The organism is Pedobacter frigidisoli (assembly GCF_004331675.1).
GTDB lineage: Bacteria > Bacteroidota > Bacteroidia > Sphingobacteriales > Sphingobacteriaceae > Pedobacter > Pedobacter frigidisoli.
This window is the reverse complement of sequence record NZ_SJSN01000018.1, coordinates 55,629-104,134: the sequence shown is the minus strand read 5'-3', so window position 1 is coordinate 104,134 and position 48,506 is coordinate 55,629. Positions and strand designations below refer to the sequence as shown.

Below are 48,506 nucleotides of genomic sequence, written 5' to 3'. Positions count from 1 at the left end.
CAAAGGCGTCAAACTCCCCGTCATCCATCTCAAGGTACTTTTTTACCGTTCTGCGGTTACAGTTCAGCGCCTTGCTGATCTTTGAAGCTGAACGTCCGGCAAGGGACATTCGCTTAATTTCATAATACATCATAAATTTGTTCAAGAATGCGTGCATATTCATCAGTTGTCGTAAGCCGATGAAGGTCGTATTAAACGGTGGGGTTTAATTATCCTACCGTTTTTTTTGTGCACTCTTGTTGCCGTTTTTGGTGTATTCTTATTTGCCGATTTCTGTGCAGATTAACTTACTGATTACACCAGGCTGGATGATAAATATAATGGGCATCGAAATTGGTATCACATGTTCTATCATTTAGGCATGGGTAGATATTTTCCCATCTGTTAGGGAGCTTTTTATCTGTATCTAGAAAGTTGAAGTTGTCAAATTCCTCTCGAAAATTTCGCATTTTATTAGATTTTTGAAACCTATTGCGAAATACATTCTTGACTTTGCTCAGTAAATCCATTATCTTTCTTTGTTTCTATAAGAAAATTTTCTTTGGTAATTCCCGGTATTCTATTGTTTGATCAATAGTTGAATTGTCAAGATCTCTGTATTTATAATTCTGGCGGAGCTTTAAGGTAATATTATCTTTCCGCCATAACTAACTTTTTACCTGATATAAATAGGTTGAATTACCAACATTTAACGATTCGTTATCAGTCTTTACCATTTCTTATAGCTCATGGGTTTACTCCTCAATCTCTTAATTTTTTTGATAAGCGTCAGTTACAATTCCTAATTTCTCAAAATTTTAATTCTCATGGGATTGAGGATAATTCCAGTTCCTGTTGTTCTAATAATTGTTTTATCTAGTCCGGAGTATAAGGCATCAGAGACAGTGAATGTGGCAATATTTTCCAAGTACTGAATAGATCTTTCATAGGAAGATAAACCTACAGTAACGTAGTAAGTGTCAGTAGCTAATATAAGATCGTTTTGTTGGAAAATTGCGGTATATCTTCCTGCTTGCATATATTGTTCCTCGCTCCATGATGTCCTAACATTTGTCTCAAGACTGTTGTTAATCCCAATCGCAATAATAAAATGACTAGTAGGCTTGTTAACGATAAATTCTACTACGATTTGCCATGGTAAACCAACAGGTATCTCTTTTAATAATTCCCCATTCAAATCCTCAATTCGCAATTGATGAGCGTAAGCATGTATTTCATCAATAGTTAGTGGTATTGGTATTTCATAGATAGATTTCGATGCCTTGGTGATCTTAATATACTTTTCGATAGCCTTATCCGTTTGGCCATTAAAAGTGATATGTCCATTTTCTAAAAGAATTGCTTTTTTACAAAGCTTTTGAATAGCACTCATATTGTGGCTTACAAATAAAACGGTCCTGCCTTCTCCCTTACTAACTTCATTCATCTTTCCCAAACATTTTTTTTGGAATTCAGCATCACCAACAGCTAAAACCTCATCCACAATTAGTATTTCTGATTCCAGATATGCTGCCACGGCAAAGGCGAGCCTAACATACATTCCCGAACTATAGCGCTTTACCGGAGTGTCAATGTAGCGCTCTATTCCAGAAAAATCAATTATTTCTTGCAATTTATGCTGAATCTCTTTCTTACGCATTCCTAAAATTGCACCATTCAAAAAAATATTCTCCCTGCCACTTAACTCAGGATGAAATCCTGTACCTACTTCCAGGAGACTAGCAATTCTTCCTCTACCGGATATCTTTCCTGTAGTAGGGGCTGTAATTTTACTCAATATCTTTAATAACGTACTTTTTCCGGCTCCATTTCTTCCGATTATTCCCACCGCTTCTCCTTGTTGGATCTCGAAATTGATATCTTTCAAGCTCCACACGATGTTGCTTGTTCCGATAGAATCTCTAACATTTGTTTCTCCAACCTTGAGAAATGGATCTTCCGTACCTCTTATGTTTGCATACCATCTTGCAAGGTCATTACTTATTGTTCCGGTGCCTATTTGTCCCAGATGGTAAGCCTTACTTAAATTTTCAACTTTAATTGCGACTGACATTTTTAATTCTACGGATAAATAAAAATAAATTTCTTCTTCATCTTGAGAAAATGCACCTCATAACCATAGTAGGAGATAAAGGCAGCCAAAAAAGACAGCAGAATATTGAATGGAAAAGCTGATCTGGGTAAGATGGCGGTATAATAATCCTGTGGGATAATAAAGACCTGTTGCCATATATATAAGCTATACGAAATTACTCCAATTTTGGTAACTATTGGGTTATTCAAGATGTCATAAAAAAATCCTTTCCGATGAATGATTGTTGATAATAAAAGATAGCATACAGAAATATCGGTAAGTAAGCCTCCAAATGGCAGCAGAATTTTGCCCATCATTCCTCGATGGGATAAAAAGTAACAGAGAAAGAGTATCAATGTCGCTATTATCTTGAATGATTTACTCCCCCAAAAATTAGAATCCGCTTTCATTAGGCCCTTAAAACATAAAAAGGATAATAGTGCGCCAGTGAAGATTGCATCTGCCCCGTTTAAAAACGGCCCAAGCGATTGTATGTAATATCCCTTATAATACCAAAATACCTTTAGCATGGGCATGAGTCCAATAATTAACACGCAGAAAAGCCAGGCTTTTTTTGTCATTGCTGAGAATACAAAGGGCCAGACCAAATAGAATTGTTCCTCTATAGATAATGACCAGGTATGACCAGTTAACCACGTATTATTGTAAAAAGTAAAGTTAGAGACATATAATATTGGTCCAAGAAAGTTATGAATGTTTAGATCAAGTTTGTAATAAACCATTAATATTCCGATCACGGATAGATAAAGATATAATAAAGGGAAAATTCTCAATACCCTTTTTATAAAAAAATGACTAATATTAATTCTATTGGTTAATAATGTTTCTTTGATCAAAAGGGAAGTAATTAGAAAACCACTGATTATAAAAAAAATTCTTACACCAAGTTCGGCATAAACAAATTTTTCTGTGAATCTGTAATATATTGTCTCCTTTGTAACCGTAAATTTTGCATGGCCAAGAACTACGAGCAATATCGCGATTGCTCTCCAGCCATCGAGTGATGGCAAGTATTTCTCGCTCAAGAAACCTGGTAATGAAAAAGGCTGATTAAGTTTTTTTTTAATTTTTATCATGGAGACTTCTTAAGGTTCCGAATAGCCTACTAATCTTAAACGGTATCAACAAAATTTCTTTCCACCTTGTTAAAGATGAGTATCCCAAAAGTCAGCAGCACAAGAGTAACAAAGGTCACGTAACCCAAACTTCCCCAGCTAAAACTGCCCTCTCCTAAAAAACCATATCTAAATGTTTCGATAATGGGAGTCATGGGGTTGTACTCAATAATCCAGGCGTATTTAGGATATTTATCCAGTGCAGTGGATAATGGGTAGATCACAGTCGTAGCATACATTAGAAGCTGTACCCCAAATCCAACTAAAAAGGTTAGGTCGCGATATTTGGTGGTCATGGCGGATATAATCATTCCTGCCCCCAAACCTAATAAGGCCATTAATATTACGATAAATGGAAACAATATAATAATTGAGGTAGGGTGAAATTTAGCGCCTGAAAAGTAATAGAAACCGAGGAGTATTAAAAACAAAATCATCTGTACCCCAAATCGAATAAGATTACTTGCTACAATACTTAAGGGCACGATCAAACGCGGGAAGTAAACTTTCCCAAAAATGCCTGCGTTATCTCTAAACACAGTTGAGGTCTTGTTTAAACAATCCGCAAAATAGTTCCAGGCGGTAATGCCTGCCATATAAAATAGTGGTTTTGGCAATCCATCAGTTGAGATGCCCGCCAGGTTCCCAAAAATAAAAGTGAAGATAACGGTAGTGAAAAGGGGCTGTATAAAGAACCAAAGTGGACCCAATATGGTCTGTTTGTAAAAGGAAACAAAATCACGTCTGACCAATAAAACCAGAAGATCGCGATACGCCCAAACCTCATTAAGTTTCAGATCGAAAAGTGACCCTTTGCTCTCTATAACCCAGTCGTGCTCATCATTATGCATTTGTTATCAATATGTTTTAGTTGTTAATAGATTTAGAACTTTGTTTTGATAAAGGTTATAGCTAAAATAATCCAAGCATTTGCGTTGAAGTTTTGCAGATCGATCTACTGTATTTTCCTTTTTAAGGTAATCATGAATTGTTGTTTCTATCTCTCTATCATCATCTGGGTTAACAAGTAACCCCAATTGGCCATTTAGCAGGGCATCCCTGCTTCCATCCTGGTTCCCGGCTAATACTGTGCAACCGCATGCGGCAGCCTCTATGAAGACGATACCAAAACCTTCTTTCTTACTTGGCATTACAAATAAGTCGGCCAGTAAGAGGTAATCTACCAATTCATTGTGCGAAATAAAGTCCAGTAGGAACACTTGATTTTCCAGTCCCAGGGTTTTAATCAATTCTTCCAGGCGTTTCCTTTCTTGGGGATCGGCCTTGCCCGCAATCAGATATTTAAGATCTGGGAAATCCTTAATCAGGTTTTTTGTGGCATTAATAATAATGTCATATCCCTTATAGAGTTCTGAGGAGGACAATCGGCTCACGCTAAGTAACACTGGTTGCTTCTTCTTTATTCCATGTCGCTTAAGTAGATAGCTCGGTCTCTCGAACTGTGCGGGAATGTTGAAATAGGGATCCAAACAGTTATTTAAAATTTGGATTGCTTCGGGGGCTATACCATGTTTAGCAATGAGTATGCTTGCAGTATATTCACTGACGGCCCAGATCTCTACATGTTTTCTTAAGAATGATTTTTTCCATGGACTTAAATTCCTCCAGACCTCGATACCATGAGCCATCAGGATAATGCGTTTATTCGAATCCAATAATTTGATCAAAACCGCTATAACCAATAAATTGATATGACTCAATATAATTGTCTTTTTTTGCAGCCCTCTTATGGTAGCCATAATTCCAAAGAAAACCTTATTGCCATTATATCCCTTGAAGTTCTGTTTCGAACAGTATCGATAATCGACATCATCATCCTGGTCGCAAAGAGAAAGGGTCTCAAATGTGCTGTCTGAATGTAGTTCCTCCGAATGGTCATTGAGTACCTTTGCAATGATCTGACTGACCTTTTCGATTCCCCCCGTCAAGCTAAATACATTAAGCGTTAACAGAATCATGCGGTTTTTTCGCCTTTCAAGCCGCATCCCTGTCCTTGAATAACACGTAAAGCGCCATTGCCTTTGACCAATGAAGCTTTCCTGCCTTAAAATCAGACAGGAGCTGATTTACTTTTTTACTTTCTGTGCCAATATGGTTCAGACATTTTTCGTCCTGAAGCCATTTCTGAAAGGGAAAGGTGAATCCCATCTTTGGCCTGTCCCAGATCGCTTGGGGTAACAGTTTTTTAAACGATTCAATAAGCAATGATTTAGGTTGCTCTCCGCTATACAGCACGTTGTCTTTTATACTGCTAACAAGCGATATCAGATCTGCATCCAAAAAAGGTATGCGGACCTCAATGCCATGTTGCATACTCATCGTATCGGTATCTTTCAGCAATTGATTTTGCATATAGAGATTGGTTTCCATCCAACTTGCCCTTTCCTGGTCGCTTAGATGAGGAGGCATATTAACATGGAAGCTTTTTAGTACGAGATTAATTTTGCTAATAGGAAGATTTAGGATTGCTGCGATTTCTGGAGGGCTAAAGATGCCCCGTAAAAAAAGATACTGACCCGCGAAGTTTTTATAACTGAGATAATAGGCCCGTTTGAAAACAGATTTGTTGAAATAGCTGCCAAACTTCAAAAGGGAACTAGGCACAAGTGAGAGATATTTTAACTTTGGCATTCTTCTAAAAGAGGGATATCCGCCAAATAATTCATCTGCCCCAATTCCGGATAGTACAGCTTTCAATCCTTTTTCCTTTGCGAAATAATTGACGAACCAGGAATTGATCCCATCAGTTGTGGGTTGATCCATGGCAGCCAAGGCTCTTGGGAATAGAGAGGAAAATAAATCCTTGCTGATGGTGTAATCCGAGTGGGATCCGCGGATCTGGCTTATTATCAGTTCTTGATAACTTTTTTCGGAGAACTCATGCTCATCAAAATTTATGGATAAGGTGTTCACTCCTTTTTGGTCATTCTCTGCCAATTGTACCTCATCAGCCAAAAGTGTCAGGATGCTGCTATCAATCCCCCCACTTAAGAAAACGCCGATTGGTGCATCAGAGAGAAGGTGCCTTTTTACTGATGCCTTCAATGTCTTGAAGACCTGATCAGTTGCAACAGCTTGGTCCATGATCCTTGGGTTGGCACGGTTAGATTCAAATCCTAGGATCTCAAAGAAATTATTTTGGTGTTCCCAGGATAGATAATGTCCCTTGGCAAGCATGTTTATTCCTAAAAAGGTAGTATAGGGTTCCGGAATGTGCCCAAAGGCAAGGAAATAGATCTTCCAATCCGGATTTTCCTCATGTTTTAGCCATTTAAATGCCCTGACCTCGGATGCAAACACCAGAGATTCATTTGCCGTGCTGAAATATAGCGGCTTGATCCCCGAGGGATCTCTGACCAGAAAACTTTTTCCCAGTTTTCGATCATAGATCGCAAAGGCAAACATGCCCTTTAATTTTGCAAAGCTTCCCGTGCCCCATGCCTGATAGCCTGCAAGGATAACCTCGGTATCACTTTTTGTAGAAAACTCGAAACCCAGTGATATCAATTCTGATCTCAGCTCCAGGTAGTTGTAAATCTCTCCATTGAAAGTGATTGCCAGTTGTCCCTGATGATAAAACATAGGCTGGTGACCGGAAGGGGAGAGGTCTATTAATGCCAATCTCCGGTGTCCAAAGGCTAAGCCCTCTTCGACAAGGAAACCTTCATCATCCGGTCCACCGTGCTCCAATAACTCGCACATAGACTGAATCTCAGACTCAAGCTCCAAATTTCCCTTTTTCTTATCAATTATTCCCGCTATTCGGCACATTTATTTCTTGATTTTCTTAATTCGAAGATTGAGTAGATATCAGTAAGTTTTAATGATATAATTGTTTTTTTCCCCTCTTGCACATGGCTTCGCCCCCTCAGTCACATTTTTATAAAAAATGACTGATCATGCGATTTAATTGACTTACCACGTTCTGCTGAGCAGGAGTGATGTTCTTGGCTTCAAGAGCCACGTTGTAATAGTTCTATGCACACCAGACTCTAGCTAGCTAGAATGGCGTTATAAATGCCATTGACGTGTTGATATTAATTGCATAGCCCATATTGTTTAAACGCAGGATAATACGCTGTTTATTGCGTATCGATACTAGTTCCGCTACCATGCCCTGAAATGGCCCAGCCGTGACCAACACTTTCTCCCCCGCCTTTATATCATATTCAATAAGCTCAAGGTCTGCATCAGTGGCCAAGAGGAGTTTGAGATCATTGATCTGTTGTTCTGGGATGGATGCGATTTGTCCGGAGAAATAGATAAATCTTGCAATGCCATTGGTCATTAACACTTCAGCGTATTCCCTACTTGAGATATATACAAAAAGGTAAGATCTGATCAATGCCTCCTCAACGATTTTTTTTCGATCACTCCATTGCTTTACCGTCTTTTTGAGGGGCAGGTAGGTTGTTATCCCCTTACGGAAAAGCTCATCATAGGCTTTTTTCTCTGCCCGTGAACGCGTATAAACAGGATACCATTTGTATGTATTCTCTATCATTCCCTATGCTAATCGAGTTTTGTCCCCTCCAGATTTAAGATATATGGTAAGGCTTCCAGCACAAAATTCGAAAAATTATCTGAAAGTATGAGGTCATTTCCCCACACATAAAAGTTGTAGAAATCGCTGGATGGATAATCCTGTGTAATCACAGGGCATTTAGGTAAAAAATCTTTCATTGGGACGATGAAGCGACTATAGGTTAATAAGTTTGTTTGTTAGAGCGACTCTCAAATGTAAGTAATTATATGGAATAGCCGTTTTTATTGTCGCCTTTATTATTGCGATTTATCAACTCCTCCCAATTTTGACAGCATTCAATGTTAGTTCGTTAGAGAACCCGAGGCGCAAAGATAAGTGTCACGACAGAAATATAGATAACACTACTGTTTACTTTAGGGTCAACTTTTCATGTTGAGGAACATCATACCTCCTCTTCCGAGCATCCTATGATTGATATATCATGTTACCTTTTGAAAAGCTTAAGTGTAACTGCGTTTTTAAAAAGAATAAGAATAGGCATCCTTTGGATGGGAAAGCCTAATGCCTAGACTATTTTTTCTTCCAAAACTGCCACCACTTTTCTTCTTCCTGCTCATAGTATGCACTACTGCCATATCCGCTATAGTTAGAATAATAATAGGTACCTGATCCACTCTGTGTATAATTGCTGGTGTGTATATTGGAGTGTAACAGCTCATTAGAGAAAGAATTGAGTATAATGCTGATATTGTTCAGTGCATATTCCTTCGACAGGCGTTCAGGTACTGAGGCTGCACTAAACTTGGACACACCTGAACGAATGATAAAAAGGTTGATATCAGCCTGCTTAATGATTGGAATAGAGTCAGAGACCAGTCCGATAGGGGCAGTATCAATGATTACGTATTCATATCTTTCCCTTAGCGCTTCAATAAGCGCTTTCATCCTTGAGCTATGCAATAGCTCAGAAGGGTTTGGTGGAACAGGACCCGAAGTGATGTAATCAAAATGATGATTCTCATCCTGATTGATAATTCCATCCAGGTCGCTCTGGGCGGATAGATAGGTGCTCAGTCCTTTTAGATTTTCGGATCCAAAAGCCTTGTGTAGCTTCGATCGTCGCAGATCTGCAGCAATTAGGATGACCTTCTTATCAATGATGCTCAGCGTGCCAGCGAGGTTGAGGCTCACGAACGACTTTCCTTCCCCCGAGATTTCAGAGGTCACGCAAATCACCTTGTTATCCTTATCAGATGCTAAAAAGCTCAGGTTGGTCCTGACGGATCTAACGGACTCTGCAAAAATTGATTTTGGCTTCTCCAGGGATAACATCTGCTGGGTCTCATTATAGATTTTTCGCTTAAACTTCAATATTACACCAATAATAGGGATAGCGGTTAAGCCTTCTACAGTCTCCACATCATAGATGTAAGGATTCAATAGTCGGGCCAGAACGATCATGCCCAGACCTACCAAAAGTCCGCCAATCATATAGGAGGAATAGATCTGGCTTGCCACCGGCGAAACCGGATTAAACGAAGGCTGGGCCTCATTGATAATGTTTGCACCGGGCGTTACCGCGGCAGAACTGATCTGGGCTGCCAATTTTTTTTCAAACAGTAGGGAGAACATCTTTTGATTGATGTCGAAGTTGCTCTGCAGTTTGGCAAAGTCATTTTCCTTTTCTGGTAGCTGCCCCAAAGACCCATTAACCTTATTGATCTCATTATTGATCAGATCTATTGTTTTTTGGTTGCGATTCTTGAGCGATCTGATATTTCCATATATTAATTGCTTGATCTCCGCAATCTGATCATCGATCTGCTTGATTGGTGCAGCGTCTGCATTAAATTGATTGAGTTTAGTTTCTCTGGCAGATATGAACGTACCTAATTGGGTAATCAAGGCTGGTAATCCCAGACTGGCCACGCCATCAATATCCAGGTTCAAACGGATTTTCTCCTGATTACCTTTCACCTGTTCCTCTAGCTGCTGTATCGAGAATTTTTGAAATTCGAGCTCTGTCCGCTGGGTTTGTAAGGTACTAAGCTTACCGATGTTAAATTGCTTGTCAGTCAACGGATCAACCATTGTGCTACCCGATCTGTAGTTGGAAAGGTTCTTTCCGGACTGGTCTACCTGCCTGTTAAGGAATTCGATCTGACTGTCCAGGTATGCTATGGTCTGCTTGGAAGAGCGTTTTTTCTGTTCAGCATCGTTGAGGATATATTCCTTTATTATTGCGTTCAATATATCTGCTGAGAAAACGGGGTTGAAGTCCGTGTGGGTAACATTCATGATATTACTGTATTTCTCTGCCTCAAAGATATTTAACCCTCCAGCTGCCCGTCCATAGAAATCGGATTTCGTATTGAACTTAAAGCTGTAGTTGCCCTTAGCAGGTATCCTGCTCCTGATACTGAAAAGCATGTTGCCTGCTGAGATAGCCTGTCCATATTTGAAAATCTGTTTCTGATTTGGTTGGTCTGAGGAAATAAGCTGAAAATTGGTGTTGTCGATGGGCTCCACGTTATATGTAGCCCTACTAAAATTTACGCTATCCTGGGCAATGATCTCGATCTTAAAAGGCTCATTTGGATAGAGTTCAGTAGTAAGTACCCTTCCCTTTAAAAAGTAGGATATTTTATAGTTCAAATGGGTGATTGCTTTATTGATAACATCCTGAGAACGCATCACCGTAGCCTCTGTCTGAATGTTATTGCTTTGATAGTACCTGTTATAGCTTCTCATGTTGGCCACTCCATTGCCTGTCATGTCTGATTGGCTATCATCCAATTTTAGTGAGGCATTCGTAGTATAGGTTGGTGGGATAGTCCTGATGTAAAGCCAGGCAACCAGCGTACTGATGATCACGCAGCCCAGAATCCAATACCAACGACTCAGAAAAATCTTGACAACCTTCCAATAGTTAAGTTGCTGATCTACTAAAACACTTTTTACAGGTAAGGCATCCATAGTTATTTGGTAATCGTTAAAATAAGGAGCGCTAAGTTGATCACAACCAGTAAGGGTTGAACCAGATTGGTATAAGACTGCATTTTTTCACTCAGTGCAGCGGATTTTGTTGTCTGAAGATAGATAATATCATTGTTCTGCAGGATAAGTTTTTTACTGGCGAGACTATTAATGTCATTGAGGTTGACATAGATGATCTCCGGATTGGCCCGGTCGCCCCGGATGATCTTCAGGGATTTTGGATCAGCTGTCTTACTGATTCCCCCGGCTTCGCCGATAATATCAATGAGTGTGGTATTGTCTTTTTCCAATAGAAAATTTCCTTGACGTGCAAATTCACCGAGTAGGGTAACCTTTAGGTTTACTACACTCACTTCAATGATCGGATCTTTCAGAAGTTTTGTCTTGTATAACTCCTGCAATTTTATAGCAGCCTCTCTTCTAGTCAGCCCTACGACTTCTACCTTGCCAATGGCTGGAAGATTTACCTTTCCATCCAGATCTACCATATAGGATTGAGCTGATGAATTTGCGGTAGTGCTCCCCACTATGGATCCACCGGTACTCGAGGAACCTCCGACTGCCCCGAATTCAGGGTTCTGAACATTCTTGACAGCTAAAAGATCATTGGGCTTAATCCTGTAGTACAGATCACCGATTCCCTGATCATTGACCACATATACCTGTTTTAGGGTGTCGGTGATAATATCTGTTGGGGCATTGAATAATGCACGTTCCCTACGTACTGAACATGCGGAAAAAAATAGGATTGATAATAAAAAGGCATAAGAGAAGTTTGTTCTTTGCATATTTTCGGGATACTCTTATCAGGTTTATAGCTTGATGCAAGGTCATTAATATTAACAACGTACTAGCGGTGCTAGTTGTTATGCAACAATACAATCGCAAAAATACATCATTTATAACTTAAAAGAAATGTAATATTGAAGAAAGTCTTTGAGGGATAAATGAGTACACTTAAATAGATTGAGGCTCGGGGTTTTATGGTCATAATGAATAAAAAGAACAACGAATATAGCTTTCTGGAATGCTAATTTTATGTATCTAATTATTAACATGATTCTAGCCAAAAAATTTTTCCTTATAATTGTATTCGTTGCGCTTAGTTCTCTTTCCAAAGCTGATACAGGCTGTAGGCTTTCTGACGGATCGATACATGGCCCACAAACCGGCAACGCACTTCTGGGCGCCACATTGGTCCCTTTTTCTCTGGGGCTTGTCATTCTATACTATAATTCTCCAACAGTTCAAACTGCAGTTGGTTCTTGCCCAAGCTTCGCAACAGGAGTAACAACTACCGGAAGATCATGTACCACATCGGCTTTAACTATCCTTGGTCTGGGATTAGTTGCGCAAAATCAGGGACAGGAGGTCAGCTTTAATATCTTTAACTGTGATCTCGATCATTATGTTTGGGTATTAGGGGCCCTTGCTGGGATTTTGGGGGCATTTTTTGTGAAAAAGGAAATGTTTTAGCGACAGTGCTTGGTCGCTTCTAGGCCTCTATAAGGCAAAATATTTTTTTCTTTATATGTTTATCGACAGTGTTTTATTCAGAAATTACCGAGGTGTTCATCGCCAAATGAATTATGCTGGTTATCACCTAGTTCTATCTGCGGAGATATTTTTCCTGCATTATGGATTGAGAGTAGAGAGATCAATTTTTTTGGATGACAAAACTCTGTAGTCCCAATAGATTAGATTTAGCTACGCTATTGGTTGATGTGCATAACATTAGGGTCGATGATTTTGTAAGGTTGTAATATTGAAGCTCGATCAGTTTGCTTGATTAAGAACTGAAAAATACGACGACCAGCGTTTATAATTTATCTTTATACCTTTGCTGTTCTGGATTTAGTAATGAAGATATCAGTTATTACCGTCGTTTTTAATGGAGAATTGTTTTTAGAAGCATGCATTCAATCCGTTTTTGAGCAGACTTACCCAAATGTTGAATATATCGTAATTGACGGTGGTTCCACTGATAGGACGCTGGCGATTATCGATCTATATAGCGAGAAAATCGATTATTTCATTTCAGAAAAGGATCGGGGACTGTATGATGCAATCAATAAGGGCATAAAAGAAGCAACGGGAGAGGTTATTGGTATTTTGAATGGAGATGATGTTTTTGCAGGCAAGGACATCCTACAGGCTATTGCCGAAAAATTCATAATGGATCCAACAATTGATGGCGTGTATGGCGACCTAAACTACGTTCACCCTTACTCTGGCAGGATTATCCGAAAATGGAAATCAAAACAGGCAAGGTTTGTAGATTTGGAAAAAGGATGGATGCCAGCACACCCTACACTATACCTGAAAAGAAAACTGTTTGCCAAATATGGAACTTACGCGCTGGATTTGGGCACAACAGCCGACTATGATCTGATTTTAAGGTTTCTGTATAAGTATAAGCTCAAGGCTGTGTATATTGCTAAGCTGATGGTCAACATGAGGCTTGGGGGAGTAAGCAATGGGTCGTTGAAAGGAGTATTAAATGCAGTTTGCGGCGATTTTGTGGCTTTGAGGCGCAATGGTATTCCTTTGCCATTATTCGCTCTGATCAGAAAAAAATTAGGCAAGCTCAGCCAGTTTTTACGATAATCTTATTGGGGTTTGTAATTTGGGAAAGCCATAACCTATTGTTCAAACCTGTGGTACATTTTGGCCCAACCAGGTTTTTAACAATGTTACGATTTTGGCATACCAATCATTATTTTTGGTTATGCAACCCGATCTCAGTAATTGTCACAAAGCCAGCTTAATTAAGGAGGAGCTAACCGGACCATCTATGACGGACTTCGCATGATTTTCATCTGTCTTGTAATTAGCGGCCACTTTTGGGCTAAACTCTATTAATTAGTGGACCTAAGAATCCATCAAAGCGCCAATTTATCCGCTGAGATAATGATTCAAATTAAACGTCTAACTGAACCTCATTTACCATGGATTGAATTCACCATTGCTAGCCATGAACATTGAAAGTATTGATTTATATCACCTTAAACTTTCAAACCCGCGTACTTATTCAAGTCAACATTACTATATTTGCCCAAAGCCGTTCCCGTTTTGCTTCAAGATATCCTTAATACAAATCCAGAGTTCTTCTATCTCGCCATCTTTACCTTGGCGTTTTCCATAGTTATATTGAGTGTTCCAAGCCTGATTTATACAGCTCTAAAATATGGGCTCTTTGATAAGAATGACCTTTATCGAAAGAACCACAAGCGGAACATTTCTAGACTCGGGGGGCTTGCCATTGTGGGAAGCTTTACTGTTACCATTCTTTTGTTTTCTGCAGTCATTAATTACAAGGAAGCCAACTTTTTAATTGCCTCATGTATCATACTTGCCGCTTTAGGCTTGAAAGATGATGTATATGGCATAAACACAAGCACGAAGTTTTTACTTCAGATTACCGTGGCCTTTATCTTGGTTTTTTTTGGTGGTTTTCGTTTATCTAGCTTATATGGCGTATTTGGTGTTTGGGATATGCCTTCTTTATGGGGGGGTCTTTTCTCACTAGTCTTAATCATTTTTCTTAATAACGCTTTTAATCTGATTGATGGGATTGATGGCTTGGCTGGGGGTATAGGCATACTTACCAGCATGGTATTTGGTCTATTATTTGCAATGATGGGGGAGGTCTGCTATTCATCCATCGCTTTCGCCCTATCGGGCGCTATTGCTGGCTTTTTGAAATACAACTGGTTTCCTGCAAAGATTTTTATGGGTGATACTGGAGCCTTAATTATAGGGCTGGTCTCTGCAGCATTGGCCATAAAATTCATCGAATTGAATAAATACAATGCAGGGGGTCACCCGGCATTCTTCTCTGCACCAGCCATTACTGTGGGGATTTTAATTGTGCCTATATTTGATTCCTTAAGGGTTTTTACGGTGAGGATATTAAAAAGGAGTTCACCTTTTAAAGGGGATAGGAATCACATTCATCATCGCTTACAGCGCCTCGGACTTAAACCAAACTGGATCGTTATCGCAACAGCTGGGTCCAATTTGGCGATCATCGCCGGAACCATTGCTTTCCAGAAATTGGGCAACTTTTTCTTGATCATCTTAATCATTTTAATCTGCATGCTATTCAACAGTCTAATCACCCTAGGTCTTTGCAAGAAAGATCGATTGACGAAGTAGCGATTCCGATTTCACCTCCTAAATGTATTTTCTTTCCCTTACTTACTCTCCCGGGATTCTCCAATTTTGTATCAATCTTTGTTTCCTTGCGAAAAACCTATCTGTGTAAATACCGATTACGATTAGTTTTAAGTCGTACATTATAAAGCTAACACCAGTATTTATTCTAGTTCCTATATCAATTAATAAATACTAATTTTGCACTTCAATTTTAATAAGGATGCGTTTAGCAATTAATGGTTTTGGTAGGATAGGAAGGACTTTTCTGCGCTTGGCTTTGGCAGAGGGCTTTGAGGTAGTTGCAATAAACGATTTGGCCGATGCCCAGACAATGGCCCATCTGTTTAAGTACGATTCCGTCCATGGCGTTTTTGCGGGTAAGGTGAGTGCTAAGCCTGATGCGCTTGTAGTTGGCGCATCTTCCATCCCTGTTTTTACCATACAAAATGCCGAGGAATTGCCTTGGTCTGCCTTAAGGGTAGATTTGGTGATTGATTGTACAGGCAAAAACCTCACCAGGGAAGCAGCTGAACAACACATTGTAGCTGGCGCAAAACAGGTAATAATATCTGCGCCAGCTGCTGATGATATCCCGATGGTGGTGCTTGGAGTAAACGATGGTCAAATCGACTTGAATAGTCCCGTGCTTTCTAACGCAAGCTGTACCACAAATAATATTGCCCCAATAATTAAGATCCTGAACGATAACTGGGGGGTAGAGGAAGGCTACATTACCACCATCCACTCCATGACCGGCGATCAAAACCTACACGATGCCAATCACAAGGATCTTCGCCGGGCTCGGGCAGCCTCTTCATCGATTATCCCAACTACAACAGGAGCTGCGAAAGCGATTACCCATATCTTCCCAGCACTCGAGGGCCGTTTGGGAGGGGCAGGGATCAGGGTACCGGTCTTAAATGGATCTCTTACCGATTTTACCTGTCTTTTAAAAAACAAGACGACAATCGAGGAGATCAATGCAGCCTTTAAGCTGGCCTCTGAAAATGAAATGGTTGGTTTGCTAGAGTACACGGAAGATCCAATTGTATCTGTCGATATTATCAATAACCCGCATTCCTGCATTTTCGATTCCCTATTAACATCTATTGTTGGTGATTTGATTAAGGTGGTGGGTTGGTACGATAACGAATTTGGTTACAGTAGTCGTTTAATTGATGTAGTAAAAAAAATCAGTGCGCTCAAGAAATAGGAGATTTCTTTTTGACCAAGCCCATTTAATTTTAGGAATGAGGGATAGATGAATGGAACTCTCCATGATGAATGGAACCCATTTTATCGGTCCTCAGTTTTTGGTAACCAGCCTTATCAATTACCCCCGATAAGGTTTGCAGCTCATTTTTCTTCTATGATCCTAAGCAAATGGGGAGACTTAGGGTTCCTCAAATCGACTCCAGACAATTCCCAGTCTTTATTGCTGCTAAGCTTTCCTGTTATACCTTGCTTGGTAATGATCAGGCATTTTCCATCTTGGCATCTTGCCCTATCATAATCATATCTCAGTATCATCACATGCACTTTGTTGAAATCGATTAAAATGTTCAAAATTGTGACGACCAATTTTAAGGTGATCTCAAATGCTTTATTAACTTTGCAAACGTTTGCGAAGCCCGCTAGAGGTCATCTTGATCGTTGGCAGCTGCTTATTGATCCTATCAAAATGTTATGGTTAAATTTATTCTGCCAGAAGAAGTACTGCCCTTAAGAAGCCTGATGTTGCGAAACGGAAAGCCACTTAGCGATTGTGTTTTTGAGGGGGATCGGGCATACGATACTTTCCACTTAGGTTTTGTTGAAGATGGCGGGATCAGGTCCATAGCAACCTTTATGCGCAATGATTTCTTTCCCGATGAGGGCGAAGGTTATCAACTTCGCGGTATGGCAACCCATCCCGATCTTGGTGGAAAGGGTTATGGTGCATCGCTTATTGCCTTTGCCATAGATTACCTTAGGGAATACAATACCAATTATTTATGGTGCAATGCAAGATCATCAGCCGCTGGCTTTTACAAAAAGATCGGCTTCACGACCGATTCCCCAGAATTTGATATTCCGGGAATTGGCTTCCATTACGAAATGAAATTAAACTTAAAATCAAAATAAAAACATGAATACAATTGACCAGTTTGACTTTAAAGATAAAAAAGCATTAATCAGGGTAGACTTTAATGTTCCCCTAGACGATGAATTCAAGATTACCGATGATAAGAGAATTCGTGCAGCATTGCCAACCATTTCCAAGATACTAAAGGACGGTGGTTCGGTGATCTTGATGTCGCACCTGGGCCGCCCAAAAGACGGACCAACCGATAAATATTCATTGAAGCACATTCTTCCAGATCTTTCCTCGCTTGTTGGCGTTGAGGTAAAGTTCGCTGATGACTGTATTGGTGAAAGTGCTACTAAACAAGCGGCAGATTTAAAACCAGGTGAGGTATTGTTGCTCGAGAATCTTCGTTTTTATAAGGAAGAGGAAAAGGGTGATGTAGCCTTTGCGGAAAAACTCTCGAAATTGGGTGAGGTTTATGTGAATGACGCCTTTGGTACAGCTCACCGTGCCCACGCATCAACTTCAATCATTGCTCAATTCTTTCCTGATGCAAAATATTTTGGTTACTTAATGGCATCTGAGGTAGAAAATGCAGAAAAGATATTAAACCATGCAGAACGGCCTTTCACGGCAATTATGGGTGGAGCTAAGGTGTCGGATAAGATCCTTTTGATCGAAAAGCTGTTGGACAAGGTAGATAACCTGATCATTGGTGGTGGGATGGCATACACTTTTGCCAAGGCGCAAGGTGGTGAGATCGGTACATCACTTTTAGAGGCAGATAAACAGGCATTATCTTTAGAGTTGATCGAAAAGGCCAAAGCTAAGGGTGTAAACCTTATTCTTCCTGTCGATACGGTAATAGCAGATAAATTTTCAAATGATGCAGATAAAAAAGATGTGGATTCTGGCCAGATTCCAACAGATTGGATGGGACTTGATATTGGCCCAAAATCAATTGCATTGTTCCAAGAGGTAATTAAAAAATCTAGGACCTTACTTTGGAATGGCCCGATGGGTGTTTTCGAAATGGAAAACTTCGAGGCTGGAACCAAGGCTGTTGCAGAAGCTGTTGTTGCAGCAACCAAAGATAACGGTGCATTTTCATTGATTGGTGGCGGCGATTCTGCTGCGGCAATCGCTAAATTCGGTATGGAAGATAAGGTAAGTTATGTATCAACCGGTGGTGGTGCATTACTGGAGTATATGGAAGGTAAGGAATTGCCAGGGGTAAAGGCCATTAATGGCTAAAGATGCCAACGTCTGGTGAGGGTACCTCACCAGACGTCTTTTTATCTGATCATAATTTTTTCATATAACCCACGCCAGCCCCAACCGCTTCAAACCCATGTTCCTTTCTCACTGCTTGCTGCTGCTCAGGACTGAGCTCTTTTAGTTTACCTTGCGAAACCTTGATAAAAAACTCCTCCATTTTGCCCGCGGGTTGAAAGGTTATCATCACCCTTGCTTGTCCGTCTCCTCTTTTTGCAAAGGAATGGGGGATTTTTCTTGGTCCAAATACCGTATCTCCCGCTTTCGCCTCGTAAGTGATGTCTCCAACCTTGATCAAAAATTCTCCCTCCAGAATATACCAGATCTCATCTTGGTCATAATGAAAGTGCAAGGATGGCCCTCCATTTTTTATCCTCGTAGATTCGAATACATAAAGATCTCCATTGGTATCCTTTGTTGATACCTTGGTATAAAAGGTATCGCCCTCAAATAAGGTTATTGGCTTTTCAAATCTATCCCGACCAGCCCGGACCAGAAACCCCATCTTGGCTATCAGCTGTATAATCTCCGCTGAAAATCCTTTTAGGGAAATGAAAGGCATTGTGACAAGAAGCCCAATGGCCTTAAAAAATGAATTCCTTTTCATGATGATTTTTTAACTAAAATAACCTTAAGTTTCTGTAAATCAAAACTGTAACGACGTTTTTTAATAATTTGTAAACCAATTTCATTTTAATGTTGATAGCGCTCAACTCCAAGAGCTATCTTCGCTATGCTGTAAAATAGGATAGCATATTTTATTCCATTGAATCAAAAGCACATTTGAACAATCCACCAGCTTATTGATCTTTCATTCATGCGGTTTATAAAAATTAATTAACTAATTTGAACGGGTCGCTCACTCATTGTAAAGGTTAATTCGCTCATTATCAATTAATTTAATGGGTTTGAATTTTAGTTTTATAGCACGAATTGATTGCCAGAATGCATCTCTAGGTATCTCAAGGAAAGTTAACGGGCAGGATAAGTCTTTGAGAACAACTGCCCCTTGACGGATTGGCATTCAACTTTAAACTTAAACCTTAAAATAATCCAATATGAAAAACTACCAAATTTTTAAACTATTATCCCTATTACTGATCATATCATTTTGTACATTTCTGGGCTGTAAAAAGGAAATTGCAGAGCAAGGCCCAAAAGGTGATCCAGGACTTGCGGGTCCAGCTGGTAGTACAGTATTGAGTGGAACCGGATCTCCAGCTACAACCATTGGCTTAATGGGTGATTTCTACCTAGACATCGCCTCCAGTAATTTTTATGGTCCAAAAAAAGCTGACGGATGGGGAACACCATTCTCCATGAAAGGGGCAGTCGGACAAACTGGTGCAACTGGAGCGACTGGGGCAACTGGAACCAATGGAGCCAATGGCAGCAATGGCGCTGCGGGAAGTAAGATTCTGAGTGGAACCATTACGCCGACTGCCGATCTTGGCGTTATTGGAGATTATTACCTCGATAAAACAACCTATAATTTCTACGGACCGAAAACCGATACAGGATGGGGCGTGGCATTATCACTTAAGGGAACGGCCAACGTGATGTATTCTGGCTGGAATTATGCAAAAAGCTTCAGGGATACTCTTATTGATAATACCTCACTTAAGGTGGCAAGCCTTACTGCGCCAGCATTAACCACCGCTATATTAAATTCAGGAACGATACAGGTTTACTTTAATTTTGGCGGCGGGATATTCCCCTTGCCATATAGCTCCTATGCTGGTGGAAAGCTTAATACGATCAGTTATATTCCCACTGTTGGTCGATTTAATTTCACCCGCTTTACCGCTGACAATACCAATTCTGTAGCTTTATCTACGCTGTTACAATATCGGTATGTTATTATTCCAGGCGGTACAGCAGTGTCCGTTGCTGGAGCAAATAAGCCCAACCTCAAAGATTACCAAGCGGTACAAAAATTTTATGGAATAGGTAACTAAACATCGTGCATCATTTATTCAGTCTCTCATCAAACCTTGCCGACACTGTTGGCGGGGTTTTTTGTTTTACGACGAACTGATAGGCATCTGGTTGAAAGCTTCAACAGCAATTGACCCCTTGCTTCACTGAGTCCAAAAAATAAAACTTCCTAGGGCAAAACAGAGATAACTCCGGACGATTGATGGATTTTTTGTAGCTTTAGACCGAAATTTCAGCATCATAGTGATTATTTCTCCCACCACTTTTTAAGTATTGAATATTGTTTCATATCCCGAAAATAAGTGATGGAATGAGTTGATTATCAGCGTTTAAGCTTGTTTTTAGCATAATACGAATGCTAATTTTAGTCTCTTTTTTGTTGCCAAACGTAACAAAAAGGATGTGGAAAACTTTTTTGTGGTAAAAAGTGGTAAAAAGTGGTAGAACTATTTACTTTTACACTAGATAAAAAGTGTAAATACCACTATGACCCAACTTTTAGGAGAATTCGATTGTAAACTTGACGCAAAGGGACGCCTTATGGTGCCTGCTGCGCTTAAGAAACAATTGCCTACTGCAGAGAGCGAGGGCCTGATTATCAATCGTGGTTTTGAGAAAAATCTAGTCATTTATCCTAAATCTGTTTGGGATGCCGTTGTTGCCGATCTGGCAAAGCTTAATATTTACGATCAAGAAAACCGTGCCTTTGTAAGGGCCTTTACGCGTGGTGCAACTGAGCTTTCGCTCGATGCTGCTGGTCGAGTACTGTTGCCGAAATCATTAGTTGAATATGCTGGGATTGGTAGTGATCTGGTTTTGGCTTGCCAATTAGATCGTATTGAGGTTTGGGACAAGAAATCCTACGAGGATATTTTTGATGATGTTCCCGCCAACTTCGCAAACCTTGCCCAAAAGGTAATGGGTAATAAAAAGGGAGGGACTGATGGCGAATAACTATCATATTCCTGTAATGCTGAAGCCTTGCATTGATGGTTTGAATATCAAACCTGATGGTGTTTATGTTGATGTAACCTTTGGCGGTGGCGGTCACTCAAGAGAGATCTTAAAACATCTTGGTCTGAAGGGAACCTTAATTGCTTTTGATCAAGATCCTGATGCCCTAGCAAATATTCCTGATGATAATCGTTTGGTATTTATCGATCAGAATTTCGGATTCTTGAGAAATAATCTTCGTTTAAAGGGTTTTAGGCAGGTTGATGGCATTTTGGCCGATCTCGGCGTTTCCTCTCATCAATTTGATGTAGCTGAGCGTGGTTTTTCCATCCGCCATAATGCAGATCTGGATATGCGCATGGATCAGCACCGCGACCTCACTGCGGCGCAGGTCTTAAATTCCTATTCAGAAGATAAATTACACAAGATCTTCGGGATCTATGGTGAGGTAAAAAATGCAAAGTCATTGGCCCGTGCCATTGCTACGGCAAGGTTAGAAAAGCCGTTCACCGATATCGATAGCTTAAAAATCGCTATTGCAGCATATATCCCGAAAGGAAAAGAGAATAAATATTTGGCCCAAGTTTTTCAGGCCTTGCGTATTGAAGTGAATGCTGAGATACAGGTGCTTGAGGATTTTTTGCAACAGGCAGCAGAGGTTTTAAGGCCAGGTGGTCATTTAGTAGTGATGTCCTATCATTCATTAGAGGATCGTCCGGTGAAGAATTTTATGGCCAAGGGCAAGTTTCAGGGTGAGGTAGAAAAGGATTTCTTCGGAAATCAGCAAAAGCCATTTAATGTGATTACGCGTAAGGCGATCATGGCAACTGATGAGGAAATTGCGCAAAATAATAGGGCCCGCAGTGCGAAGCTAAGAATTGCAGAAAAGATATGAACAGGTTTAGAGAGGATATAGAAGAAGAGGAAATCGGACCTGAACCAGAATTAAAGGCCGCACCGAAAAAACCGAAGACTGCTGAGGAAAAGATGGATAGCAATTCATTTATCAGCAAGCTTTTTAATGATGGATTAGTCTCTAAGGAGGCCGCAACAGATGCATTGCCTTATCTGTGTTTTTTGGCCTTTTTGGGTATGATCTATATTGCCAATAGTCACTTTGCGGTCAACAATGTTCGCCGCATTGATAAATTAAATAAGGATGTAAAGGAATTACGATGGGAGTATAAATCCTTAAAGGCCGACCTGATGTTCAAGAGTAAATTGACAGAGGTAGCCAAAAAGGTAGATACCCTTGGTATAAAGGAATTAATAGAACCACCAAAAAAAATAATTGTTAAGAGCGATGAATATTAGGGCAAACATCCTGCTTCGTGTATATCTGGCATTTGGCTTAATTGTGCTTTTTGCTCTGGCGGTATTTTTTCGCCTTGGTCAGGTGCAGTTTGTGCAGGGCAAAAAATGGAAAGCGATGGCAGATAGCCTTTCTACACGTTATGTAAATGTGGAGGCAACCCGTGGAAACATTTATTCCAACGATGGTAGTTTACTAGCCACCTCGGTTCCCGAATATGAATTGCGCATGGATATGTATGCTGGCGGTATTGCTGATGATAAGGTTTTTAACCAAAAGGTTGATTCATTAGGATTAAAGCTTGCCCAACTTTTTCAGGATAAAACAGCAAAGGATTATGCTCGATACCTGCGTAAGGGTCGTCAGGATAGTGCCCGTTATTTATTGATTCACCGTAAGGTTGGTTATTCCGATCTTAAAACCATTAGAACCTTTCCACTTTACAATATTGGTAAGTTTAGTGGAGGTTTAATTGCGGTACAACAGAACAAGAGAATTCTTCCTTTTCAGGCATTGGCTGCCCGTACCATTGGCTATAAAAATGAGAACGTAGCAAATGGAGTAGGTTTAGAGGGTGCATACAAGGAATACATCAACGGAGAAACAGGAAAAAGATTAATGCAACGCATTGCTGGTGGGGTTTATATTCCAGTGAATGAGGAAGCAGAAGTGGCGCCTAAAGATGGAGCTGATATCATCTCCACCATTGATGTGAATATGCAGGATCTGGCGCAAAGTGCACTAGAAAAACAACTCATCTTAAGTAAGGCCGACCACGGAGCCGTTATTGTGATGGAGGTTGCTACAGGTGAAATCAGGGCTGTGGCCAATTTCTCTAAAGTGGAGGAGGGTGTTTATAAGGAGAAGTTTAATTATGCCATTGCAGGTAATCAAGATCCAGGTTCTACTTTCAAGTTAGCTTCCTACATGGCGCTATTGGAGGATAAATTGGTTGATACCAATACAATGGTGGCGACGGGGAACTATAAAATTCCTGGTCACATGATTAAGGATTCACATGGAAGTATTGGTGTGGTAACGGTTAAAAAAGCTTTCGAGCAGTCATCAAATGCAGCTATTGCTTATTTAATCAATAGTAAGTATGGTGCCGATCCCAAGAAATTTACCGATCACTTATATGATTGGCACTTAAATGAGAAAATGGGCCTACAAATTCCCGGGGAAGCCATGCCAGCAGTAAAGAATGCAAAAACAAACAAGAGTTGGGGTAAAATGACCTTACCGCAAATGGCTTATGGTTACGAAATGCAATTGACACCACTTAAAATGTTGTCGCTATATAATGCGGTGGCCAACAATGGTAAAATGGTGGCGCCAATTTTCGTTAAGGAAATTAGAAGATTAGGTAATCCGATTGAGCAGTTCAAAGCCAGGGTAATTAATGATAAGATCTGCTCTGATGAAACCTTGAGTAAGATCAAAAAGATGCTTGAAGGCGTGGTACTAGAGGGTAGTGGAAAGCAAATTGTTTACAATCCATTGTATCCGATTGCAGGTAAAACGGGTACTGCACAAGTGGCTGATGCCAATAAGGGATACAAGGCAAATAAACAGTATCAAGCATCTTTTGTAGGTTATTTTCCAGCTAATAAGCCAAAATACTCTATGATCGTTGTAATCAATGACCCTAAAGGATCTTATTACGGTGCACTGGTTTCTGGTCCTGTCTTTCGGGAAATAGCCGACCGCATTTATGCAAGCGATATACAAATGTACAATGATGTGCCAACGCGTTTGGTTGGAAGCACGGGTAATCCACCAACAAAAGCAGGACAAAGCAAGGCTACTCAAAAAGTTTATAAGGCATTTGGTTTTAAACCGTTGTTTGCCTCAAAATCTGAATACTATAATATTGTGGATACCAGCGCTGGTGAGGTTTTTCAGGAAAATACAGAACGTAAGGGCGTAATGCCAAATGTCTCTGGAATGGGGTTGAAAGATGCACTTTATCTTTTGGGAAATGCGGGCTTGAAAACCAAGGTTTACGGCTCAGGAAAGGTTACCGCTCAATCCATTGCTGCAGGAACAAAGGTGGGTAAGGGATTAGGTGTACAAATAGAATTGAATTAAAGAAAGTCCGGAGTCTGAAGTCAGAAGTCCGATGATAAAATAAGAATAGAGGAAAAGTCTTGATACTTGATACTCACTACTTAATACTAAAATGCAATTACAGGATCTACTTTATGGCATCACGATTAAAGAATTGGTTGGAAAGACCGATAGGGAAATCAATGCGCTTAATTTCGATTCGCGTAAGGTTAGTCAGAATGATGTTTTCTTTGCCGTTGTTGGAACGCTCGCCGATGGGCACCAATTTATTGAGCAAACCATCGCTCAGGGTGCTGGAGTAATCGTTTGTGAGAGCTTACCGGAAGTTAATGATTTTACCGTAACCTACATTAAGGTAGAAAATACCTCGGTGGCATTGGGTATCATGGCTGGGAATTATTTTGGCAATCCATCGGCAGATTTAAAGCTGATTGGCATTACTGGAACAAACGGTAAAACCACTATTGCAACCATCCTTTTCAAGTTATTCAAAGAGTTGGGCTATAAAACTGGACTAATCTCAACAGTAGAAAATTACATCAACGATACGGTTATCACCGCAACGCATACCACTCCAAATCCAATTGCCTTAAATCAATTATTAAGGGATATGGTAAATGCTGGCTGTGATTATTGTTTTATGGAGGTAAGTTCTCATGCAGTTTCGCAGCACCGTATTGAGGGTTTAACTTTTTCGGGTGGCGTTTTCTCTAACCTTACTCACGATCACCTAGATTTTCATAAAACCTTTGATAGCTACCTGAAAGCAAAGAAAGCATTTTTTGATATGTTGCCAAAAACCGCTTTTGCATTAACCAACATCGATGATAAAAACGGTGCGGTAATGTTGCAGAATACCAAGGCTCATAAAAAAACATACGCATTAAAACAATTGTCAGATTTCAAGGCTAAGATAATCGAAAACCAGTTCAGTGGATTAAATCTTGATATTGATAATGAGGATGTATTCTTCAAATTGGTAGGCACATTTAATGCTTATAATCTCTTGGCCGTTTACGGAACAGCGATTCTTTTAGAGCAAGATAAATTAAAGGTATTGACCTTGTTAAGCCGCTTAACTGGGGCAGAAGGTCGTTTCGATTACATCACTTCTCTAGACAAGATTATTGCCATTGTTGATTATGCGCATACGCCCGATGCCGTTCAGAATGTGTTAAGCACTATTGCAAATATCCGCAAGGGAACAGAACAGGTAATTACCGTGATTGGATGTGGCGGCGATAGAGATAAAACTAAACGCCCGGTAATGGCACAAGTGGCCTGCGATTGGAGCGATAAGGTCATCCTGACTTCGGATAACCCAAGAACTGAAGATCCGCAAACGATCATCAATGATATGGAAGCTGGTGTATCACCAACAAATAAACGTAAAACATTATCCATTTTGGATAGAAGAGAGGCGATAAAAACAGCTTGCCATTTAGCGCAAAGCGGAGATATTATTTTGGTGGCCGGCAAAGGACACGAGAAATACCAAGAGATTAATGGTGTGCGGAATCATTTCGATGATAAGGAGATTTTACTTGAACAACTAAACACGAACAGCTAATGTTATACTTATTATTCGAATACCTACATAAGCATTACGATATCCCTGGATTAAGGTTGTTCCAGTATATTACTTTCCGTGCCTCTATTTCTATTATTCTTTCGCTGATTATTACCACAGTTTATGGTCGTAGATTAATTGATTATCTGCATAAAAAACAAGTAGGCGAAACCGTAAGAAACCTAGGTCTAGAGGGGCAAATGCAAAAACAGGGTACTCCAACAATGGGTGGTATTATCATCTTACTTGGAATTCTGGTGCCAACCTTATTGTTTGCCAATATCTCCAATATCTATGTGATCCTGATGATCATCACCACCATTTGGATGGGGGCCGTGGGTTTCCTGGATGACTATATCAAGGTATTCAAAAAGAATAAAGAGGGTTTAGCTGGTCGTTTTAAGGTAGTTGGTCAGGTTGGCTTGGGCTTAATTGTGGGATGTACCATGTACTTTCACCCCAATATTGTAGTGAGGGAAACGGTTCAGGATGATGTAAAAAATACATCTGATGTACCGATGGTATTGAGACAAAAAGGGGAAACCTTTTACTATACCCAGGATGTGAAATCTACTAAGACCAATATGCCTTTTTATAAGAACAATGAGTTCGATTATGCAAAGGTATTGAAGTTTTTAGGAGGCGATTATCAGGCTTATGCATTTATTATATTTTTAGCCTTTACGGTATTTATCATCACTGCCGTATCCAATGGGGCCAATATTACGGATGGAATTGATGGACTTGCCACGGGAACTTCTGCGATAATTGGAATTACGCTGGGGATTTTGGCCTACGTTTCCGGTAATACGGTAATGGCCGATTACCTCAATATTATGTACATCCCAAATTCTGCAGAGCTGATGATTTTTGCAGGCGCATTTGTGGGTTCTTGCGTGGGTTTTCTGTGGTACAACTCCTATCCAGCGCAAATATTTATGGGCGATACTGGAAGTTTGGCCATCGGTGGAATTATCGCATCGTTTGCGCTAATGATCCGTAAGGAGCTTTTAATACCGGTTTTGTGTGGCGTATTTCTGGTAGAGCTGGTATCGGTCATTATGCAGGTCTCTTATTTTAAATATACCAAGAAACGTTTTGGCGAGGGCAGAAGAATTTTCCTAATGTCCCCATTGCATCACCATTACCAAAAGAAAGGTTACCATGAGGCTAAGATTGTCACCCGCTTTTGGGTTATCGGAATCATGCTGGCCATCGTCACCATTGTAACATTGAAATTAAGATAAAAAACAAATCAGAAATATAATGAGCACTAAACAAGATATCACAAGGGGCAATCCTCAGTCAGCAATGGCAGGGCAGGGCCGTGTGGTTATTTTGGGCGCCGGCGAGAGCGGCGTTGGTGCAGCTAAACTGGCTCAATTGAAGGGCTTCGATGTTTTCGTTTCTGATTTTGGCATTATCACCGACAAATATAAGGCAGCACTAGAGAAGTTAAATATTTCATTCGAGTCGGAAAGACATACGGAGGATCTTATTCTTAACGCAATCGAAGTAATTAAAAGTCCAGGTATTCCTTCAACCGCCCCAATTATTAAAAAACTGACAGCTAAGGGAATTCCAGTGATCTCGGAGATCGAGTTTGCCAAACGCTATACCGATGCCAAAATGATCTGCATTACCGGATCAAATGGTAAATCAACGACGAGTCTATTAACCTATCATATCCTGAGAAACGCAGGATTGAATGTTGGTCTTGCGGGTAACATCGGGCAAAGCTTTGCTGCACAGGTGGCCAGTGAGAACTATGATTATTATGTGCTTGAGATCTCGAGCTTCATGCTTGATGATATGTTTGATTTCAAGGCGGACATCGCGGTATTATTGAATATTACGCCAGATCATTTGGATCGTTACGATCACAAGCTTGAAAATTACGCCGCATCAAAAATGCGCATTATAAAAAATCAGACCGCAGATGATATTTTTATCTACTGTGCAGATGATGAGGAAACATTAAAGGCATTGGAAAAAGTTAAGCCCCTGGCCAAAACCTATCCATTTTCAATTCTTAAAAAAGTTGATCAGGGCGCCTACCTGGAAGAAAACCAAATACACATTCACACCGAATTAAATAACGAACTAACCATGTCTATTCTTACAGATTTGGCCCTACAAGGCAAGCACAACATTTATAACTCTATGGCCTCTGGCATTGTCGCCAAGCGTTTAGAGTTGAAGAATGAGACCATACGCGAGAGCATGGGGAATTTCAAGAATATTGAGCATAGGTTAGAGCATGTAGCCAAAATCTCGGGCATTGATTTTATCAATGATAGTAAGGCTACCAATGTAAACTCTACCTGGTATGCCCTGGAAAGCGTAAATACAGACATTGTGCTTATTATGGGCGGTGTTGATAAGGGCAATGACTACGATATGCTTAAGGATCTAGTTCAAAGTAAGGTAAAGGCAATAGTATGCTTGGGTAAGGATAACAAACGTATTCACGATGCCTTTGAGGATGATGTAGATATCATTGTAAACACCTTTTCTGCTGATGAGGCTGCGCAGATTGCCTTTCACTTGGCAAAACGTGGAGATACAGTTTTACTTTCTCCAGCATGTGCAAGTTTTGATCTTTTCAAAAATTATGAAGACCGAGGTAACCAGTTTAAGGCGGCAGTTAGAGAATTATAAATAGGAGGCTTTTTAGATATGTTTCAGGCACTACTTAATAAAACAAAAGGCGATAGATGGATCTGGTTGATCATCATCCTGCTTTCGCTTATCTCTGTAATGGCAGTTTACAGTGCAACAGGAACGCTAGCCTATAAAAAAGGGGAGGCAGTTGAAAAGTTGTTATTGACCAAACACTTAATCTTTGTATTAATGGGGATTGGAATGATCTATATTGCCCATTTACTTGATTATAGGTACTATGCAGGTATCTCAAAGGTGCTGATGATTGTCACCATTCCATTATTGGTTTATACCTTGATATTTGGTACAAACTTGAATGATGCATCACGTTGGGTTAAGATTCCCGTTATCGGATTGACCTTTCAAACCTCCGATTTGGCAAAATTGGCACTGATTACCTTTCTTGCCCGAATGCTGACCAAAAAACAGGAAAATATCAAAAATGTAAAAGAATCATTTATCCCAATTATGGGTTCTGTTTGTGTGGTTTTTGTTTTGATTGCCTTAGCAAATCTTTCTACCGCACTGATGTTATTTGGCGTAAGTATTTTACTCTTGATCATCGGACGTATCAGCATTAAGCAGATTGCCATTGTTTGTGCCGGTGGATTTGTATTGTTATTATTTGTATTCTTCCTCGGTCCGCGGAGAAAGACCTACATGTCTCGTATCAATACTTTCCTGCATCCAGAGATGCAGCATTCTGATAAAACTTTCCAGGCAGATCAGGCAAAAATTGCCTTGGCTACTGGTGGAGTATTTGGTAAAGGACCAGGTAACAGTACACAGCGCAATTTCTTGCCACACCCATACTCCGATTTTATTTTCGCCATTATTATTGAGGAGTGGGGGACTTTGGGTGGACTTGTCATCATGGTGCTGTACCTGGTGCTCTTATATCGATGTATCAAGATCGTCACGCAGGCCCCAAAGGCATTTGGGGCATTACTAGCAGCTGGGCTTAGTTTTAGTCTTACTATTCAGGCTTTCGCAAATATGGCGGTGGCTGTAGGTTTAGGTCCGGTAACAGGAGTACCATTGCCCCTTGTAAGTATGGGCGGTACCTCTATGATTTTTACCAGTGTGGCCTTTGGGATTATATTGAGTGTAAGTAGGGATGTGGAGGAAAATGCAGGTGCCCTTGCAAAGGAAAGTAAGGAGAAAGTGGCCAATAAGGTTATTGTTGGAGAGATACCGGCAATGGCTTAAGATCAATCCCCATTACGATGAGGCATGATTAGGTAAGCTATTGAAAAAGTTTTATATAGTTAATTAGATTAAAATGAATAATTCCCCAAAAATTATCATATCAGGTGGTGGCACCGGCGGGCATATTTTTCCCGCCGTAGCCATAGCCAATGCGCTAAAGCGTTTGGTGCCAGCCTGTGAGATCTTATTTGTGGGTGCAATCGGTCGGATGGAAATGGAAAAGGTTCCTGCAGCCGGATATAAGATTATAGGTTTAAACATCAGCGGGATGCAACGCGGATCGATTGTTAAAAACCTGGCTCTGCCATTCAAGGTCATTGGCAGTGTACGTAAGGCAGTGCAGATCATTAATGAATTTAAGCCGGATGCAGTTGTTGGTGTTGGTGGTTATGCCTCGGGGCCCTTATTATATGCAGCATCTTTAAAGGGAATTCCCTATTTGATCCAAGAGCAAAACTCTTATGCGGGTATTACCAATAAATGGTTAGGTAAAAAGGCATCGAAGATTTGTGTGGCCTTTGATGATATGGATCAATTCTTCCCAGCTGAAAAAATCCTGAAGACGGGAAATCCTGTTCGAAAGGAAGTTGTTGATATAAAGGGAAAACATTATGCAGGTGCAGAGCTTTTAAAACTTGACCCACTTAAGAAAACGATAATGGTTACCGGTGGAAGCCTAGGTGCCGGAACTCTTAATAAAGCCCTAGAAAAACATTTGCCGGAAATCATAGCGCAGGATGTGCAGGTGATCTGGCAGACTGGTAAGTTTTACTATAAAGGTATTATGGAACGTTTAGGGTTGGATTATCATCCCAATGTTAGAATTCTGGAATTCTTGAATAAAATGGATCTCGCCTATGCAGCCGCTGATGTAATCATCTCAAGGGCTGGAGCAGGAACCATCGCTGAACTTTGCTTGATCAAAAAACCGGTGATCCTGGTGCCATCACCAAATGTGGCAGAAGATCATCAAACCAAAAATGCAATGGCGTTGGTAAGGAACGATGCGGCATTGTTAATTATTGATCGCTCTGCAGAAGATACATTGGTGAGAGAGGCATTGGCATTATTGAATAACAAGGAGCAATGCGAAAAGCTATCAGAAAATCTTGGCAGAATGGCCTTGCCCGAAGCAGATGAGATCATCGCCAAGGAAGTATTGAAATTGATAAAATAAGATATGAGAAACTAGATATAAGATTTGAGATCGGACATTCGTCTAATATCTCACCTCTTTTATCTCAAATCAAAAAAAATGGAACTAGGTAAAATAAATAGGGTGTATTTTGTAGGTATCGGTGGTATCGGCATGAGTGCGATTGCTCGTTATTTTGCCAAACGTGGGCAGGCGGTTTGTGGCTACGATAAAACCAGAACCAAGCTTACGGAGACATTAGAGCAGGAGGGGATCTTGATCTCTTACCTCGACGAATCCGCTTCCCTGCCTTGTGCGTTCTTGGATAATCACGACGACACGTTGATCGTCTACACGCCTGCGATTCCAAAGGATTCAAAAATATTAAATCACTTTAAGGATAAGGGCTTCAGTCTTAAAAAACGTTCTGAGGTTTTGGGCATCATCAGCAAGGGGATGTTCTGTATCGGCATTGCCGGAACACACGGCAAAACGACAACATCTTCCATTGTAGCGCACATTCTAAAAGATACGGGTTACGATTGTACGGCGTTTTTGGGCGGCATTACCACCAATTACAACAGCAATGTATTATTTGGAAATAACAATGTAGTGGTGGTAGAGGCTGATGAATACGATCGATCATTTCTAACGCTTCATCCAGATATTGCCGTGGTCACTTCTATGGATGCCGATCATTTAGATGTTTATGGCGATAAAAGCCACTTGGATGAATCGTTCCGGTTATTTGCCGGTCAGCTAAAGGAGAACGGGACATTGTATGTCCACGAGGGACTGCCATTGGAGAATGGCATCAGCTATGCTGCAAGCTTAACTGCAGATTCAAGGGCAGTAAATATCCGGGTAGAGGGATCAAAGTTCGTGTTCGACTATATCGATGGATCGGATAAGATAAAGGATATCAGCTTAATGCTGCCTGGAAAACACAATGTAGAAAATACTACGGTAGCCATTGCAATAGCATTGCAACTTGGTATTGATGCAGAAATGATCAAACAGGCCGTTGCTAACTTTAAAGGAGTAAAGCGCCGGTTTGAATACATTGTAGATAATGGCGACCAGATCTATATTGATGATTATGCGCATCATCCAGAAGAACTTAGGGCTTGCTTTGATGCGGTGCGACAGCTGTACCCAAATAAAAAACTGACGGTGATTTTTCAGCCGCATCTGTTTACCCGTACGCGGGATTTTGCCGATGAATTTGCAAAAGTTTTAAGCACTGCTGATGAACTGCTGCTATTGGAAATCTATCCAGCAAGGGAATTGCCACTTCAGGGGATTGATTCACAGTTTTTGCTTGATAAAATAACTTCAGCAGATAAAAGATTATGTGGAAAAGATTTTGTGGTCCAGCATGTTAAGGACACCAAACCTGAATTACTTTTAACGGTTGGAGCGGGAGATATCGATACGATTATCGAACCTTTAAAAAACACGATAGATAATGTTTAAACGGATAAACTGGACTGCAATATTTACTGGCTTTGCCTGGCTGATTAGCTTGGCTGGCGTGGTGGTGCTGTTGAGTTTTATCAACGTCAAAAAGCAAACCGTAAAATGTACCGATGTCAGGATATTGATTCCTGGGGCAGATAACTTTATTGAAAGAGAAGAGATTGATGCCATTTTAAGGGAAGATCAGGGCGTACTCTTAGGTCGCAATATTGAGAACATTAACATTCACAAGATCGAGAAAACACTTCAGTCGAATCCCTACATCGCCTTTGCAAAGGTCTATGTAGATATGGATGGCGTGCTGAATATCGAGGTAAAACAAAGGCAGCCGATCGTAAGGATCATCAATGAGAACGGTCAGGATTTCTATATCGACAATGATGGACTGAAAATGCCTATCTCTACAAACTTTACTGCTAATGTTCTGGTAGCAACAGGGCACATTACGGAGGTTTTTGGTAGTCGTGTAGATACCTTGCATACACAATTGGCACGTGACCTGTACAAGACAGCGCTCTTTATCAAAAAGGATACCCTATGGGACTCGCAGATTGAGCAGATTGTTGTAGATCAAAAAAACGATATCGAACTCATCCCTAGGGTAGGCAACCAACGCATCATCCTAGGTAATGCAGATTCCTTGGAGAAAAAGATGACCAATCTGTTGTTGTTCTACAAAAAGGCAATGCCGCAGGTTGGCTGGGATGCTTATCGCACCATCAACATCAAATATACCAATCAGGTGGTTTGCGAAAAAAGGGATTCGACGGAGATTGCAAAATCACGCAAAACATTTTCAAGGCCTGATAGTTTGAGGATACAAGATCAGGTTTCTGATTCGCTCGTTACCGATGCCATTGAAGATGCAACTGTTGAGCAAACGGTAGCTGTAGCAACGAAAAGGGCAGAGCCCAACAAAACAGAAATAAGAAAGATAGAAGCTAAAAGGGAGGAGCCTAAAAAAGAGACTCCAAAAAAACCAGAAGTTGTAAGAACTGAGGTTAAAAAGCCCGTGGCCATTGCTTCACTAAAACCAAGGGAACAAAAACCTGCGGATAAAAAACAAACAGCCAAGCCTGTAACAGAAAAGAAAACAACACAATCTGCAGCAGCGCAAAAGTTAGCTAGAGATAAAGAGATCAGAGCCCTAGAAAAACAATATAAAACTCAACAAAATTAACGAATATGGACAAGGCAAAATTTACCAGTCAGTCGCCCATTGTAGTAGGATTAGATATCGGTACTACAAAAATATGTGTTATCGTTGGTCGTAGAACCCAACACGGTAAGATAGAAATCTTAGGGATAGGAAAGGCAGAATCGGCGGGGGTGACCCGTGGAGTGGTTTCTAACATTCAAAAAACCGTTCAGGGTATTGCTCAGGCCGTTGAGGTAGCAAGCGGACAATCCAATGTAGAGATACAGGTGGTAAACGTAGGTATTGCTGGTCAGCATATTAAAAGCCTGCAGCACCGTGGTATCTTAACAAGAAGAGAACTAAACAACGAGATCGGTAAAAAGGATATCGATAAGTTGATTGATGATATGTTTAAGTTGGTGATGCCTCCTGGAGAAGAGATTATCCATGTATTGCCACAAGAATTCACTATTGATAATGAACCAGGAATTAAGGATCCGATTGGTATGGCGGGTGTACGTCTAGAGGCGAACTTCCACATCATCTCTGGTCAGGTTACTGCGGTAAAGAACATTATCAAGTGTGTAAACAATGCAGGGCTACAAACTCAGGATCTGATTCTTGAGCCATTGGCATCTTCGGAATCGGTGTTGAGCGATGAGGAAAAAGAAGCTGGTATTGCCTTGGTAGATATTGGTGGTGGTACCACGGATATCGCTATCTTCCACGAGGGTATTATTCGCCACACTGCGGTAATTCCGTTTGGTGGAAATAGTGTAACTGAGGATATTAGAGAGGGCTGCTCTGTAATGCGTAACCAAGCGGAATTGTTGAAAACACGTTTTGGTTCGGCATTGGCTGAAGAGAATAAGGAAAATGAGATCATTTGCGTTCCAGGGCTTCGTGGCCGTGAGCCAAAGGAAATCTCGGTGAAAAACCTTGCCTATGTGATTCAGGCCCGTATGGAAGAAATTATTGAGCATGTTTATTATGAGATCAAAGCTTCTGGATACGAGAAAAAACTAATTGGCGGAATCGTGATTACTGGTGGTGGTGCGCTTTTGAAACACCTTTCCCAAGCAGTAGAATATGTTACGGGTCTAGATTGCCGTATAGGTTATCCAAACGAGCATTTATCGAAGTACGAAGATATGCCAAAGGCGATCTATGATGACTTGAAAAGCCCAATGTATGCAACCAGTGTTGGTTTGTTGATCAAGGGAATTCAAAAAGCTGAAGAATTAATTGAGGAAATGAAGCAACCAGGTGTTTTTGTTGAGAAGCCAAAAACAGCTAAGGAAAAAGATAAGCGCGGACCAGGCCTGTTCGATAAATTACTTGCAAAAACGAGAACTTTCATTCAGGATGATATGAATGTAAGTGATGAAGATTACCTCAAAAGTTAATTATTTTTCAACAAAAGGTGAGTTTTCCACATTCTTAACACTTGTGGAAAACCTATGTTGAAAAAGTGTTAATATTACGTTGAGTAATGAACAGAATTTAAAAATTTTTAAACAACTGATTCATAAAGATATGCAGTTCGAAATGTTAAAAGATAAGTCTTCAATCATCAAGGTAATTGGTGTTGGGGGCGGTGGCGGCAACGCAGTAAACCATATGTACCTATCGGGTATTACTGGTGTGGATTTTATTATCTGTAATACAGATGCCCAAGCTTTGGAATCTAGTCCTATACCCAATAAGGTACAGTTAGGTGCTAGTTTAACCGAAGGAATGGGTGCTGGTTCTATTCCTGAGGTTGGTAAAAACTCAGCCATAGAGAATATAGATGATATTAAGGCCATGCTTGGTAGTACAACCAAAATGTTGTTTATAACAGCAGGAATGGGCGGTGGTACAGGTACAGGTGCTTCTCCAATTATTGCCAAGGCCGCTAAGGAACTTGATATTTTAACCGTTGCCATCATTACTACGCCTTTCTCTTTCGAGGGAAAAAGACGTAAGCTTCAGGCTGATGAAGGTATGGAGGAGTTGAAGAAATATGTAGATTCTTATTTGGTTATATCGAATGATCGCCTTCGTGAGATCTTCGGAAACCTTACCCTAGGTTCTGCCTTTGGTCAGGCTGACGATATTTTAACAACAGCGGCAAAAGGTATTGCAGAAATCATTACTGTTCCGGGTTATATCAACGTGGATTTTAAGGATGTGCGTACCGTAATGAAAGATAGTGGTGTTGCCATCATGGGTAGTTTCGCTGCCGATGGTGAGGAACGTGCCCTAATTGCTGTTGAAGGTGCTTTGGCATCTCCATTATTAAAGGACAATGAAATTGAGGGCGCCCGTTACATCTTATTGAATATCAGTTCTGGTATTCGTGAGGTAACGATGGATGAGGTTTCGATCATCACCGATTACATTCAGGAGAAAGCAGGTTTATCTGCTGATCTAATTTGGGGTAACTGTACAGATGAAACTTTGGGAGATAAGTTATCGGTAACCATTATTGCTACTGGTTTCCAAACATCAGACCAACGTGTTCACGAGGAAAAAAATAAAAAGAAGATATCATTATTAACGCCAGAGGAAGCGCCACTAATTCGTCCCGTTGAACCGGTAAACTCTTTCATCCAACCTAAGGCTGTACCGTCTTACGAGCCGGTTTTAAAAGCGAAGGAAGAGGTTTCTCAGGCGGATCTTTTTGGTGGAATGTTTGCCAAGCCTGAGCCGCAAAAAGTTCAGGAGCCAGAAAGCAATGTTGTTCGCCATACTTTAGTCGAGGAAGAACCGCAGGTAGAAGAGCCAGCAGAAACTGGATTTGAATTCGAGATTAAATTGGCTGAAACCAATTATGTATTTGAAACACCGGTTCCAGAGCCTCAATTTGTTGCAGCACCTGAACCTGAGGTAGAAATGCCAGTCGTAGGTTTGGATGATGATAAGAATGATGAATCAATGGAGGAGCAACTGAAAAAATCTAAGGAGCGTATCTTACGCCTTAAGGATTTGAGTATGAAATTGCGTACCACCAATGGTTTACAGGAATTGGAAAATGAGCCTGCTTACAAACGTAAACAAATGCAATTGCAGCAGGTTCAACATTCGTCAGAATCGCAGGTAAGTCGCTTCACTTTAAGTAATGATGAAGATGGCGGAACAGAGATTAGACCAAACAATTCTTTCTTGCACGATAACGTTGATTAGATTAAACCAAATATAATATTAAGGCCCCGAATTCATTCGGGGCTTTTTTGGCATAAAATTGGTGTATCAAAAATCTTTATTGACAAGCAAAAGATTAATCTGGTTGATTTTAAGACGAATAAACCTTAAATTCGCAAAATTTTATTATAAAAAAAACATATTACATTGGATATATTTGATAAGATAGCAAAGCACATGGGCCCTCTTGGTCAACACCAAAAATGGTCTCATGGGTATTTCTCATTTCCAAAATTAGAGGGAGAGATTGCACCACACATGCAATTCAAGGGAAAAGAGCATTTGGTTTGGAGCTTAAACAACTATTTAGGTTTAGCCAATCACCCAGAAGTTAGAAAGGCTGATGCAGATGCTGCTGCAGCATTCGGAATGGCCTACCCAATGGGTGCCAGAATGATGAGTGGTAACTCTAAGCACCATGAGCAATTGGAGCAGGAACTTGCTGCTTTTGTAGGCAAGCCTGATGCGTTTTTATTAAACTATGGCTATCAGGGTATGGTCTCGATTATCGATACCATAGTTGATAGAAATGATGTTATCGTCTATGATGGTGAATCTCATGCCTGCATTATCGATGGTCTTCGTTTGCACATGGGCAAAAGATTTGTATACCAGCACAATGATATCGATAGTGCAAAAAAACAATTGGAACGTGCTACAAAATTGACCAAGGAATCTGGTGGTGGTATTCTTCTGATTACTGAGGGCGTATTCGGAATGAGTGGTGCGCAAGGTAAGTTAAAAGAACTTGTGGCATTAAAAGAGCAGTTCGATTTCCGTATCCTTGTTGATGATGCACATGGTTTTGGTACCATGGGTGAAACTGGAGCAGGAACACATGAGGCTCAAGATTGTATCGATGGCATTGATGTCTATTTCGGGACATTTGCAAAGTCAATGGCAGGTATTGGTGCCTTTGTTGCATCAACAGAGGAGATTACTAACTTCTTAAGATACAACATGCGTTCTCAAACCTTTGCCAAGGCACTACCAATGCCAATGGTAATCGGCTTGTTAAAAAGACTCGAATTGCTTAAAAGTAAACCAGAATTAAAGGAAAAACTTTGGGAAATCGCCATGACCTTACAAAAAGGTCTACGCGAAAGAGGTTTTGATCTTGGTGTAACAAATTCTGTGGTAACGCCAGTTTTCTTAAAGGGAGAACTAACTGATGCGACTGCAATTACATTTGATCTTCGTGAAAACTATAGCATTTTCTGTTCTATCGTCGTTTATCCGGTAATTCCAAAGGGAATGATCGAACTGCGTTTGATCCCTACTGCTGTACATACATTGGAAGATGTTCAACGTACATTGGATGCTTTTAGCGAGGTTTCTAAAAAATTGGAAAACGGTTATTATAAGGAAAACCAGTTTGCCATTGCTTAATTAAAGCAATATAGTATAATCAAAAGGCTGATCATTTTTAATAATGATCAGCCTTTTTTTGTCTAGCACCTCACGTTACATGAATAGGTTGAGCACAAATAATATCATAATAAAGACCTGTGTTTGTCGGTGTGCATCTGTGATAAGAACTGATGTTAAATGCTAAGAGTTGATGAATGACAAAATATCCCTGTTGATGGTTTCTGCCTCCGTTGTTGGCATGCCATGCGGAAAACCGGGATAAGAGATGAGCGTTCCATTTTGCAAGAGTTTAGCTGCTTTTGGCGCTTGATGAAAAGGTACAATTTGGTCATCCTCACCGTGTAATACAAGCACCGGAACCTCTACGCGCTTTAGGTCTTCAGTAAAATCTGATTCTGAAAAAGCCTTAATGCCTTCGTAATGCGCTTTCACCGAACCCATCATGCCTTGTCTCCACCAGTTGTTTTTTATGCCTTCTGATACTTTTGCGCCTTCACGATTATAGCCATAAAACGCTGTGGTAAAATCATGGTAATATTGCGACCTACTAAAGCCCGTTCCTTTTCTTATCTCATCGAATATAGGCATTGGTACACCCTCAGGATTACTTTCGCCCTTTATCATGATTGGCGTTACGGCACTAATTAGAACCGCTTTGGCCACTCGTCCCATTCCATGTTTTGCAACGTACCTAATCGCTTCTCCACCACCTGTTGAATGGCCAATGTGGATGGCATCCTTTAGGTCAAGTGCAGTTGTTAGTTCAGCTATATCTGCTACATAGGTATCCATATCGTTCCCTTGGGAACTTTGGCCAGAGCGACCATGTCCACGGCGATCATGTGCAATTACCCTGTAGCCCTGCGAAAGGAAAAACATCATTTGTGTATCCCAATCATCACCAGATAAGGGCCACCCATGGTGGAAAACAATTGGTTGCCCTATTCCCCAGTCCTTGTAATAAATTTCTGTTCCATCTTTTACTTTGATAGTACTCATAGCCTTGAATTTATATTTATAAATTAGAGATTTCGCCTTTATCGTATGAATATTTAATAATTTGTGATTTTTTTATGATGTATTTATACGTTGTTAATTTACGTTTTTAATTTATTTAATTTGCCAGGGACCTTAAACCCAACGAAAGTTTAATCTATTTGAAAGTTTTAGGTCTTAGGCTAAAAGTCCACATAAAGCGAAATTTTAATATAAGCATACACTTATTAATGCTGATCAATCTGTCGATTTAAGTAGAAAAAATATTACAATAGCCCTTAAAACCTCTTTAAAGGCATTATATGTCTCTTGTTTCTGCTCAAATATTTGATTTACAGCGGTTTGTGTTAATTTCTTTTTGCTTAAATGTTCATAAATCGATTAACTGTGGAAAAAAACGGGTTTAACAGCGGTTTTTTATTCGATTAAAAGTTCTTTTTTTACAACAAAGATTCTAAATTAGAGTTAGATAATTAAAAATCAAACCTTTAAAAATTATAGGAGTACTAAAAAATGAAAAAATTTGAAGAAGTAAAAAGTTTGTTGACAGCTTTAGAAGCTGATGCAGATAAGTTTTATAACAAGGGCAATAGTGCGGCCGGAACCCGTATTCGTAAGGGAATGCAAGATTTGAAAAATTTAGCTCAAGCTATTCGTTTGGAAGTGCAGGATACCAAAAACAAAGCATAAGCGACCATCATATTTACAGCTAAAAAAGACTTTCTAACCGAAGTCTTTTTTTTTATCATCGAAAATTAAAGCCATGTTTTGTCCCATACGGATCGCTTCACTCTTACTGCTAATACTTTCAAGCGCTGGTGTGGTTGCACAAAAGAAATCGCCTGTAGAATGGGTAAGACCAAGCCACAATAATGAAGTGCCAATTTGGGGAATTAAAAATGGAATTGTATTTGGACTTAGCCCTACTGATCTAGAATTAGGAAAAGTTGGGCCAAATGGCGGGCCACGAGGTTTGATAAGGATAGGGTATAGGTTTCAGGATAAAACCTATCTGATTAATTTTTTGGCCATTGAACCGATAGTGAAAGGCCAACTTACACTTTCAGAACTTGCCATCTCTAAAACGGATAACCAACAGGGAATGGTTTTCTGGAGTGCTGATTCTATTACTACTACAGCTATTCCAAGTGCCCCGCCAGCTTTAGGCAAGGTTATTCGCAATGGTAAAAGTGAGATATTATCCGTAATCGTTCGCACAGAACGGTTTTCGAACGGTGCGCATCCCTATCTAAAAATTTCGATCAATAGCGCCATGCCCAATGAAATTGGGATTGAAGTTCTTAACGAGGCTGATTCTGAACCCATGCAACAATGTACCATTACCGCTACCATGGGCAATTATGGAAGATTGAGATTGTTGGCCTTGAAAGATGAGGTTATTGATTCACGCAAGCTTTATAGCGGATTCCCCGATAATAATTTTGTGGAGAAGCATGAATATTCCTACAATCAACTTAAAGTGGATAAACACGGTGATCTTATTGCGATAGCCTCACAGAATGAATCCCTAACTGAACTTAAATCGTGGCCTAATGAAGAAAGATATTTAGCCTACCGTGGTTGGGCGTATCGCTTGCCCGTAAAACTTGACCAATATTGGCGAAAACCGGGAAGGCATTTTGATCCATCACTTAGATTGAGGGTAAATGGAAGACTTAAATATTGGGCGGGCAATGCAAATGATCCAGCAATGTATATCGATATTCCAGGTGGACTGGCCTTTGAAAATTTCGAACTCAGGGAGCGCTATTATCCGGGGCAGCAATTTTTTTATGGCTTGATCGTGAAATGATAACCATATGGAAAAACATTCCAACCCCTCTAAGGCATTACTAGGGTGAGTTAGCAGCAAAGAGGCTTCCGAAATTCATAGGCCTCTTTATTTTATCTGATGAACTTGTAATTTTCCTGATTACCAGATTGCTCGTATCGTACCAATTTGCCCCCATAGAAATAATAGCGCTACTCTAATTAAAAACAGATGATTTAATGGTATATGTTTTAAGTTGTTGACATACAGTAGTTATCGTTGTATTTTTCTAATTACCTACAAAAAAAATAGGTTAATCCAGTACTGAATATAGCACAGGGAATTAACCTATCTTTTCTTGACACCCAATCTACCGGTGGGCAAGTTTAATATCTATACCAATTGGCTCAGGTTATCTATTTCTTCAATAATTGATTTTTCCAAACCTGAAGATGCTTTTACCAAGGGAAGCCGAACTGTATCGCCACAGATATTTAAATGTTTCAGGGCCGCCTTTACTCCAGCCGGATTACCTTCAGCGAATGCCAAACGGGTAAACTCAACCAAGCTTAAATGAGCGGGAAGTGCAGATTTGAATTCGCCCGCAAGGCATTGTCTCACCATATCAGAAAATTGTTTTGGCAATGCATTTCCTACAACAGAAATAATTCCTGAAGCGCCTAAAGCGATCATCGGTAAGGTAATTGGATCATCACCAGAGATCAATAAAAAATCTGCTGGCTTATCTCTCATGATTTGGTTAAATTGATCAAAACTGCCACAGGCATCTTTTATCCCGATGATATTTTCAAAATCATTCGCCAATCTGCAAATCGTTTCCGGACTCATGTTACTCGCCGTACGCCCAGGAACGTTATATAAAATCAAATCCAAGGGAGCAATCTCCGATAGGTATTTGTAGTGGTGATAGATACCTTCTTGGGTTGGCTTATTGTAGTAGGGACTTACAGATAGTATCGCACCATATCCAGTTGTATCAAAAGCCTTGATGTCCTCAGCAACAGCTAAAGTATTATTTCCACCAATTCCGGCAACCAGCGGTAAACGATTATTATTGATTTCAGCAGTAAACGCCCACACCTTCTTCTTCTCCTCCTTAGTCATTGTGGCTGTTTCGCCTGTTGTACCTAAGGAAACGAGATAATCTATCCCTCCATCAACCAAGTGATTAATCAGGTTTTTTAAACCATTATAATCAACCGATCCGTCTGCGTTAAAAGGCGTAACCAATGCTACACCAGTACCCTGAAATTTGTTCATTTTTAAATATAATTATTGAATTTTGAATTTTGAATGATTGAATTTTATAGCGATTGCTCATTCTATTATTCAATAATCCACTCATTCACTCATTTTCCTGCTATCATTTCCAATAACACCCTATCACTAATTATCGGAATATTTAACTTCGTTGCTTTTTCCAGTTTCGATGGGCCCATATTATCGCCAGCAACCAGGTAGTTTAACTTGGCAGAGATACTGCTTAAAATCTTTCCACCATTGGCCTCGATCATGTCCTTTAATTCCTCACGGCCAAAGTTTTCAAAAACGCCCGAAATTACGAATGTTTTTCCAATAAGAGAATCACTGTCTAGCGTAATTATCTTTTCTTCAATTTCAAACTGCAATCTGGCCAATTTTAATAATTCTACCTGCGATAAGTGCTCAGATTTTCCAAAATACTCAACAATGCTCTCGGCAATGCGCTGCCCAATCTCATCGATAGCAATCAGTTCTTCAACAGTTGCCTTGGCAAGATTATCAATATTCCTCATTCCAGCGGCCAGTTTCTTTGCAACAGTTTCTCCAACATATCGAATTCCCAGTCCAAACAATACCTTCTCAAAAGGCATTTCCCTTGATTTTTCTATGCCAATGAGCATGTTGTCGATAGAGCGTTCACCAAAGCGATCGATACCTTTCAGTTGATCTGATTTTTGAAATAAGGTGTACAAATCACTGATGTGATTGATTAACCCTCTTTTAAAGAACGTTTCAATGGTCTCATCGCCCAAGCCATCAATATTCATCGCCTTGCGAGAAATGAAATGCTGGATCTTGCCAACGATTTGCGGCGGACAGCCCTCATCATTCCGACAATAATGAACCGCCTCTCCCTCTTTCCGAATCAGTTCGGTACCACATTCTGGGCAATTGTGCAGGTATTGAACCTTAACAGATCCAGGTTTTCGCTTATCAGGATTTACCTTGATCACCTTAGGAATAATCTCGCCACCTTTCTCTACAAAAACGGTATCGCCCAAATGCAGATCTAAACGCTCAATCTCGTTCGCATTATGCAGCGTAGCTCTTTTTACCGTTGTGCCAGCCAATAGCACCGGTTTCAAGTTCGCTACAGGCGTTACTGCTCCCGTGCGACCGACCTGATAGGTAACTTTCTCGAGAATAGTCTCTACCTCTGCAGCCTTGTATTTATATGAAATAGCCCAACGTGGAGACTTGGCCGTAAATCCCAGTTCCTGTTGCTGGGCATAACTGTTTACCTTAATTACGATTCCATCAATATCATAACTTAGTTTAAATCGCCCTGTCTCCCAATGGTGAATAAAGGAAAGTACATCATCGATGTTATTCACCAATCTATTGTGCTCACAAACATGAAAGCCCCAGTTCTTTACGGCCTGCAGACTATCCCAATGGTTCTTGAACTCGTTCTTATCGGTATATAAAAAATAGATAAATCCATCCAAGGGACGTTTTGCCACTTCCTTGCTATCTTGCATTTTAATGGTGCCAGAGGCAAAATTCCTTGGATTTGCATAAGCGATTTCTCCAAGCTCCTCTCGAGCTGCATTCAGCTTTAAAAAAGCGGCCTTGTGCATAAAAATCTCACCGCGAATCTCAAAGTGATCTGGTGCCTCATGGGTTTTGATCTGATGGGGAATGGTATGAATGGTTTTTACATTGTTGGTCACATCATCGCCCTTTGTACCATCGCCACGGGTTACCGCCCTCAAGAGTTTGCCATTCTCATAAGTTAAGCTAATGGATAAACCATCAAACTTGAGCTCGCAAACATATTGGAAGTTATCACCGATTGCCCTTCGGATGCGTTCATCAAAATCGCGAAGATCTTGCTCGTTATAGGTATTTCCCAACGATAACATCGGGTATTTATGGTTTACGGTAACGAAGTTCTTGGTGATGTCGCCGCCAACACGCTGAGTAGGGGAGTTTGGATCTGCCAAATCCGGATTTGTTCTTTCCAGCTCGGCCAGGTGCCTCAGCTTTTTATCAAATTCGTAATCGCCAATAGTGGGCATGGCCAATACATAATAGTTATAATTATGCTGGTTAAGCTCCGCCACTATGGCATCCATTTCTTCTTTTATTGCAGACTGCGCCATAAGGCAAATATAGAAAAAGGTGTAAAGGGATTAATATTTTAGTTGTAAAAGCTGTAGATCTACGTTTTTGCTAAATACGCCAACACGTTCTACAAAGGGAACAACAAAGCTATCATTTAACCAACTAATCGACGAGGTATTGGCATAGTAATGACCTTTAATATCATCCTTTGAGATATAATCGATTTTCTTGTATGCGCCTGAGGTAATATCCATCTCAGCATAAAGCGCATTTATCGCATCTGCCCCGTACTTACTATTCGCTAATATTCTTAGCGTCCTGTTATTTACGTTAAATGACACCTCCGAACCCTCAGAGGTTTGGCTTACGTAGAGCCTGGGTATAAATTGATGGTACATCTTCTTCATCTTTTGGTCAAACATGCTCATCAATACAGATCCATCAAAAGTAGCTGAGGTATGACTGCTGTAAACGGAGTATTGACTAGATACAGTCAACAAGAGTTGATCATTGATTTCCTCCAAATGTCTTACATTTAAGGATTTAATATTCCCAAAATCCAATTCATCAAATTTTTTGTTAGCTGGCACGAATGATTTTTCCAAGTCCCTTACATGCGCCTTATCAAATATTTCGTTGTTTAGAGCGTAGGTTCCCGTGTTAAAATCGACCCTTGCAACGAACGATGCCATTTCTTTCGATTTAGTTTTATAAAAAAGGGCAACATAGTTAATGAGGGGAGTTTTACTGCTTGCAAAGAAAATGGAAGAGATCTCATCCGAGTTGTAAAGATCAATCGGCATAGTCACCGTTTTCAAGGGTGTTGAGTTACTCGAAAGGTAAATCGCCACATGACATTTGCCCTTGATCGCATCTAAGGTGCTAATAATAAAACTGCCATCGTCTCCACACGATGCTTTCCATGAGTCTCCATCAGGCATTTCGGGTTCCATTTTTTGAACCTGTTCCAGTTTATCGTTAAAGTCTATCACTGTGTAGCTTTGTGATTCGTTGAAATCCTTATTCAACTTAAGTGCGGTAAAAAATCCAACAACGGGTAATCCAACATGAACTTTTCTCTTTAGCCCAGTTAAACGTACGGCCATCTTGAAATACGAACCATCTTTCGAGAAAAAGAAATCTGGCGTTTCAACATAATCCTTGCTACCATCATAAATAATTTTTTCAGAAATTATCCGCCCTGTTTTCTCATCCAAAAGCGTTGCCTTGAACTGATTGGTAAAGCTCTTGAAAAAAGAACGATCCGTGGCTGAAACGATCATCACATGTTGCTTAAACTTTCCTATCGCCAATGGGAATCCGTTCATTTCTACCAACCACTTTTGGCTAAGTTTATCATCAACTACTACTACCGCAAAATCAGCCTTAGGGACATCAACAATCATGGCTATGGCATTTCCTGACAAATCCAATTTGGAGCCATATTTACTATCATAGGACGTTTTGATGTTCCAAGTTGGTTTTTTGATCACCTTAATTTGAGTTTGAGCGAAAATCTTGAACTGAAAAAATATGATCAGGAGGGAGAGCGTTAGTTTGTTCTTCATTTAATGTTTGGTTTTTTTTCAAATATATTAAAATATTAAATCAGCTTCCCCTCAATCTCCTTAAAAATATCCATAAAATCTTGCTGCAAGACCTCCTTGAAAATGCCAAGCTGAAAGGTGAGTTCCTGTAACTGAAGCTCGCTCAAAGTCTCTGGCCATAAACGCAGGCAAATCCTATTTAAGGCATAGCTGATATTTTCTAGTTTTTGATAGCTCAAAAGGTATTTGCTACTGATAAACCTTTCCAAAAAATTAAGGAACACCTCAGGATCTTTCAGTTTGCAATGTTCCAGAAAATCGCTTAGCGAATCCTGTCTAACGGCAATCAACTTATCATAAAAGTGATTCACCTGGATAAGATTCTCTTCGATAAGCAAATGATCGAGCAGGAGTTCGAGACCAATATGCGCCAAAAAAGATGGACGAACTGCCGTGTTTTCTACAAGTGGCTTAATGAGCTGTTTTAGTGCCGTGGTTTTTTCCAAAAAGAAATTCGAGGAATGAAATAACAGATCTACAGCCAAATGTCTTTTCCATCCCTTTAACAGGCCCTCTTCATCCGGGTTGCCCATAAATAAAAACCCACTTTTCTGTGGGTAAAGGTTTGCCGCTTTCGAGGCATTTTTAATCAGATCTGGCAAAACAGTTCCCATCACCACATTGGCATCAGCAGTTGACCTATCGAAGTAATAATGGGATAGAAAGTTCATATCGGCAAGATAATGTTTTCTTGGTGGTTGCAAAACCGAAACATTAAAATATTGTGCTTTAGAAATGTATTGCTTTGTAAGCTAATTATTTATAGATTTAATTACCTTAACCAATCAATCATGCCTATTCCTAGAAATTATAAGATCCTCTCTCTCGATGGAGGTGGATCTTGGGCAATCATCCAGGTGAAATGCCTGCGCAAACTTTTTGCAGAAACCTTTAATAATCCAGATCCAACGGGGCATGAGGTTTTACGGGAATTTGATCTGGTGGCAGCAAATAGTGGTGGGAGCTTGGTTGCTGCGGCCATGGCCGAAAATCTTCGCCTATCCGAGATTGAAAAGATCTTTGGTGATGAAAAACTGAGGAGTAGGGTATTCTCCAGACTCAGTTTTTTTGAGAAAAGCTTACTTTCCAGTGTGGCAAGAATATTTATGATTGGGGCGAAGTATGCCACCAAGCGCAAGCATAAGGCATTAAAGGAAATTCTACCCGGAATATCGACCATCGATTTAATGCATATTCCAGCTCATGTTGCCATTGGCGGCGAGGTGAAAACACAATTTTTGATTATTGGCTACGATTATTATCGCAACAGGGCAGAAATGTTTAGAACGGATTGCGATAGCCTGGCCTCGACCTCGGTCATTGAGCGGAAGTTGAGAAATCTGCCTGCGGTTGCTCCAGCTCCGTCAGATTGTTTGGTGAGCTTAGTTGATGCCATACATGCCTCAAGCACTGCGCCAGTAAACTATTTTAACGAACCGGCGATGTTTAAGGTAAACAACAAGCTTAAATATTACTGGGATGGAGGCGTTACGGGAAATAACAATCCGGTTCTTGCGGCGGTAACGGAGGCCATCTGTAATCGCGAACAGTATCAAATTGAACATATTCAGGTACTATCCATTGGAACGGGCAGTGTGGTCCAGCTTCAGGCTGACGAGGATATTCCAGCTAAGTACGCGGAATTAAAGGCTAAACATGAAGAACCTGGCTTGATCAAGGATATTCAAAAGATGGGTACGAGTATATTAAATGATCCACCAGACACGGCAGCGTTTATTGCTTACACGATCCTCAATTCCGCTATGCCCGCTAAACCCATAGATTTTATTAGGATGAACCCGGTGCTTCGGCCAATCTTAATTAACGATACAAATGGCAAACATTGGGATCTTCCACCGGGCATTAGCAAGGATGAATATGTTACCTTGAATGAGACGGATATGGATGCTGTTGAGGACAGGGAAGTATTGCTCATTGAGAAACTCTGCGATAACTGGCTTAACAATGCAGGCATCCCCAATCAGGCCATTCGTAGTGATGCAAGTCTAAATTGTTTGATTGGTCATGCAGATTTTGATATCGCAAAGGCTGATTTTAAAAGCTGGTTTAAGACCTGAGCCCGGAATAACGCAAATTAGGATTACCGGCTTAATTGTAATAAACCTAACAGGAGCGAACACGAAGCCGATTTCAGGATCTTCAATTTCCTGCAGGTTTTATTGGGTGAGTAAAGCAAATGGCAGGACTACACTGGCCATAATTGCTGGTCCTGCTTTTCTAATAATGATAAGGCCAGAAAACTAGATTGAAAATTAAAAATTTTCTACAGCTAAAATTTTATCTTTGCAGCCACAATTATTAAAGTGTTTGTACAATGGCGAATTTTGTTGAAGAATTAAGGTGGCGAGGCATGCTGCATGATATTATGCCGAATACGGAGGAAAAGTTGAACGAGGGCATGACTTCTGGTTATATCGGTTTTGACCCAACTGCAGATTCGCTACATGTGGGACATTTGACGCAGATCATGACCTTAATTCATTTTCAAAGAGCTGGACATAAGCCATTTGCGCTTGTGG

40 protein-coding genes (1 of these 40 only partly in view) are annotated in these 48,506 nt (G+C 40.3%); 25 read left to right on the top strand and 15 right to left on the bottom strand.

What is annotated here, in order from left to right:
* Positions 1 to 781: 781 nt before the first annotated feature.
* The 9 genes from EZ449_RS19275 to EZ449_RS19240 form a co-directional block, all read right to left on the bottom strand.
* Complete coding sequence (locus tag EZ449_RS19275; RefSeq protein ID WP_131561981.1) at positions 782 to 2,053, bottom strand: ABC transporter ATP-binding protein; 1,272 nt, start codon at positions 2,051 to 2,053, stop codon at positions 782 to 784.
* An 8-nt stretch (positions 2,054 to 2,061) separates the two neighbouring features.
* Positions 2,062 to 3,171 (bottom strand): acyltransferase family protein, encoded by a 1,110-nt coding sequence (locus tag EZ449_RS19270; RefSeq protein ID WP_131561979.1) that lies wholly within the window; start codon positions 3,169 to 3,171, stop codon positions 2,062 to 2,064.
* A gap of 35 nt (positions 3,172 to 3,206) precedes the next feature.
* On the bottom strand, positions 3,207 to 4,061 hold the full coding sequence (locus EZ449_RS19265; RefSeq protein ID WP_131561977.1) for an ABC transporter permease: 855 nt from the start codon (positions 4,059 to 4,061) through the stop codon (positions 3,207 to 3,209).
* 6 nt (positions 4,062 to 4,067) lie between these two features.
* Complete coding sequence (locus EZ449_RS19260; RefSeq protein WP_165499812.1) at positions 4,068 to 5,189, bottom strand: glycosyltransferase family 4 protein; 1,122 nt, start codon at positions 5,187 to 5,189, stop codon at positions 4,068 to 4,070.
* A 16-nt stretch (positions 5,190 to 5,205) separates the two neighbouring features.
* A complete protein-coding gene (gene asnB / locus EZ449_RS19255; protein WP_131561974.1) occupies positions 5,206 to 7,002 on the bottom strand; it encodes an asparagine synthase (glutamine-hydrolyzing) in 1,797 nt (598 codons plus the stop codon).
* 229 nt (positions 7,003 to 7,231) lie between these two features.
* A complete protein-coding gene (locus EZ449_RS19250) occupies positions 7,232 to 7,735 on the bottom strand; it encodes a UpxY family transcription antiterminator (RefSeq protein WP_131561972.1) in 504 nt (167 codons plus the stop codon).
* An 8-nt stretch (positions 7,736 to 7,743) separates the two neighbouring features.
* On the bottom strand, positions 7,744 to 7,914 hold the full coding sequence (locus tag EZ449_RS22730; RefSeq protein ID WP_165499811.1) for a hypothetical protein: 171 nt from the start codon (positions 7,912 to 7,914) through the stop codon (positions 7,744 to 7,746).
* 373 nt (positions 7,915 to 8,287) lie between these two features.
* Positions 8,288 to 10,693, bottom strand: a complete 2,406-nt coding sequence (locus tag EZ449_RS19245; RefSeq protein ID WP_131561970.1) for a GumC family protein — start codon at positions 10,691 to 10,693, stop codon at positions 8,288 to 8,290.
* Between the two features lie 2 nt (positions 10,694 to 10,695).
* Positions 10,696 to 11,502 (bottom strand): polysaccharide biosynthesis/export family protein, encoded by an 807-nt coding sequence (locus EZ449_RS19240; RefSeq protein ID WP_131561968.1) that lies wholly within the window; start codon positions 11,500 to 11,502, stop codon positions 10,696 to 10,698.
* Between the two features lie 268 nt (positions 11,503 to 11,770).
* On the opposite strand from EZ449_RS19240, the gene EZ449_RS19235 reads away from it, so the two are divergent.
* The 6 genes from EZ449_RS19235 to EZ449_RS19210 all read left to right on the top strand — a co-directional run bounded on the left by EZ449_RS19235 (position 11,771) and on the right by EZ449_RS19210 (position 18,194).
* Entirely contained in the window at positions 11,771 to 12,190 is a 420-nt protein-coding gene (locus tag EZ449_RS19235; protein ID WP_131561966.1) for a hypothetical protein, read from the top strand.
* A gap of 384 nt (positions 12,191 to 12,574) precedes the next feature.
* Positions 12,575 to 13,321 (top strand): glycosyltransferase family 2 protein, encoded by a 747-nt coding sequence (locus EZ449_RS19230; protein WP_131561964.1) that lies wholly within the window; start codon positions 12,575 to 12,577, stop codon positions 13,319 to 13,321.
* Positions 13,322 to 13,765: 444 nt separating this feature from the next.
* A complete protein-coding gene (locus EZ449_RS19225) occupies positions 13,766 to 14,872 on the top strand; it encodes an MraY family glycosyltransferase (RefSeq protein ID WP_225872375.1) in 1,107 nt (368 codons plus the stop codon).
* A gap of 220 nt (positions 14,873 to 15,092) precedes the next feature.
* Positions 15,093 to 16,085, top strand: a complete 993-nt coding sequence (gap, locus tag EZ449_RS19220) for a type I glyceraldehyde-3-phosphate dehydrogenase (RefSeq protein WP_131561962.1) — start codon at positions 15,093 to 15,095, stop codon at positions 16,083 to 16,085.
* 473 nt (positions 16,086 to 16,558) lie between these two features.
* Complete coding sequence (locus tag EZ449_RS19215; RefSeq protein WP_131561960.1) at positions 16,559 to 16,996, top strand: GNAT family N-acetyltransferase; 438 nt, start codon at positions 16,559 to 16,561, stop codon at positions 16,994 to 16,996.
* A 4-nt stretch (positions 16,997 to 17,000) separates the two neighbouring features.
* Entirely contained in the window at positions 17,001 to 18,194 is a 1,194-nt protein-coding gene (locus EZ449_RS19210; RefSeq protein ID WP_131561958.1) for a phosphoglycerate kinase, read from the top strand.
* Between the two features lie 49 nt (positions 18,195 to 18,243).
* On the opposite strand, the gene EZ449_RS19205 is transcribed toward EZ449_RS19210, so the two are convergent.
* Complete coding sequence (locus EZ449_RS19205) at positions 18,244 to 18,822, bottom strand: cupin domain-containing protein (RefSeq protein ID WP_131561956.1); 579 nt, start codon at positions 18,820 to 18,822, stop codon at positions 18,244 to 18,246.
* 451 nt (positions 18,823 to 19,273) lie between these two features.
* Between EZ449_RS19205 and EZ449_RS19200 the strand changes: the two genes are divergently transcribed.
* From EZ449_RS19200 to EZ449_RS19130, 15 genes are all read left to right on the top strand, one after another.
* Positions 19,274 to 20,173 (top strand): hypothetical protein, encoded by a 900-nt coding sequence (locus tag EZ449_RS19200; RefSeq protein ID WP_131561954.1) that lies wholly within the window; start codon positions 19,274 to 19,276, stop codon positions 20,171 to 20,173.
* Between the two features lie 466 nt (positions 20,174 to 20,639).
* A complete protein-coding gene (mraZ, locus tag EZ449_RS19195; RefSeq protein WP_131561952.1) occupies positions 20,640 to 21,107 on the top strand; it encodes a division/cell wall cluster transcriptional repressor MraZ in 468 nt (155 codons plus the stop codon).
* A complete protein-coding gene (gene rsmH, locus EZ449_RS19190) occupies positions 21,097 to 22,002 on the top strand; it encodes a 16S rRNA (cytosine(1402)-N(4))-methyltransferase RsmH (protein WP_131561950.1) in 906 nt (301 codons plus the stop codon). The genes mraZ and rsmH overlap by 11 nt, the downstream gene beginning before the upstream one ends.
* Positions 21,999 to 22,421 carry an FtsL-like putative cell division protein gene (locus tag EZ449_RS19185; RefSeq protein WP_131561948.1) on the top strand — a complete coding sequence of 141 codons (423 nt, stop codon included), beginning with the start codon at positions 21,999 to 22,001 and terminating at the stop codon, positions 22,419 to 22,421. Before rsmH ends, EZ449_RS19185 begins: the two co-directional genes overlap by 4 nt.
* Complete coding sequence (locus EZ449_RS19180) at positions 22,411 to 24,510, top strand: penicillin-binding protein (RefSeq protein ID WP_131561946.1); 2,100 nt, start codon at positions 22,411 to 22,413, stop codon at positions 24,508 to 24,510. The genes EZ449_RS19185 and EZ449_RS19180 overlap by 11 nt, the downstream gene beginning before the upstream one ends.
* 91 nt (positions 24,511 to 24,601) lie before the next feature.
* Positions 24,602 to 26,059: a UDP-N-acetylmuramoyl-L-alanyl-D-glutamate--2,6-diaminopimelate ligase gene (locus EZ449_RS19175; RefSeq protein WP_131561944.1), complete on the top strand. Its 1,458-nt coding sequence runs from the start codon at positions 24,602 to 24,604 to the stop codon at positions 26,057 to 26,059.
* Positions 26,059 to 27,306 carry a phospho-N-acetylmuramoyl-pentapeptide-transferase gene (gene mraY, locus EZ449_RS19170; protein ID WP_131561942.1) on the top strand — a complete coding sequence of 416 codons (1,248 nt, stop codon included), beginning with the start codon at positions 26,059 to 26,061 and terminating at the stop codon, positions 27,304 to 27,306. Before EZ449_RS19175 ends, mraY begins: the two co-directional genes overlap by 1 nt.
* Before the next feature lie 19 nt (positions 27,307 to 27,325).
* A complete protein-coding gene (murD, locus tag EZ449_RS19165; RefSeq protein WP_225872374.1) occupies positions 27,326 to 28,720 on the top strand; it encodes a UDP-N-acetylmuramoyl-L-alanine--D-glutamate ligase in 1,395 nt (464 codons plus the stop codon).
* Positions 28,721 to 28,738: 18 nt separating this feature from the next.
* Positions 28,739 to 29,932 (top strand): FtsW/RodA/SpoVE family cell cycle protein, encoded by a 1,194-nt coding sequence (locus EZ449_RS19160; RefSeq protein WP_131561940.1) that lies wholly within the window; start codon positions 28,739 to 28,741, stop codon positions 29,930 to 29,932.
* A 73-nt stretch (positions 29,933 to 30,005) separates the two neighbouring features.
* A complete protein-coding gene (gene murG, locus EZ449_RS19155; RefSeq protein ID WP_131561938.1) occupies positions 30,006 to 31,109 on the top strand; it encodes an undecaprenyldiphospho-muramoylpentapeptide beta-N-acetylglucosaminyltransferase in 1,104 nt (367 codons plus the stop codon).
* Between the two features lie 78 nt (positions 31,110 to 31,187).
* Positions 31,188 to 32,543, top strand: coding sequence for a UDP-N-acetylmuramate--L-alanine ligase (murC, locus tag EZ449_RS19150; protein WP_131561936.1), 1,356 nt, complete (start codon positions 31,188 to 31,190; stop codon positions 32,541 to 32,543).
* Entirely contained in the window at positions 32,536 to 33,726 is a 1,191-nt protein-coding gene (locus EZ449_RS19145) for a cell division protein FtsQ (RefSeq protein ID WP_131561934.1), read from the top strand. Before murC ends, EZ449_RS19145 begins: the two co-directional genes overlap by 8 nt.
* 5 nt (positions 33,727 to 33,731) lie before the next feature.
* Positions 33,732 to 35,090, top strand: coding sequence for a cell division protein FtsA (ftsA, locus tag EZ449_RS19140; RefSeq protein WP_131561932.1), 1,359 nt, complete (start codon positions 33,732 to 33,734; stop codon positions 35,088 to 35,090).
* A gap of 130 nt (positions 35,091 to 35,220) precedes the next feature.
* On the top strand, positions 35,221 to 36,852 hold the full coding sequence (gene ftsZ / locus EZ449_RS19135) for a cell division protein FtsZ (RefSeq protein WP_131561987.1): 1,632 nt from the start codon (positions 35,221 to 35,223) through the stop codon (positions 36,850 to 36,852).
* Positions 36,853 to 37,017: 165 nt separating this feature from the next.
* Positions 37,018 to 38,259, top strand: a complete 1,242-nt coding sequence (locus EZ449_RS19130; protein ID WP_131561930.1) for an aminotransferase class I/II-fold pyridoxal phosphate-dependent enzyme — start codon at positions 37,018 to 37,020, stop codon at positions 38,257 to 38,259.
* A 162-nt stretch (positions 38,260 to 38,421) separates the two neighbouring features.
* Here the strand turns inward: EZ449_RS19130 and EZ449_RS19125 are convergent, their stop codons facing one another.
* On the bottom strand, positions 38,422 to 39,240 hold the full coding sequence (locus EZ449_RS19125) for an alpha/beta fold hydrolase (RefSeq protein ID WP_131561928.1): 819 nt from the start codon (positions 39,238 to 39,240) through the stop codon (positions 38,422 to 38,424).
* 510 nt (positions 39,241 to 39,750) lie between these two features.
* Between EZ449_RS19125 and EZ449_RS19120 the strand changes: the two genes are divergently transcribed.
* Positions 39,751 to 39,927, top strand: a complete 177-nt coding sequence (locus EZ449_RS19120) for a histone H1 (protein WP_131561926.1) — start codon at positions 39,751 to 39,753, stop codon at positions 39,925 to 39,927.
* A gap of 73 nt (positions 39,928 to 40,000) precedes the next feature.
* Complete coding sequence (locus EZ449_RS19115; protein WP_131561924.1) at positions 40,001 to 41,050, top strand: hypothetical protein; 1,050 nt, start codon at positions 40,001 to 40,003, stop codon at positions 41,048 to 41,050.
* 351 nt (positions 41,051 to 41,401) lie between these two features.
* On the opposite strand, the gene dapA is transcribed toward EZ449_RS19115, so the two are convergent.
* The 4 genes from dapA to EZ449_RS19095 all read right to left on the bottom strand — a co-directional run bounded on the left by dapA (position 41,402) and on the right by EZ449_RS19095 (position 46,637).
* Positions 41,402 to 42,289, bottom strand: coding sequence for a 4-hydroxy-tetrahydrodipicolinate synthase (gene dapA / locus EZ449_RS19110; protein ID WP_131561922.1), 888 nt, complete (start codon positions 42,287 to 42,289; stop codon positions 41,402 to 41,404).
* An 89-nt stretch (positions 42,290 to 42,378) separates the two neighbouring features.
* Positions 42,379 to 44,397, bottom strand: a complete 2,019-nt coding sequence (gene ligA / locus EZ449_RS19105) for an NAD-dependent DNA ligase LigA (protein ID WP_131561920.1) — start codon at positions 44,395 to 44,397, stop codon at positions 42,379 to 42,381.
* Between the two features lie 30 nt (positions 44,398 to 44,427).
* The gene (locus EZ449_RS19100; protein ID WP_131561918.1) at positions 44,428 to 45,927 is read right to left on the bottom strand and encodes a hypothetical protein; all 1,500 of its coding nucleotides are present in this window, start codon (positions 45,925 to 45,927) and stop codon (positions 44,428 to 44,430) included.
* A 35-nt stretch (positions 45,928 to 45,962) separates the two neighbouring features.
* Positions 45,963 to 46,637: an ACP phosphodiesterase gene (locus tag EZ449_RS19095; RefSeq protein ID WP_131561916.1), complete on the bottom strand. Its 675-nt coding sequence runs from the start codon at positions 46,635 to 46,637 to the stop codon at positions 45,963 to 45,965.
* 120 nt (positions 46,638 to 46,757) lie between these two features.
* Between EZ449_RS19095 and EZ449_RS19090 the strand changes: the two genes are divergently transcribed.
* A complete protein-coding gene (locus EZ449_RS19090; protein ID WP_165499810.1) occupies positions 46,758 to 48,044 on the top strand; it encodes a patatin-like phospholipase family protein in 1,287 nt (428 codons plus the stop codon).
* A gap of 257 nt (positions 48,045 to 48,301) precedes the next feature.
* Positions 48,302 to 48,506, top strand: the start of a protein-coding gene (gene tyrS / locus EZ449_RS19085) for a tyrosine--tRNA ligase (protein ID WP_131561911.1). 1,082 nt of this gene lie beyond the right edge of the window; the window shows 205 of its 1,287 coding nt (coding positions 1–205); the start codon lies at positions 48,302 to 48,304; its stop codon lies beyond the right edge, outside the window.

What these genes read in the sequence shown, in the direction of transcription:
- EZ449_RS19210 (WP_131561958.1), top strand. Translation starts at nt 17,001, where the DNA reads ATGAATACAATTGACCAGTTTGACTTTAAAGATAAAAAAGCATTAATC.
- EZ449_RS19125 (WP_131561928.1), bottom strand. Translation starts at nt 39,240, where the DNA reads ATGAGTACTATCAAAGTAAAAGATGGAACAGAAATTTATTACAAGGAC.
- EZ449_RS19100 (WP_131561918.1), bottom strand. Translation starts at nt 45,927, where the DNA reads ATGAAGAACAAACTAACGCTCTCCCTCCTGATCATATTTTTTCAGTTC.
- EZ449_RS19235 (WP_131561966.1), top strand. Translation starts at nt 11,771, where the DNA reads ATGATTCTAGCCAAAAAATTTTTCCTTATAATTGTATTCGTTGCGCTT.
- murD (WP_225872374.1), top strand. Translation starts at nt 27,326, where the DNA reads ATGAGCACTAAACAAGATATCACAAGGGGCAATCCTCAGTCAGCAATG.
- EZ449_RS19160 (WP_131561940.1), top strand. Translation starts at nt 28,739, where the DNA reads ATGTTTCAGGCACTACTTAATAAAACAAAAGGCGATAGATGGATCTGG.
- EZ449_RS19240 (WP_131561968.1), bottom strand. Translation starts at nt 11,502, where the DNA reads ATGCAAAGAACAAACTTCTCTTATGCCTTTTTATTATCAATCCTATTT.
- murC (WP_131561936.1), top strand. Translation starts at nt 31,188, where the DNA reads ATGGAACTAGGTAAAATAAATAGGGTGTATTTTGTAGGTATCGGTGGT.
- mraY (WP_131561942.1), top strand. Translation starts at nt 26,059, where the DNA reads ATGTTATACTTATTATTCGAATACCTACATAAGCATTACGATATCCCT.
- EZ449_RS19265 (WP_131561977.1), bottom strand. Translation starts at nt 4,061, where the DNA reads ATGCATAATGATGAGCACGACTGGGTTATAGAGAGCAAAGGGTCACTT.
- EZ449_RS19095 (WP_131561916.1), bottom strand. Translation starts at nt 46,637, where the DNA reads ATGAACTTTCTATCCCATTATTACTTCGATAGGTCAACTGCTGATGCC.
- EZ449_RS19270 (WP_131561979.1), bottom strand. Translation starts at nt 3,171, where the DNA reads ATGATAAAAATTAAAAAAAAACTTAATCAGCCTTTTTCATTACCAGGT.
- EZ449_RS19275 (WP_131561981.1), bottom strand. Translation starts at nt 2,053, where the DNA reads ATGTCAGTCGCAATTAAAGTTGAAAATTTAAGTAAGGCTTACCATCTG.
- EZ449_RS19205 (WP_131561956.1), bottom strand. Translation starts at nt 18,822, where the DNA reads ATGAAAAGGAATTCATTTTTTAAGGCCATTGGGCTTCTTGTCACAATG.
- EZ449_RS19260 (WP_165499812.1), bottom strand. Translation starts at nt 5,189, where the DNA reads ATGATTCTGTTAACGCTTAATGTATTTAGCTTGACGGGGGGAATCGAA.
- mraZ (WP_131561952.1), top strand. Translation starts at nt 20,640, where the DNA reads ATGACCCAACTTTTAGGAGAATTCGATTGTAAACTTGACGCAAAGGGA.
- EZ449_RS19115 (WP_131561924.1), top strand. Translation starts at nt 40,001, where the DNA reads ATGTTTTGTCCCATACGGATCGCTTCACTCTTACTGCTAATACTTTCA.
- dapA (WP_131561922.1), bottom strand. Translation starts at nt 42,289, where the DNA reads ATGAACAAATTTCAGGGTACTGGTGTAGCATTGGTTACGCCTTTTAAC.
- gap (WP_131561962.1), top strand. Translation starts at nt 15,093, where the DNA reads ATGCGTTTAGCAATTAATGGTTTTGGTAGGATAGGAAGGACTTTTCTG.
- ligA (WP_131561920.1), bottom strand. Translation starts at nt 44,397, where the DNA reads ATGGCGCAGTCTGCAATAAAAGAAGAAATGGATGCCATAGTGGCGGAG.
- EZ449_RS19090 (WP_165499810.1), top strand. Translation starts at nt 46,758, where the DNA reads ATGCCTATTCCTAGAAATTATAAGATCCTCTCTCTCGATGGAGGTGGA.
- EZ449_RS19200 (WP_131561954.1), top strand. Translation starts at nt 19,274, where the DNA reads ATGAAAAACTACCAAATTTTTAAACTATTATCCCTATTACTGATCATA.
- EZ449_RS19145 (WP_131561934.1), top strand. Translation starts at nt 32,536, where the DNA reads ATGTTTAAACGGATAAACTGGACTGCAATATTTACTGGCTTTGCCTGG.
- EZ449_RS19175 (WP_131561944.1), top strand. Translation starts at nt 24,602, where the DNA reads ATGCAATTACAGGATCTACTTTATGGCATCACGATTAAAGAATTGGTT.
- murG (WP_131561938.1), top strand. Translation starts at nt 30,006, where the DNA reads ATGAATAATTCCCCAAAAATTATCATATCAGGTGGTGGCACCGGCGGG.
- EZ449_RS19230 (WP_131561964.1), top strand. Translation starts at nt 12,575, where the DNA reads ATGAAGATATCAGTTATTACCGTCGTTTTTAATGGAGAATTGTTTTTA.
- ftsA (WP_131561932.1), top strand. Translation starts at nt 33,732, where the DNA reads ATGGACAAGGCAAAATTTACCAGTCAGTCGCCCATTGTAGTAGGATTA.
- asnB (WP_131561974.1), bottom strand. Translation starts at nt 7,002, where the DNA reads ATGTGCCGAATAGCGGGAATAATTGATAAGAAAAAGGGAAATTTGGAG.
- EZ449_RS19120 (WP_131561926.1), top strand. Translation starts at nt 39,751, where the DNA reads ATGAAAAAATTTGAAGAAGTAAAAAGTTTGTTGACAGCTTTAGAAGCT.
- EZ449_RS19245 (WP_131561970.1), bottom strand. Translation starts at nt 10,693, where the DNA reads ATGGATGCCTTACCTGTAAAAAGTGTTTTAGTAGATCAGCAACTTAAC.
- ftsZ (WP_131561987.1), top strand. Translation starts at nt 35,221, where the DNA reads ATGCAGTTCGAAATGTTAAAAGATAAGTCTTCAATCATCAAGGTAATT.
- EZ449_RS22730 (WP_165499811.1), bottom strand. Translation starts at nt 7,914, where the DNA reads ATGAAAGATTTTTTACCTAAATGCCCTGTGATTACACAGGATTATCCA.
- EZ449_RS19180 (WP_131561946.1), top strand. Translation starts at nt 22,411, where the DNA reads ATGAATATTAGGGCAAACATCCTGCTTCGTGTATATCTGGCATTTGGC.
- EZ449_RS19250 (WP_131561972.1), bottom strand. Translation starts at nt 7,735, where the DNA reads ATGATAGAGAATACATACAAATGGTATCCTGTTTATACGCGTTCACGG.
- rsmH (WP_131561950.1), top strand. Translation starts at nt 21,097, where the DNA reads ATGGCGAATAACTATCATATTCCTGTAATGCTGAAGCCTTGCATTGAT.
- EZ449_RS19185 (WP_131561948.1), top strand. Translation starts at nt 21,999, where the DNA reads ATGAACAGGTTTAGAGAGGATATAGAAGAAGAGGAAATCGGACCTGAA.
- EZ449_RS19215 (WP_131561960.1), top strand. Translation starts at nt 16,559, where the DNA reads ATGGTTAAATTTATTCTGCCAGAAGAAGTACTGCCCTTAAGAAGCCTG.